This is a genomic window from Psychrobacter sp. Rd 27.2, from assembly GCF_001921755.1.
Lineage (GTDB): Bacteria > Pseudomonadota > Gammaproteobacteria > Pseudomonadales > Moraxellaceae > Psychrobacter > Psychrobacter celer.
Window position 1 is genome coordinate 57672 of the sequence record NZ_MRYB01000007.1, and the last position, 57671, is coordinate 115342.

Below are 57671 nucleotides of genomic sequence, written 5' to 3' on the forward strand. Positions count from 1 at the left end.
CGCCAGCTGCTGGGTACTATAGTGCAGCAAATAACTGACAACGAATAGCACCCCCACCCAATACAATAGCTGAGCGATAGGCGGCAATGCCATGCCACTGACAAACAAAGCCATCATCCCGACCAGCAGTTGCAGTATCCAAATCGGTAGCACCAGCTTGGTCGCACGTGGCTCGGCGGCCAGACGGCTACGAGCAGGTTTTTGGGCGTTGTGATTGTCCACACCGACGGCTGTCACTGACTGCTTGCTAGCCAAGCTTTGACCGAACCAATACAGCCCCGTACCCGCCCCCACACTGACCAGCGCCAAGGCAACCGCGCGCGCCCACTCGCCTAAGCTTACTTCTGTCATGGCAAAGTCAATATTTGGCAGTCCATTGACCGCACCCAGCAGTAGCCCCGCGACCATCAGCCCCAGACCAATCGGTAACGGCGCGACACCCACTAAGCTCAGCAATACAGCGATGACCATCAGACCTGCCGCCATTGCAAAGCTCGGTAGCGCAGGCGCGCTATCAAGCGCCGTCAAAGCCGCTAAGATACCTGTACTAGCGCCCGAGATGACCAGCGCAGCGATGACAATCGACACCAGCGCCGCAAGCCAACCAAAACTGCGCCATATCGGACTGGCATCCGCCTCGCGGGTCAGCTTTTGCATACCAGCCAGTGGCGCATCGACGCTCCGATACGCCAGCGCTATCTCTGCATACACCACAGGCAGCGATACCAATACCATCGCCAGCAGCCACAATAGCCAAAAATCTATCTCACCGACTGAAGCAGGGGCAAACCAGCGAAACAACAGTAACGGCAGCAAGGCAGCAATGAAGTAAGAAGCATAACGGATCATCATAATCTAAATCCAAATGAGCTAGGGCGTGTCATCTTTTATGTCATTGACTATATAGCTAAGGTGCAAAACACTGAGCTTGCAACAACAGATCTTAAAACAACGAAGCTTTAAACAGGCAAGCTTTCATGATAGTAAGCCCACAATCGATCGCAACAGGCTAATTGACGACACGCGCTTAAGTGAGGAACAGTAATTTATCACGATACAACATCATGACATAAAGATAAGCCTCGATGAGGGGTTGTATCTTTATAAGGTCATGATAGTGATAATATAAGGGAGCAGCAGTTATAAAAAAACCCCGAAATCGGGGTTTAATCATTAAATAATGCTTCATTATCACATAATAACGACTGGCTATCAGGCACCCATCAGCAAATCAACGGACAACCGCGCTCTGTGGCCTATGCCGTGATTGCTACAGATTAGTGAACGGCACTGATGTAGTCTGATAGGATACGAATATCACGATCTGATAGCTTCGATGCTACCGTCTGCATCATACCCATCTCGCCTTCTTTGGCAGCGTCGTTGATACGTTTTTGCTCATCGCTATCGATATCATCGGCGCGGCCTGCGGCGCGGAACAGTTTTAGCTGAGTTGAGATATACTCGGCATGCTGGCCACCTAAGCGCGGAAATGCTGCCCACTCGTTACCAGCGGCATCTGGACCATGACAGCCTGCACAGCCGATCACGCCGCGCGACTTATCACCACCCAAATAGAGTTTGGTGGCTTCTTGGTTGGTCGCAGGATTACCAAAACCAACACCCCAAGGAGCTTGGCTGGCATAATAACCTGCCACATTGGCTAGGTCTTGCTGAGATAAGTTGGCGACTTGCGACTGCATGATGCCATTCTTACGATAGCCTGTTTTAAACTCGACCAACTGCTTATAGAGGTATTTTACGTTTTGGCCACCCAAGTTAGGCTGCGCAGGGACAACGCTAACACCATCAACACCGTGACAAGCAGCGCAGACGGTCTCTGCAATTTTCTTGCCTGCATCGACGTCATGCTCAGGAACAATAATAGCAGCTTGTACGCTGAAACTTGCAACGCATAAGCTGGCAGCAGCGATTAACTTTTTCATTGATACAAATCCTACTAACTCGGTGTAAGCATTATTTAGAGTGATTGTACTGATAAGATACCTGATACCGACCGCCCTATAATCAGCGAGGCAAGTATATAATTTAAGGTCTTGGCCACAAGCAATCTGAAAGTACTTACTAACATCAGGGTTTATTTTCGATTATTATAGCAAGACTTTGTAGCATTTGCCTACTTAATCGTCACATCCACCAGTTTTTCTAATAGGCTTATTATGCTGCTTGCAAAAAAATAAAAGCGCTTTCGGGCAATAAAACCCAGCGCTTTAGATGGCATGACTTATTGATTTTCTACTGATTATTTGCTCATATACTCGATCAGCTGACGGTAATCATCATCACTGCAGCTGTCACAGAGTCCGCCCGCTGGCATCTGCGTCATGCCACCTTTTACTGAGTTTATCAAGGTCGTCATGCTCTTTTGTTTGATGAGCTGCTGCCATTTGGCGCTGTCGCCTTTTTTGATGGCATTGAGTGCGCCACTATCGTGACAGGCTGCACATGAGTTATTATAGGTCGCTGCGATATCAGCAGCAGCGCCCGTTATCATCGTGCTGCTTAAGATGAGCGCCGCCGCGCCGCTTATGAGTACACGCTGAACACGGTCAAAAAGTGTGGTGATTGAAAACATTGAACACCTCCTTTGGATATGACATTCGTTTAGTCTATTTTTTGATTAAACGTGTGTCGCCAACTATCTCTTAGCAAATATTGTAACAATGTATGTCATACAAATACAGATAAATATAGTTTGGCTTTGGTAACCTAATGATGACTGGTATCACTACCATGATAGCCTGCGATATGTGAGTGCCTGTGATATTTATATGATATTAATTGCCGTTATTTCAATAAGTAAGCGGACGAATAGTATAGAATAAGCAATTATTAAGTCGTCTGCCATGCCGACTGCTATAAACGTTATGTGACGCTTATGCCCTACTGTCGCCTCTCGCTGGTCTAAACGACGCAACGCCTTACCACTGTATCCAATTTTTTTAAGATTAATGAGTCACTTATGAGCACCCCGTTTACCGATGCCGCCACCGACCAAGCCTTATTTAACACCAAGTCTCGTCAAAAAATTCAACAAACCGCCTTTATGATGTCAGCGCCGACTTTTCGCCTTTGTCCTGCCGATATGGGCTTAGAGGTCGCCTTTGCAGGCCGTTCAAACGCGGGCAAATCCTCTGCCATCAACGCGCTGACCAACCAGCGCCAACTGGCACGCTCGTCCAAAACCCCTGGTCGTACGCAAATGATCAACTTTTTTAGCGTCGGTGATAGCGACAGACGACTGGTCGACTTACCAGGTTATGGCTACGCCGCTGTCCCTTTAGAGATGAAAAAAGAATGGCAGGTTGAGCTAGAAGAATATCTGGTATCGCGCTCAAGCCTTGCAGGGCTAGTGCTGATGACAGACATCCGTCATCCGCTTAAGTTTTTTGATGAGCAAATGCTGCATTGGGCCAAAGATGGAGATTTACCCGTACACATCTTGCTTACCAAAGCAGACAAGCTAAAATACGGCGCCGCCAAAAACGCCCTGCTCAATACCCGAAAAAGACTAAAAAAACTGGGGCTAACCTGTAGCATTCAGCTGTTTTCTGCCTTGCGCAAAGAAGGGTTAGAGGAGCTGGCTGGCGTGATGGGCAAATGGTATGAATATCAGCTCGATGGCGATAAAATCATTGAAACTGGCCTCAGTGAGTCTGCCGACACTCAAGTTGGCGAGACGACGACAGCTGTAGAAGGGAGTGATGCAAAAGACGGCGCTAAATAAGCGGCGCCACGCGGAAAAGCGGCGTGCTAGGGCGTGTCTTTATTTCAAAAATGGTGATAAAAATAAGATAAATTGCGGTCAAACAAGGAAAGTAGCACCGTGAATATCGGGATATTGGTCAGCTGTTTGACGACGGTTGGCAAAATTTGGCCACTTTTAGCCCATTTAGATAACTATAGTCGATGCACTCTAAAAAGCGCATAGCGCTACTGGGATGAATTTTGCTCAGCCTCTGGGAACGCAGCACGCAAGTAAAATTTATACCAGTAGCGCGTTTAAATTTATATAACAGTTTTATTTTCAACTGACTATAGCGAGTGACTTGAAGACACGCCCTCGCCACATAATAGCGCCATTAATGCTTGCGGCGTCTCAACCTGATAGGTAGGCTGCTGTGCGGCAAGCTCTGCCGCTGATGCTGTACCATAATTAACCGCAATACTACTCATACCCAGCTGCGTCGCCATCTCAATATCATAGACGCTATCACCGACAAAAACAGCGTCGGCGATACCCTGCTGAGTAGCCTGTAATATATCAATGAGCATCTGCGGATCAGGTTTTGAGCCTGCTTCATCAGCACAGCGGGTCATCACAAAATACTGATGACTGCTCGAGGCTGCAAGCACCCGATCTAGACCTTTTCGTTTTTTGCCTGTGGCTACAGCCAGCTGTTTGCCTTGACGCTGTAGCGTTTGTAGCATGCTTTCTATCGGGGCAAACAGCGGCGTGCGGTGGCTATTGGCGATATAGTACTCAGCATAGCTTTGCTGAATGCCCTGCTTTTGTAAATCGCTGGCCTGCGGATATAAAATATCAATGCCATTCATCAGGCTAAGACCGATGATATCTTGCACAGCCTTATCTGTCGTTTGAAACCCGTGCGCCTCCCCTGCCACATGCATGGCCTCCACGATTAAACCCACCGAATCCATCAAGGTGCCGTCCCAATCAAAGATAATCAGCGTTTTATCGGCCAGATTATGCGGGTTGGATACGTGAGAGCTGGCTTCGGCAATAGCAATACTGGCAGCAGATTGTGGACTCATAAATAAACCTTGATAACTGTTAAGACTTGACGACCTTTAAAACTTGATAAGCTGACGTGTGACTTGATGACTTTTATGAATAACGACGATACATGGCAAGTGTCAATACAAAAACGTCACGGCGACTTATCAAAAATAAGCGGGCGTGACGTTTAGCGCACGTATTCGACTTTATCGTCCGTCCTTAGCGCGTGTTGAACAGTCACAAGAAGATAGACACACTGTCATCATACGCGAGAGTGGAACAAGACTAATGGGACAATACTAATCAGGTAATGTGCTCTGCTCAGGGAGCCAGTCGGCCATGTCTTCTGGTAGCGGCGCGGTGATACTCTTATAGCCTGGGATATCCAAACGCCACGCGTGCAAGCACAGACGATGGACGCCTGATTTGTCGTGTACGTTATATTTATCATCGCCCAAGATGGCGTGACCGATATGCGCTAAGTGTACACGAATCTGATGGGTGCGCCCAGTGAGCGGCTTGGCTTCAATCAAGCTCACAGGCTGATCGGCCAGCATAAAACGCTCATGAATGATAATGTCTGTCTGGCTGTCTTTGGCTTGCGGGTCTTGGCTATCTACCTTGACACGGCGCTCACCATTAGCAAGCGTATAGCGTAACAATGGCGCATCGATACGTTGCTCACCCATCACAGGCTGGCCTTTGGCGATACACAGATAGTGCTTTTGGATGGTTTTATCCACCAGATGCTGCTGCAAGGCTTTTAGCGTTGAGCGTTTTTTAGAGATCATCAGCAAGCCTGAGGTATCCTTGTCGATACGGTGCACCAGCTCCAGATATTTTTTGCCAGTGACTTCACGCATGGCCTCGATGACACCAAAGTCCAACCCGCTACCACCATGCACCGCAATGCCCGAAGGCTTGTTTAGCACCAACATACCCTCATCTTCATACACCACTCGTGCCAGCAAGCTATTGGCAAACTCGGTGCTGATGATGGGCTTTTCGCGCGTCGCCAGCTGAATGGGCGCGATACGCACGACGTCTTCACGCTGGACTCTATCATGTGCTTTACAGCGTTTATTATTAACACGCACTTCATCCGAGCGAATCATTTTGTAGATGTGCGATTTTGGCAGACCCTTTAGGCGGTTGAGCAAAAAATTATCCAAACGCTGGTCATGCTGATGGCGCGTTACCTCTAGATAATTGACTCTGGCAAAGTTGCTGATTTCATCATCAGCGCTTTGCGGGCGTGTTTTGCTATTGAAAATAGCAGGCGCTTCGTGGATCGGCGCGTCATCGGTCGTTTTTGAGTTTGTCATTTTTCGTTAGGTATTTACACAAAGATTTGCTATAGTTTAGCATGTTGAGCGCCAATTAAGCAGAAGCTGCGCAATAATCATTATTGCAAAAGATTGCCTAACGCTATTTTGCCAATCACGGCTTTATGAGTGATTGCCCAAGCGCAGTTAGCAATGCCTCTGCCAAGATGGGCCGTCTCATCTGATTTTAGGGTGCATAAACTGAGTAAAGCTGTTTTTATAGACATCGCTTCTCAGACCGCCCCATAAATTGTAAACGCGGCATGAATGCTTCTTTTTTGATAAAAGCAAGTTTCTTTACCGCATGGCTATTTGTATGATAAAACTGATAGTGATACAAAATACCATTGCGTGAATAATGCTGGCAAAACGCCTATTTATTGACCATTTACCCCATAACACTGATTTACTACCCGCATAATCACGACTGTTTTTGATAACACATTATCAACGTCTTTTATGTGAGGCAGCCGAGCAAGTATGGGACGTTTTACCTTAGCATCGAGACAGATATCGATAGCCGCCTTAGTATCGGTGGTCAAACAGATGACAATAAAGACATAGACATAAACCGTGCCGATAAGCCGGTCATTTACTCTGTTTGCCAAGTACGCCCCGCCGATGACTGATGCGACCATAGCTAACAAAACGCCCAAGATATGATTGACGTAATCGCAAAAGAACGAAAAATAAAGCAAGACCCATTGTTTTACCTGATCTAACAGATGCTGCATCGCGCTATTTTTTTATAATAGTATTGATGACAGCGGTTATTGCTAGACTTTGAGGATGCATAGCAACAACACAGCGCCTTTTTTAGGATCAGTATTTTTAGAGCTGTCGCTAAGGCTTGCCCACTCTCACAAAGTGTGCGGTCATAATGACCCTAAAAACCACTGACCAAAAACTTACCTAAGACGCTGATGCATAATAGATGTTTAGAACAATCTGCGTTTGCATGGTTTGACATAGCTTGTTTGATATGGCTTGTCTGACACTGCTGGCCTCTTTAGATCACCGTAAAGCAGCCCTTGAGGCTGATTGCTTATGTTCTCCGGTCACCATATCTGCCGCCGATGTCGCCATTTGCAGCACTTGCCGGCACCTCCTAAAGTCCAAGCTTAGTCGTCGTTATGCGTACTCATAGGATAAAATATGAAACGCATTTTGATCAACGCCACTCAAAACGAAGAAATTCGCGTCGCCCTTTGTAAAGGCAACCATCTATACGATTTTGATCTAGAAAACCGCACCCGCGAACAAAAAAAATCCAACATTTATAAAGGTCATGTGACCCGTGTCGAGCCATCGCTTGAAGCGGTGTTTGTCGAATATGGCTCACAGCGTCAGGGCTTTTTGCCGATTCGTGAAATCTCTGCTGAGTATCTAAGCGGCAACCCACGTGATGAAAACATCAAAAAGCTCATCAAAGAAGGCGACGAGCTAATCGTTCAGGTCGAAAAAGAAGAGCGCGGCAACAAAGGCGCAGCCCTATCGACTTATGTATCACTCGCTGGCCGTTATTTGGTATTGATGCCCAACAACCCTCGTGGCGGCGGTATCTCCCGCCAAATATCAGGCAAACTGCGTGAAGACATGAAGCGCATGCTAGGCAATCTTGACTTGCCAAAAGGCATGAGTGTCATCATCCGCACCGCTGGTATCGGTAAAACCCAAGAAGACTTGCAGCACGATCTCAATCACTTGCTCAACATCTGGCAAGCCATCCAAGAACAGAATAAAAAATACCCATCACCGCGTCTGGTGCATCAAGAAGCTGGCGTGGTCACCCGTGCCGTGCGTGACTATCTGCGCGACGATATCGCTGAGATTTGGATCGATAACGAAAACGCCTATATCGAAGCGGCAGGTTTTATCGATGCAGTAATGCCAAAACAGGCTGAAAAGCTCCGCAAATACACCGATTATGAACCAATGTTTTCGCGCTTCAATATCGAAAAGCAAATCGAGACGGCCTATCAGCGCGAAGTGCGCTTGCCCTCAGGTGGCTCTATCGTCATTGACCAAACCGAAGCGCTGGTCTCTATCGATATCAACTCCGCCAAATCAACCAAAGGCTCAGACGTCGCCGAAACCGCCTACCACACCAATCTAGAGGCCGCTGACGAGATTGCCCGTCAGCTACGCCTACGTGATATGGGCGGCTTGATTGTCATTGATTTTATTGACATGAATGACAATAAGCATCAAAAAGAGGTCGAAAAACGCCTGATTGATGCGACCAAATACGACCGCGCCCGCGTGCAGTTCGGTGATATCTCTAAATTTGGCTTGATGGAGATGAGCCGTCAGCGCTTGCGTCCGTCACTTGAAGAATCAACCGGCTATATCTGCCCGCGCTGTCATGGTAACGGTATGATTCGTGATTTGCGCTCATTGTCATTGTCAATCATGCGTCAAATCGAGCAGATCGCCCTAAAAGAGCGTCAAGGTGAAGTACAGGCCGAAGTACCGACCGATATCGCGGCGTTTTTGTTAAACGAAAAACGCGACAGCTTGGTTTATCTCGAGCAAGACAGCGGTACGCGTATCACCATCTTGCCGCACGCGCATCTTGAGTCACCAAACTTTAAGCTGCATTTCAACCGCGACGGTTTTGCCCCATCCAGCTACGAGCGTATCACTGATACCCAGCAGCAAGAGTATAGCGATCTTGGCTACGACGTTGACTGGCAAACGGCGGACAACGAACGCCCTGAGCAGCAGCCAACGCGTCAGCCGCGCCAAAGCAGCGACAAAAGCGCAGCACAGAAAAACAAAATCCGCGCCCAAGCACCGTCAAACGCTCCTGCACAAGCGCAAAACAACAGCGCGCAGCAAAGCGAACGCCATCAAAAAGACCGTCATCAAAAAGATCGTCATCAAAACAACAGCACCAACACCGCGACGCGCGCGCCGCAAGCGGATAAGCCTCAACCAGCAGCCACGCCGTCAGCGAGTGTGACCGCCGCCCAGCCGCAAGCCGTTGCTTGGCTATCCAACCTGTTTGCTCAGGCACCGCAAGCATCAACCACGCCTACCGTGAGCAGCCGTGATGCTGCCGAGGCAATCGAAGCCTTGGTCAACACTGGCGCACAAAGCTTAGGCGCTTTTGGTCAAATCGATAACAGCGCGCTTAGTACCGAAAGCCGTACCGCGAGCACCGAGCAAACCTCGCAAGCCCCTGAGCAGCAGACCGATGGCGAATCAGACAGCGCCAACCGCCAGCAACCGCGTCGCAGCTCAGACAATAAAAACGAAGAGAGCAACGACGACAGAAGAAGACGCAAATCACGTAAGTCTCGCTCTGCTAAGCCGCGTCAACGCAAAGAGCAAAATGGCGAGAGCAATCAAAACGCAAGCGCTGATACCCAAAGCAGCTCAGAGGCCGCCGAAAGCACAAACGAGCAGCCAAATAAACGTCAGCAAGACAATAGACGTAGCAGTGAGCGCAGTCGCAACAATCGCCAAGACAACGGCCGCGATACTGGCGAGCGTCATAATACGGATAGCAGCACCAGTGAGCATAAGGCAGCAGACGAGCAGCCGCTCAATAAACGTAAGTCGCACAGCCAACGCGGCTCACGCGGCAAGCTAGAACGCGGTGAGACGCTTACCTCTGATAGCGTCAAGCAGTCCTCTGGCAAAAACGGCGAAGCACACACCAGCAAACAAGCCGCGAACACGCGCCGTAACCAAGACCCGAACGAGGTCATGCTGCAGGTTAACGAAGCTCCAGCAGTGCTAAAATCGCCAGAAGTGGTGCACCTATCCTTAGATGATAGCAAGCCGGCCTCTGCCAAACGCTCATCTGCTGACAAGCCCCATTCAGCAAATGACAGTACAGCAAACGACACTGCGAGTAAAAAAGACGCTGGTCAAGCAGCTACGGCTAAAAGCGATTCACAAAAATCGCCTGCCGATAAGCAGTCAGCAAATAGCCAAAGCGTCGAGAAGTCTGGTAAAAATGACACTACGGCGCAGGCAGATACCAGCGGTGATAAAGCGGCGCGCAGCAAAGCGGTAACCGCTAACGAGCAGGCAACTGCTAAACAGCCGACCGCCGACGAGCCATCAGCTGCGAATAGCCCTGCTACGCGTCCGGCTTCAGAGCCAGCTTCGGCTGATCGCGCTACTGCCACCAAGTCGCAGGACACCGCGGCAAACACAGGTGACCGTGACACCGGCAATGCAAATAGCAGCGCTGCAAAACAGACGCACGCCACTGCCAAAGGCACACAGAGCATAAGTGCCCAAAGCAGCCCTACTGCGGATAAAACCGATGCGGACGTTGGCGCAGCACCCTTGCTCACGCATGATGCCTTGTTTGCCAACCGTTACGTCACCGCTCAGAAGTTTGGACAGGCCAGTAACGACCCACGTGTCGTGCGTCGTCAGCAGGCACAGCCCACTCAGCAGCCAGCGGTAGAATCGGCAACACCTGTACCAACGGTGCGCGGTAGCGTTGGTGACTTTGTGCGTCAAGCACTCACCGATGCCGAGAGCCGTCTAAAAAATGACGGTGTGATCCGCTGCTTTATCGCAGCTATCGAAGCGCACTCACAGCAAGCAAAATCTGCTGACACCGCGCAAGCACATCTGCCAGTTGCTGACGCTCAGGCTCGAGACTTTGACTTTAGCAACTATGGCTACCAGCCATTGGCGGCAGACTATCTGGCGCGCTTTGAGGCGATGACTCAGGCCGTTAGTCAGTTTGCTACCACCCAAGGCAAAACAGCAGTCGCGCCGCGAGCGATCGGCAAACGCGCTAGCAACGACCCACGTGGTCAGCATCCTGATTATCAGGCAGACGAGGTGGACGCTCATGATGTCGATGCGACTGCCCTAGCCAATCAGGCACAGGCAGACGATGTCAGCACTGAAAGTGAGCAGCTGCTAAAAGCCGATAAAAACGTGGCGCCTGCCACTAACCCATCAGCTGATCATGTTGATAATACCGATAGTGCTGACAATACTGACACTCGCACAAAGACGGCTGAGTCTGACAGCGAAGCCGCCAAGCAAGGCGATACATCTGAATCAGAGGCTCCGTCTAAAGACGCAGACAAAGGCGCAGAAAAGGAAGACAGCCAAGCTGCTAAGTCTAAAACCACGATCGCCAGTTATAAAAACATGATTGAAAATGTGGCCGAGCAGTTATTGCCACAGACTGGCATGTTTAACTTGACCACGCCCAAGGTTCCTAAGGCGCGCAGTCGCAAGCCGAAGACTGAGCACAAAAAGCCGACACAAGCTGAAAAGCCAGACGCTGAGGATGCCGATAAGCAAGCAGACAGTTAATCACCGTCGCTTGTACTATTAAATCACTTGTATTACCGCTTGTATTATTAAAAACAGTACAAGCATAAATACTCAAAAGCCCCGATAGTTCACTATCGGGGCTTTTATTTTGCTTCATTTTGCTGAGTAATGCGTTATCTGTTTAGCGCTTTTCATTCAAGCTCAGTGCGTCGCTGATTTTGTATCGTCGTCGCGCATTTTGCCAACGATAGTAAAAATCCCAACGATAACAGCACCAATAATAAAACCGATGACCCCATTTAAGATAGCAGTGGTCACGCTCTCAAAGATACCCGTCAAATGGGCGATGTCCTCGACACCGTGATCCAAAAAGCCAATGCCATGAACCAAGATACCACCACCGACCAAAAACATCGCTAAAGTACCGGCGATAGAGAGAAACTTCATCAGTTTTGGCGCGGCAGCAAACATCACTTTTCCAAGTTTTTGTTTAAAATTGCCTTCTTGCTCCATCAAATGCAAACCAGCATCATCTATCTTGACGATACCTGCCACCAGCCCATAAATACCAATGGTGATAGCGATGGCAAGGATGGACAGTACTAGGCTGCGCTCCAACAACGTGGCGCTCGCTGTCGACCCTAGGGCAATAACGATAATCTCAGCCGATAAAATAAAATCGGTCCGTATCGCCCCTTTGATTTTGTCTTTTTCAAAAGCGACTAAGTCCACGGTTTCATCGGCATTGGCCTGCCGGCGAGCGTTTTGCTCTTCATCATGCGGCAAAGCATGCGGCCAAAATCGATGAATGACTTTCTCTGCACCTTCATAAACCAAAAACAACCCGCCACACATCAATAAAAATGTCACTAAAGGCGGGTAAATAGCACTAATAATAAGGGCTGCTGGGACTAATATTAGCTTATTGACAAAAGAGCCTTTGGCGACCGCCCAAACTACTGGTAGCTCGCGGTTGGCCTTGACCCCCGTGACTTGCTCTGCGTTTAGCGCCAAATCATCGCCCAGCACCCCCGCGGTTTTTTTGGCCGCGACTTTGGTCATGACGGAGACGTCATCCAATATCACACTGATATCATCGAGTAGGGTTAATAAACTGGCACCTGCCATGTGGGCTCCTTAACGCAATCATTGAAGTGAGTGATTGAAATAAATAATATTAAAGGGATATATACAAAGAATTTATATAAATTTTTAGCAAAAACAATGCCATTAGCAGTAGACTATCTGATCGAACATCACAATCAGACATCATAACCAGAGGTTGCGGCTCAGCACGGTAGCTAAACATTGATAGTAACTAGCCAAGCTTTGATATTACATAGTACAAATGTATCTTGTTTTTTGAATTTAGGTGTATAAACGTTATGTTTTTCAACACCGCGATGACGTCATTTTAGATATCATCAGCCCTAAATAAAACGGACATAACAACTACTATGTGCCATGTGCTGCTGGTGTTTATTTAGCGCCGTATCTGTCGGCGGCGGTACAGCACGCCAGGAAAGCGCCATTATAGAAGTATATAAGACTGCCGTACCTGACCATCGCTAGGTCTGCTCAGCGATGGCTATTATTTATCATAAATATGTTAAGATAAGCGGCATTATCAAGTGGGGACGTTTCTCGTTTGAGAGAAAAACCCCTTTATATTGAACCCTTTAACTCTCATTGATAAGCGCTATATCCACGATCACAGTCTGGCATGATGGCGGCGGTTTTCTCACGTTGCCCCATACTGCACGCGATAGCGTTTATTTGTTTTATGCCGACGCATTTATGATTAGGCGCAATGCCTACAGGAAACCTATATGTCATCCTCCATCACCCAAAAAGCCCACACTGTCATTGGATTTCGCAAAACCCGCCTATCACGCTTTATGATGGGGGCGTTATTGGTCGCCATTGCTGCTGGCTGCTCAAACAATGCCGCCGATGCTACCAGCAACACCGGCGTGGTCAATAGCACTCAGGCAAATACCAAGACGGTATCGGCAGAGAGTGATGCAGCGGTGGTCAGCGCGTTGCAAGAAAACCTAAAAACCTCGGGGATTGAGGAGACTATCCTCTCAGCCGTACCGACAGATATGGACGGTATCTATTGGGCGACTGCTGAAGGGCTGCCGTCTTTTTTTACGGATAAGTCGGGCAAGCACATCATTCAAGGTCAAATCATCGCGGTCGGTGACGGCGCGCCGGTCGATATCAGCGCTGCATTGGTGGCCAATACCGCCCAAAAAGCATTGCAAGCAGTCGATAAAGATGAGCTGATTATTTACCCAGCCAAGGGTGAGACCAAAGCGGTGGTTTACTCGTTTACCGATGCCGACTGCCCTTATTGCACCAAGCTGCATGAAGAGATGGCGGATATCAATGCGCGCGGTATCGAAGTGCGTTATTTGGCGTGGCCTCGTAGCCAAGCATCGGTACCCAAAATGGAGGCAATCTGGTGCAGCCAAGATCGCCATGCTGCTATGAATCAAGCAAAAATGGGCGCCAATGTGCAAGCACCTAGCTGCGAGAACCCAGTCGCAGCGCATATGGCATTAGGCGCAAGATTGGGCGTGCGCGGTACGCCAGCTATCTTTACGGAGTCTGGCCAGCAAATCGGTGGCTATCTGCCGGCTGAGCAGCTGGCACAAACAGCGATTGACGCCAGCTAGCACGCTGCTGTCATATCATTGACTTTGGCGACAGTCAGTTTGGGTAGACGTCACAACTGCATGTCGGTATGATACGATGAAGCGTCATAAAAAATCAGCAACACAACCGTAGTGTAAACATCAATGTGAGTCTTTTTTATTCAACGATAATGATGCCTTGATAACCCTATCACAAACGACATTTGCGCCCACCGTATGCTCGATACGACCAGCGCATTTATCTGATAGCAGTGTTATGCTGGGCGTCTTATATTTAACCTCTTGAGGATACTGTGAGTCATTCCATCAAACTAGCGATACTTGGTCTAGGCACCGTCGGAACGGGCGTAATCAACCTAATCAATGACAATTTAGATGAGCTAAAACGCCGCAGCGGCCAAGACATTACCATTACCGAAGTGGGTACGCGCCGTCATCGTGATGATATTGATCCCAATATTATGCAAAGCAGTGACTTGATGGCAATTGCGGCAAGCGACAATGTCGACATCGTGATCGAGGTGATCGGCGGCACCACACTCGCCCGCGAAGTCATTATGCATGCCATCAAAAACGGTAAGCATGTGGTCACCGCAAACAAAGCCTTACTCGCCGAACACGGCAATGAGATCTTTGCTTTTGCAGAAGAACACCATGTCCATGTGGCATACGAGGCAGCAGTCGCAGGCGGTATTCCAATCATCAAAGTGATGCGTGAAGCCTTGGCAGCCAATAAAGTAGAGTGGCTGGCCGGCATCATCAACGGCACGGGCAACTTTATCATGACAGAAATGCGTGATAAGGGTCGTCCGTTTGCTGATGTACTGAGCGAAGCCCAAGCATTAGGATATGCCGAAGCCGACCCAACGTTCGATGTCGAGGGTATCGATGCGGCGCATAAACTGGCCTTACTGGCCTCTATTGCCTTTGGCATCCCGCTACAGTTTGATAAGGTCTATTGCGAAGGCATCACAGATATCACCTTACAAGACGTCAACTATGCCGAAGAGCTGGGCTATCGTATCAAACATTTAGGCTTTGCGGTGCGCCGTGATGGCACAGGCGACGATGCTGCGACTGGTATCGAGCTGCGCGTCCATCCGACCCTCATCCCGCAAGACGCTCTTTTGGCCAATGTCAATGGCGTAAAAAATGCAGTCTTGGTCAATTCACACCCACTCGGGCAGACCTTGTACTGCGGTGATGGTGCCGGTGCAGGCGCGACCGCGTCGGCGGTGATGGCTGATGTCATGGATTTGGTACGTGTGTTAGGTAGCAAGGATGCCGATGATACAAGCAACAACGGTCACCATGTGCCGCACCTCGCGTTTATCCCTGAGCAGTTATCTGACACACCAATCCTACGCGCTGAGCAGATGACCACGGGTTACTACTTGCGCGTCCATGCTTATGATAGCCCAGGAGTGCTGGCCGATATCACGCGTATCCTCAGCGATGCAGGTATCAATATCGATGCGATTTTGCAAAAACCGGCGCACAAGGTTGGTCAGGTGCCTGTCATTATCTTGACGCTGCCTGTGGTTGAGAGCCGCATGAATCTGGCCATCGAAAAAATCGAAAAACTAGACACAATTACTGATAAAGTAGTACGCATTCGCCTAGATGAGCTAGCGTAAACAACAGCAAGATGGATAGCTGCTAGCCTGTCAGCGTTTGGCCAAAAAGTGCCACACGTTCATTTAAATACGTAAAAAGGAATAATAACGATGTCAAATGATGCAATTGTGATTTTAAACGGTGCCCGTACTCCTATGGGCGGTTTTCAAGGCTCGCTAAAAGATGTGAGCGCAACCGAGCTTGGCGGGGCGGCGATCAAAGCCGCTGTCGAGCGCTCAGGTGTCGATGTCGACAGTATTGATGAAGTCATTATGGGCTGTATTTTGACAGCAGGCTTAGGTCAGGGTCCTGCCCGCCAAGCGATGCGCAACGCCGGCTTGTCTGATGCGACGGGCGCGGTCACTATCAATAAACTGTGCGGCTCAGGCCTAAAAGCGGTCATGCAGGCTCACGATGGCATCAAAGCGGGCAGCTTTAAGGTCGCAGTCGCAGGTGGTATGGAGTCGATGACCAACGCTCCTTATATCATGCCAGGCTCGCGCGCAGGCTACCGTATGGGGCACAAAGAAGTCAAAGACCATATGTTTTTAGACGGTTTAGAAGACGCAGAAACGGGCAAGCTGATGGGCATGTTTGCCCAAGAAATGGCTGACGAAAAAGGCTATACACGCGAGCAAATGGACGAGTTTGCCATCGAATCGCTCAATCGTGCGCTGACAGCAATCAAAGACGATCACTTCAAAGACGAGATCGAACCCGTTACTTTTAAAACCCGCAAGGGCGAGCAAACGGTCGATACCGATGAGCAGCCAGGTCTTGCCAACGCCGAGCGCATCCCTACCCTGCGCCCAGCATTTGCCAAAGACGGTACCATCACCGCCGCAAACGCCAGCTCAATCTCAGACGGTGCAGCAGCAGTCGTGTTGATGAAAGAATCACAAGCCAAAGAAGAAGGTCGTGGCTATCAAGCACGTATCATCGCCACCGCGTCTAACTCTCGTCATCCAAGCGAGTTTACCATTGCACCGATTGGGGCGATTGAAAAGGTTCTAGAAAAAGCTGGTTGGACGATTGCAGACGTCGATCTTTGGGAGATCAATGAGGCCTTTGCTATGGTCACGATGGCAGCGATGGATGAGCTAAACATTGACCATGCCAAAGTCAACGTCGAAGGCGGCGCTTGTGCTCTTGGTCATCCAGTTGGATGCTCTGGCGCGCGCATCTTGGTCACTTTGATCAATTCACTTAAGCGTACAGGCGGCAAAAAAGGCGTGGCGACCTTATGTATCGGTGGCGGCGAAGCCGTGGCGGTAGCCATCGAGCTTGCTTAATCAGCAGCTGCCTGATGATAGAGGCAATATTTAGATTAGTATAAGCCTTAATAGCAGTCAGGCTGCTTACTCTGGAATGTATCAAGCTCTTAAATGTATCAAAACCGCACGGCGATATGCTCTGCGGTTTTTTTTGTGTTTGTCATTTCCTAAAGTAGCCAAATTATTGCACCGTGTAAAAACGCGTTAACTTGTACCCCTTACTCTGTTATGCCGCTTACAGCCTATTACACGTCATTACCTCAAGCGCACACTTTGCTACCTTGCTTATATATCTCATCTAAAATCAGGGTGTTACGATAATTACAAGTTGAGGCAGCAACTGCCAAGGTAACATTCAATGACTTAACCAAACGTTGTCATTTTAATAAACAATAATGAACTCATAAAAAAGGAAGACAATAATGAGCCAGCTAATCCGTTTAAAAGACATCCAAGCCACACACCGCGACCTAATCGGTGATGACTACTATGACCCAACGGGCAAGACTGCCTATGGCGTCAATGAAGAAAAAATCGGTAAAATCGAAGGCGCACTGGTAGAGGACACCACTGGCCGTATCCGTTATCTGATCGTAGATGTAGGCGGCTGGTTTAGCTCAAAAGAAGTCCTTGTCCCAGCAGGCCTAGCACGTATCGTCGGTGATGATGTATTCTTCGATAGCTTAACAGAAGCGCAAGTTGAAGCAATGGAAGTATACGACCATGATTATCAGTACAGCTATAAAGAGCAGTACGAAAAAGATCGTCAAGCCTTTGTCGCAGACAGCGTGCCAGAAGCTGAGCGTATGGAAATTGCTGACCATGCTTATGATGCACCAAATACCCTAGAGCTACTAGAAGAGCGTCTAACCGTCAATAAAGATCGCATCGTAGCAGGTCTGGTCAAAGTCGGTAAGCATGTGGTCACAGAAGAGCGCAACGTCGATGTCGAGCTAGAAGAAGAGCATGCCAACATCCAGCGTACCAATGTCGATCGTCCAACAGATCGCCGCATCGGAGATGTCGATGGTAATGAGACTATTGAAGTTGAGCTAGAAGCAGAGCGTGCACGCGTGGGCAAGGACACCTATGTGGCAGAAGAAGTCAACGTCGGTAAGACGACTGAGCGCCATACGGAGACGATCGTCGAGACCATTCAGCGCGAAGAGCTAGACATCGACCGTGATGGTAATGTGGTAGACCGTGAGGGCAACATCGTCAATCGTGACGACATCACTGCCGAAGACGTACGCCGTGCTCGCGGTATGTAATCCGTAACAGCCTTATACTGGCCTACTCCCTGATTGGTTATAATAATAACAATAAACACACCAGTCATAGTCGCCACTTACAGCTAAGTACGGCTGCACTACAAGATAGGAGGCAGCGTCACTTAGCAAAAAAAAGGCCAGAGCATGTCTCTGGCCTTTTTTTCTGACTTTCACAAGTAGCACATTGCTCTTGTGCCATGACATTGATAGCATTTCACCATATAAGGATATCAAAATGACCACTGACCCTAATGCCGTCACCGACTCCAACCGCGACCCATCAAAAGACGATGGTATCTCTACATCAGCCACTCCTCTTCACAATGACACCACGCAGATGGCCGAAGATACAGATCCAGCAGCTGACCGGCATCCCTCATCACAAGAGGTTGGTCATTTAGAGCTGCTAGAAGAGCGCCCTGTGGTCAACAAAGAGCGTCTTGATGTCGGCAAAGTCACAGTGACCAAGCACCGTCGCACCAAGACCATCGATGTGCCGATAGAGCTGGTAGAAGAGTATCTTACTATTCGTACTGAATACTACGATGCCGAAAGCCAAGACTTACTATCAGGTCAGTACGATGATAACGATATTTTGCGTCACGTCGAGCCTGCGCTAGATAGCAAAGCGGTGGTGACGGTCAATGGCCAACAGATTGAGATCGGTGAAGCACCGCTCGAGATCGTTTTGTCTCGTCAAGTTGCCACCATTACCAAGGAGACATTTGCCATTCAAGAAGTTGATATCAATAAAACCACACATACCCATACTGATAGTATTCAGGTGACCTTGAAGCATGAGGAGCTTGATATCACCGAAGAAGGGTTTTTGGCTCATGAGCATGACGCCGCTGATGATATAGCCAATTCAAAATAAAACCGATAGGCGCATCTTAACGTGCATCAACTATAGCAGCTTTATCAGAAGCCCACGATAAGTAAGCTGATGACATAAAGGCAATACAAGGCAATACGACAAAAAAGCAACGCTGTAATAGCGTTGCTTTTTGCGTAAAGTATCGGTCATCAATGCTTAGTCATGACATATAAATATAACCATATGAGTGTATTAGCCATTATCGACTATAGTCTCACTCTTACTGCTGGTTAGAGTCAGCTATCTAATGATAAAATCACGACGGCGTGGTTAGGCAGCTGCCTCATCGGCGCTAGGCTCGGCTGATTTTTTACATTCATAAGTGCTGACATTATCGGCATCGGCACCAGCGGTACGCATTATACCTGTCTCACGCTCTGTATGCGCCACACGCCACTGTACAAACCCTACACCACCATCGATGGCGGTATCGAGATTGAAAACTTCTGGGTTGCTCGCATCATTGGTTTTGGTCAAAGTCGCAGTGCCATTGGCAGTTTCGATGACCACTTGATTATCAGCGTCTTTATAAGTTGCCTTTACCTCTAATGCTGGCGAGCATGAGTAGGTCATCTGAGTGACACCACTATTGACCATCGCTACCGTATCATCTGCCACCTCATCAGCTGGCGCGTCCATTACCACATCATTTGGCTCGGCAGGCTCAGCAGACATCGGTACAGACTGCTCTTCGCTGATGCTTTCTTCTAGGCTAGGCTCAGTTTCTTGCTGTTTTTGGCAAGCGCTGACAGTCATGACACCAGCCAATAAGCCCGTTAAAACGACAGAGGTTCGAAATTTTTTTAATAATTCTACGTTCATCACACTCTCCAAACAAATATGTTAAATACTATAGCGTGTCCCTAAATGCACGCCTATGTACAATTTGTAAACAATCCATACAAAAACAGTGAGCATTTACCTGCCTCTAAAGGCTGTCTGCAAGCCAAAAAAGACACTTAACGTCTTTCTTGGTGTCTTTCTTGATGTCCTAATCTCATTCATAAAAAAGCCCCTATCTGTGCAAGATAAGGGCCTGTAAACATCTCATCTAAATTGCTTGATATGCCTAGATCTTGCCGTGGCACTGCTTGTACTTCAGGCCTGAGCCGCAAGGACAAGGCGCATTACGGCTGATATGCATACCCGCATATGGGTTTTCCCCAGCAGCGCTCGCACTGGCATTCGCACCTGCAGCACCGGCCGTCATACCAGCGGCGGCCACGCCTGCTGCTTGGTTACGGTTTTGCGCTGGTGGCTGCGCGGCACCGGCGTTGCTGTCTAAGTTATCGACATCATTGTGCTCAAACTGCATCTGCATCTGCGCGGCGTTTTCACGCTGCTGCGCCTCTAGCGCCTCTAACTCTTCTTTGGTCGGAATGTGCACGCGTGATAAGTCTTGTACGGTCTCAGACTTGATAGCACCAAGCATCATCTGAAACAGCTCAAAGGACTCGCGCTTGTACTCTTGCTCTGGGTTTTTTTGTGCATAACCGCGCAGATGGATACCTTTACGTAGCTGGTCCATCTGGGTTAAGTGCTCTTTCCAGTGCTTGTCCAAACTTTGCAGCATAAAGTGACGCTCAAGCTGGGCGGCGTCTTTTTCGCCCATTTGCTCGCGGCGAGTATGATAACGATCCAATGCCGTTTGGATGATTTTGGCTCGCAAGCCTTCTTCATCTAGGCGGCGGTCTTCATCCAGCCAGTCATTAATCGGCATCGAGATTTTAAACTCATCCTCTAGCTCGTCTTCTAGGCCGTCGATATTCCACTGGTCATCGATAGAGCCTGGCGGAATAAACTGATTAATCATGGCATTATAGACTTCATGATGCATGACATCGATGGCCTCTTTTAAGTCCATCTCTGCGAGCAAATCATCGCGCTGACTATAGATGACTTTACGCTGCTCATTGGCGACGTCATCGTATTTGAGTAGGTTTTTACGGGCATCAAAGTCGCGGCTTTCGACTTTACCTTGCGCGTTTTCGATGGATTTTGAGACCATCTTATGCTCGATGGCTTCGTCTTCTTTTAGCCCCATGGCGCGCATCATATTGACCACGCGGTCGCCTGCGAAGATACGCATCAAGTCGTCTTCTAATGATAAAAAGAAGCGCGACATACCAGGGTCACCTTGACGACCGGCACGGCCACGTAGCTGGTTGTCGATACGGCGTGACTCATGACGCTCAGAGCCGATGATATGCAGACCACCAGCGGCCACGACTTGGTCATGTTTGACTTGCCACTCTGCTTTTAGGCGCGCCATCTCTTCTGGGCTGACCGCATCGATGTCTTCGATAAACGACTGCCAGTTACCGCCCAAGATGATATCGGTACCACGGCCTGCCATGTTGGTGGCGATGGTCACCGCTTTTGGGCTACCTGCCTGCGCGATAATCTCTGCCTCACGCTCGTGCTGCTTGGCGTTTAGGACATTGTGTTTGATGCCTTCTTGATCGAGCAGATAAGACAACTCTTCGCTGGCCTCAATCGTCGCTGTACCGACCAGCACCGGCGCACCTTTGGCCTGAATCTCTTTGATCTCGCGGATGATGCCTTTGTATTTGCCAAGCTTGGTCAAGAAAATCTGATCGTCCATGTCGATACGGGCGATCGGCTCGTGCGTTGGAATCACAATGACGTCTAAGTCATACGTGGATTTAAACTCCGCCGCTTCGGTATCGGCCGTGCCCGTCATACCAGAGAGTTTGTCATAAAGACGGAAATAGTTCTGAAAAGTCGTGGTCGCAAGCGTTTGGTTTTCTGCCTGAATCTCGACGTTTTCTTTGGCTTCTACCGCTTGGTGCAGGCCCTCTGACCAGCGGCGACCGGGCATGGTACGACCCGTGTTTTCATCGACGATGATGATTTCACCGTCGTCAACGATATAGTGGACGTTTTTGACAAACACATGATGGGCGCGAATGGCGGCTTGGACGTGCGCGAGTAGCGGCAAGCGACTTGGGCTATACAAGCTCTCGTTTTCGCCCAGCTCACCGACTTCTGTTAAAAAGCGCTCGATTTTTTCATAGCCTTTTTCGCTAATCTCAATCTGACGGTTTTTTTCATCAATCCAGAAATCTTCATCTTCGTTATTCTTATTGGCTTCTTCGTCTTTTGAGCGCTTAAGCCGTGGAATGATGGTGTTAATAAGCGCATACATGCGTGAAGAGTCTTCGGCTTGCCCTGAGATAATCAGCGGCGTACGTGCCTCATCAATCAAGATTGAGTCAATCTCATCGATGATACAAAAGTTCAGCGGGCGCTGTTTTTTCTCAGCGAGGCTAAACACCATGTTGTCACGCAAATAATCAAAACCGTACTCGTTGTTGGTACCGTACGTGATATCGGCTTGATAGGCATCGATTTTTTCTTGTGGCGGCTGCTGTGAGTAAATCACGCCGACAGTCATGCCCAAAAAGTTAAAGAGCGGACGGTTGAGCTCCGCATCACGCGCCGCAAGATAGTCGTTGACCGTGACCAGATGCACGCCTTTGCCGCTGATGGCGTTTAGATACATGGCCAAGGTACCCATGAGGGTTTTACCTTCACCTGTTTTCATCTCGGCGATTTTACCTTCGTGCAAGGTGATACCACCGATCAGCTGCACATCATAGTGGCGCATGCCATTGACGCGCCATGACGCCTCACGGCAGACAGCAAACGCTTCTGGCAATAGCGCATCCAAGCTCTCGCCGTTTTGGTGCCGCGCTTTAAACTCGGCAGTTTTTTGTTGTAATTGCTCATCAGACAGGGCTTGTATCTCAGCCTCTCGTGCGTTGATCTTACTGACCACGCGGCGCATGCGTTTTAGTTCGCGGTCATTTTTGGTGCCAACCACACTGCCTATAATCTTTGATAACATAATTTTTTGACCTATGGAAATATTCGATAATTAGTGCGCATTAGCCAATGCCTAGCGTCGCACCCTACTGGGTGCTTGTCGTCACTCGGCGCAATTTATCTAATACTGCGCGCTATTTTATGATACTGCGCCTAACTAAGTATCGCCCAATTAAGTGTGCCGTCATTATATATGGTTATGACGCTGATGGATACAAGGGCTGTGAGCAGATATTTGCCGACGTAAAAACAGCGCTGAACGTGTTAAAATAGCGCCTATACCCTTAATTTAACAGCTGTTTCGCGATATCAATAAACGCAAATAGCTGCCAACCTGCATCCCTGATTTATTCTAAAAAATACGCATTCTTTCTAAGCAAACCCATTTAAGTACCATAAGAGACTCTGCATGACCGTCAACACCTCTGCCCCGCACGCTCGTATTAGCCATCCTGCGCCCACAACAGATACCGCGGCCAAACAGCCTTCATCCAAGGCAAGCGCTGCCAAATCTGCAGACGCCGATCAGCTACTTATCGGCGATACTGTCTATCATGTGGCCGATCACACGCCGATGATGGTGCAATATCTAACCATGAAAGCCAACTATCCACAAGCGCTGCTGCTGTACCGGATGGGTGATTTTTATGAGCTGTTTTTTGATGATGCCAAGCGCGCCGCGCAGATACTAGACATCACACTCACGCGCCGCGGCACCGACAAAGCAGGCAATACCATTGCCATGGCGGGTGTGCCATTTCATGCTGCCGACAGCTACATGGCGCGGCTCATCGCGGCAGGTCAGACAGTGGTCGTCTGTGAGCAAGTGGACGACGCATCAACCGATGCAGCCAGCCCCTCATCCGCCCCATCGGCGATGGGCGATAAACAAAAAAAGAGTAGCAAGTCCACTGGTATCATGCGCCGTGAGGTGGTCAAAACGCTGACCGCAGGCACCATCACGGATGATGCACTGATCGCGCCCAACCACACGCCGACCGTGGTGGCAATCGATATCGCCCAGCCGCGCGCAAACAGCAAGCAGCCACTACAGGCCGCCGTCAGTCAGCTCGACTTAGCCGCTGGCACCTTGACCACTCAGAGCCTGAACGCCAATCATGATGACTACGATGACCTACAAACGCAGATGCTGACGGTGCTCGCCCGCTTCGCCCCTAGCGAATGTATCATCAGCGAAGCACTAAGCGACGCTACTGGCAGTGCTGATACCGACTGGCCGCTATGGCTGCGACAACACCTGGACTGTCCGATCATCGAGGTAGCTGCCAATGACTTTCACCGCGACCATGCCGCAGATACCCTTTGTCAGCAGTTTGGGGTGCAGCGTCTCGATGGACTTGGTATCCATGACGCGCCGCTTAGCCAGTCTAGCTGTGCCGCCTTGATTCACTATGCGCAGCAAACCCAGCAGCGTCACGTGCCGCAGGTCAATCAGCTTATCGTCGAGTTTAGCGATGATTACTTGATCATCGATGCCGGTAGTCAGCAAAACCTTGAGCTGTTTGCTCCAGTCAGTAGCAGCGGCACATCGCTGGTCTCGGTCGTGGGTCACTGTCAAACGCCGATGGGACGCCGCCTGCTGGTGCAGCAAATGAAACGCCCCTTGCGCCAGCATGCGCGTATCAATATGCGCCTAGACGCCATAGACAAACTTTTGCAAGTAGACAACCCAGCTGACAGCAGCAAGCAAGGTAGTCCGCATAGTCCGCAGCTACAACGTCAGCTACAGCGTCCCTCATTGCTCAGCTATATACGCGATACGCTAAGTGCCATCGGTGATATCGAGCGCATCACCAGCCGTATCGGCCTGATGAGCGCCAAACCGCGAGACTTGCGCAAACTGGTGGACGGTATCAACAGCAGCGCGCAGCTGAGCACCTTATTAGAGCAAGCAGGCATCCATCACGAGCAAGCAGGACTGCTGGCCATGCTCATGCAGCAATTGCCCGCTCAACTACCTGCTGTTCAATCTGTCGCCGAGTTAATCGAGCGCGCTATTGTTATTGAACCACCTGCACATATCCGTGATGGTGGTATGTTGGCAGCGGGCTATGATGACGAGTTCGACCGCCTCACTCATCTCCATGACAATATTCAAGTGACATTAGATCAGATGGTAGAGCAAGCGCGTCAGGAGAATAAACTGCCCAGTCTAAAAGTTGGCTTTAATAAAGTCAGTGGCTTTTATTTTGAACTACCCAAAATGCAAGCCAAAAACGCACCCGCGCACTTTATCAGGCGGCAGACGCTCAAGAGCAGTGAGCGTTTTATCACCGATGAGCTAAAGGAAGTCGAAACCGAATACCTAAGCGCACAAAGCTTAGCACTGGCTCGCGAAAAACAGCTATATCATGAGCTGCTGATGATACTCAGTAGTCATTTGGCCACATTGCAGCAGCTAAGCGCCGCCATCGCCCAAATAGATGTGCTCAGCAACTGGGCGCAGCTTGCGACCCTTTATAATTGGCAACGTCCAGTTATGACTAACGATTCAAACGATGGCAACTTGTTAAAAAAAAGCAGCCAGACCCGTATCGACCAGAGCAGTATCGACATCCAGCAAGGCCGCCATGTGGTGGTCGAGGCGGCATTAACCCCCGATAATACCAGCAGCCCAGCCGTGCAAGGCGCAACACAGACTTTTAGCCAAAACCTCAGCCAACACCCCAGCAAACCTGCGCGCGCCCATGCCTTTGTCGCCAATGACTGCACGCTGGGCAGTGCCAATACTAAAGAAGGACATCCTGAGCGCCTGCTGATGATCACAGGCCCCAATATGGGCGGCAAATCAACCTATATGCGCCAGACCGCTCTTATTGTCTTGCTCGCGCACTGTGGCAGCTTTGTGCCAGCAGCCAGCGCGCGCATCGGTGATATCGACCGCATCTTTACCCGTATTGGCTCGGCCGATGATCTGGCAGGCGGCAAGTCGACCTTTATGGTCGAGATGATCGAGACGGCCAATATCTTAAACCAAGCGACCGATAAATCACTGGTGCTCATGGATGAAGTCGGCCGCGGTACCGCCACCACCGACGGGCTGGCCATCGCCCACGCTTGTGTCAATAGGCTGCTTGAGATCGGCTGCCTGACCCTGTTTGCCACCCACTACTTTGAGCTGACACAATTGGCTGCGCAAAATAAAGGTATTCGTAACGTCCACGTCGCCGCCAGTGAAATCGATGGGCAACTACTACTGCTGCACCAAATCCGTGACGGCGCGGCCAGCTCTAGCTTTGGCCTCCATGTCGCCAAGATGGCCGGCATTCCGCCATCGGTGATTGATGATGCCAAACGCTACTTGCGCGATCATCCAACGATGGTGGCGAATACTCAAAGCGTTGATGACTCTCAAGACGTTGATGACAAAATCGACTTAGTTAAGTCGCGAACGGATAATTGCCAGCTTGACGAACAAAGACCGCTGACCACCATAGAGACCAGCCCTCTAAGCCATGAGCAAGCAGCGGCAGATATTCCGCAGCAAAATCAGCTGTTTAGCTTACAAGACGAGCTGGCGGCCATCAACCCTGACAACCTAACGCCCAAACAAGCGCATGATCTGCTCTATCATCTTAAGGATATCATTAGTCACTAAAGGGAATTGTCAAATCAGCATAAAGGCGCTAAAATGTGGCTTGTTTTAGTCAATCTAGTTTTTTAGTTACTCTAGCCCTTATGGTGCATCATTAGGCAGACTGCCGCGACGATTGAGTATAGCGATCGCCGTCATATTCGCCGCGGTAGGCGCTGACGATACAGGCACCATATCAGCCAAATCAATAACAGGTAGACATCACTATGACCTTTGTCGTTACAGATAACTGCATTCTTTGCAAATACACCGACTGTGTGGAAGTCTGTCCTGTGGACTGCTTTTATGAAGGACCAAACTTTTTGGTCATCGACCCTGATGAGTGCATCGACTGCGCGCTATGTGAGCCTGAATGCCCTGCCAATGCCATCTTCTCAGAAGACGAGGTGCCGAAGGGGCAAGAGATATTCACTCAGCTAAATGAAGAGCTGGCGCAAAAATGGCCAAACATCACAGAGATGAAAGAGCAGATGCCAGAAGCCGCCAAATGGGACGGCGTCGAGGGTAAGATTCAGTATTTAGAGAAGTAGGCAGCCTGATCGCACTTTGATGCGTGGATAAAATCCATTAATAAAAACCACCGAGCGGCAACTGCTGTTCGGTGGTTTTTTTTATCTAAAATTATAATAAATCAGATGTGAGGATAGTAGTCATTTGCTCTTTTGTCCAAGGACGTAAATCAACCATATCTATGGGCTTGCCATTTTTGTCAATAAGTACGACCATATGCTGCTGTTGACCCCATAATGGCAACCAACCTACTGCATTGGGATTGGCAGTAATGTATCTATCAACATCTATCTTATCATTAGCTGCTGCTAATTTTGACAATTCACGCGCTCTACTCTTTATTTCATCGTAGGCTTGCTCTATTGGATAATATAGCGCGGGTTGATGGGCTATCTTTGCACCCAGTTTATTACCAAACTTCAAGTCTTCAATTTTTTGAAAAGTACCCATAGGTTTAGCAGCTACCCACTCAGGCCCTGTTAGAGACGCATGTGTATATTCTTCAGCAGCATTTTCTAAATAGCTGTCTTCTATATCATTGAGACGTACTATCTCAAAACGATTGTTATAAAAAGCCAACCATACTGGCCTTGCTTGTGACAGGCTATAAACACCATAAGACAACGCAGCCATTTGGATAATGACGATAACTGTCAAATCAAGAATAAGTGATTTTTTATTTTTTTTATAAATAACAAGGGTAAGCAATGGACCGATGACTAAATCTACCATCAGTACTATAGCAAATATAACCACTGCTCCTGTCGCAGTTGCAAGCGGCGTTGGATACCATACTTTAAATATTAACAATGCTAATGCACCGACTACCAATACACTCAGTAATAAATGCAGTGTAGCAGCCTTGATAGAATCTTTCCAAATACGTATGGGCTTTTGTGTCATTTCAATGATTCCAATTAACTATACAACTAACAAAGCCCTGCAGCGATACAAGTGCCTCCTGCTGTCCACGTCAAAGTGTCATTATTGACAGTGGGCAGTAACGTATAGGTAGCACTATCGACACTCGGCTCACCTGTAGCTGTGACTAATGCTGTGGTCGGGTCAATACTGATTGCGCTGACATTATTGGCATTGGTCACGCCTGAGGCGTTGATACTGACTTTAGCGATGCTATCACAATTGGTCAACGTATAATTGCCTCTACCCTGAAAGCAAGTATCGATATTGGTTCTGACTGTCGCGGCTGCCAACACCACCTCAGTAAAGCGAGCTTTTTTTGTATGGTTCTGATATGACGGAATGGCGATAGCCGCTAAGATACCAATAATAGCGATGACAATCATTAGCTCAATGAGAGTAAAGCCTCGTTGCTCAGTCATAAACACCTCCAATCAAAATTTTGGGTACAAAAATGCCCTACCAACACATCCAGTTAATAGGGCATTAATTTACTTATTTATACGAAAGCAATAATAAACTTTCTTATTAAATTAACCGATTAGCAATAACCAGCAGCGATACAATCACCAGACTGCGCCCAGTTTAATGAACCATCGACTTCACTAGGAGTTAGAATATAAGTCTTACCATCTACGCTATCTGAATCACCAGTTGCAGTTACCACGGCGGTAGTTGCAGTAATTGCAACGTTGTCTACGTTTGGACCTGCAGATGCTTCATCTGAAGTACCACCAATTTCAGCATAAGTATCGCAGTTTTCTAAATCACCTGCACCACGAGTTTGGTAACAAATATCAATAGCACCTTTCACTGATGAGGCAGCTAGTACGACTTCTGAGAAACGAGCTTTTTTAGTGTAATTTTGATAAGCAGGAATAGCGATCGCAGCTAGAATACCGATAATGGCGATAACGATCATTAGTTCGATTAAGGTAAAACCTTTTTGAGCGTTCATAAGAACTCCTTTAGAGGGGATAAAGATAACGGATATTCGCTCGCGCTATCTCTCGTTATATAATGTATTGGATATAGTGTATTGATCTTTCGTGCCCTAATAGATGCATATAGCGTGCCAATATCATTAGTCATAGTAGGTATATGTGCTAAGTGCTCGATTATTATCGCTATTTATCGATATTTTCGTGCAAATACTTACCATACTGCTATCTACTGACACTAATTGTTACGCTAAGCATACCTAAAAGTGTCAGTTTATGTCAATGGTGGCTACTTTGGCTTACGATGATTGACAATAATTGTCAGTTGCCAGACTATTTTTTTAGTCATTCCACTCGCTGCCAGTGCCGCATTTTTTTTCAGTACCGATAGTACGGCATTTAATGTTTTGATAATTAAGGCTCAAGACGCCATCACTTGCCATTTGCGTACCAGACTTCGGCGTTGCCGTGATTACCCATTTATTGGTCAAGATGTTGTCGGGAGGCGTCAGGGTGGTTGGCTCGATACTGACATCGTATAGCGCTGTCCCTTGCTGAGGATAGGCGGTCGCAAAGTCTGCTTTGATCTGCGCACTGATAGCACGGTAGCTACCCTGTGCCAGCTTGCGACTCTCAATCTCTGAGGCGATATTTTGCATCTCTGTCATCATATCGACCCGCTTGGTCTTTATGACATAGCGCTGATAGCTGGGATAAGCGATAGCCGCGAGCACACCGATGATAGCGACGACGATCATCATCTCTATCAGTGTAAAGCCTTGCTGACGCCCAATCATCTCTTTCTGATGGTACTTCACTGCTGTCATCACCACTCCTTTTGACCTGTGCCGCAGTCATCATCTGTACTAGTCACAGTCCTATCTTTGCTTTTACACCGTACGCCAGTACTACTTATCATAATGATATGCGCATCTGAGCTTTCAAATGAGGCGTTTGGTTTGGCCAGCATACGCCATGAGCTACCTGCTGTAGAGTAGCCTGTACTTGTAGGTGCTAGTGTGTTACCAGTGCTCGCATCTACCAAGGTAATCACATAGCTGTAGTTGGTGCTATCGCTGCCTCTGGGGACATAAATGGTCTTATTGTCGGTAGCATCATAGCCATAGCTTGCAGTACCATCACTGGCTTGTTTTTTTGGCACAAAACCCTTATAAGTCAGTGCACTAGCGCGCCAGCGGTTCAGCTCTATCTGTAGCTGCTGCATGCTTGCTTGCGCTTGTGCTTCAGCGTTTCGGACTACATACTGACGATAAGAAGGAACCGCAATCGCTGCCAATACCGCCACGATCATGATAACTATCATCAGCTCAATCAGCGTAAAGCCTGAGTGTTGTTTTGAGGCTTTCATGCCCATGCGACCACCTTATCAGTCTACTTCATACCATACTTTTGGCTGCAGCGTATAACGCTCGTTAAATATCAACTCAGGCGCGGTGCCGTTGCCTATGATGCTATCATTCACGCTTAAGTTCCCTTGGTTTAACCCTTTGGGGTTTGTGAGCGCATTAAATAGACCTTTACCGCTATCAGAACCAAAATCGACTCGGTCATTGGCGCGTTCAGCCAATGTTCGCGTGCCGATCAGCAGTCGCTGATTTGAGAGGGTTGAGCTGCGTGGTCCAAGCGTGAGCTCTTGAATACCCTTACCTGCCTGTACATAACCTGCAGTCCCGTTCTTGGAGGCTTCATCGGTACAGATACCATAAGGTAAGCAGTAGAGCTGTCTCTCTGAGCCGCCTGTCACTTTGGCAGAACAAGAGTCCACGGCATTATAGCTCATATCTGGGTTGTAGACCGTTGTATACAAATAACTGTCTACCACTTCAGATTTGCCAACGCCTTTGGTATATCTGACATTACCATAGCCGTCAAAGCGCGTTAATGGATAATACCAGCCGTTTTTCCTTCCTTGTCTTAAGGTATTTATCACGGCGTTTTTTTGTGCCAAGGTGTATCCAGCTCCCGTCAAGTTACCAATACTTGACGGCAGCTCGGCGAGATCCGTACTGTTGGCTTCAAGCTCTACAATGTCTTGACCATTTGTGGTGCCTGCAGTGGTAAAGTTGCTCGCATAAAATACATGGTCTGCCTTGGTAATATCACTATCGATAATGCCATATAGCCTGTCAGCCTTATCATTGTCTCGTATTTTAGAGAGCGGCGAGCTGCGGTCCCCTGAGATGACGTTTACGAGTGCAAATAGTGAGTTGGTTAAATCGTTACGATAAAAACTGACAACTGGCCGCTCGTAGAAACGGTGATTGTATTTTTTGTTGCTGCCTGAATAGGCAGGTTTGAGTACGCGTGTGACTCTGGTGTTACTAAAAGAAGTTTCTGGTGAAGCAGTGCCGGATGCCACTGGCTTCACAAAACCTGCATTGGTAAAATCAGCGCGGAATACTTGACCGCCCAGATCGGCAAAGTAGATATGATCCATAAAGCCGTCATTATCACGGTCTAGCGTGGTTACGCCAGCGACGACACTGTTTTTCATACTAGTCACAGTGGTCGATGGTGCTCCACTGCCCGATGCTGACCAAATCAAGTCTCCAGTTTTTGCATTAATAATATAGACCGCATTACCCTTAACCGATGATTTGTTTGAGCAATCACCTAACTCTGTATCTGTGATACCAACCTGAAAGCCCTCATTTTCATAGCACATGTCATAACCACCACCAAACACCAATACATCGGTACCTGTGTCGGTGATACTGGTTTTTATTTTGGCCTTAGTAGGTTTTGACCATATTTGCCCCATACGGCTAAAGCCCGAAGTTGCAGACGTGATCGTAAACATCATGCTAGGAGCATTAGTATTGGTAAGGTTTACACCATAAAAGGCCTCCCCTCCCATACGCAGACCACCGTATGCGAATACACCTTTGCCGCTTCCTGTTTCGACATTTACTTGCCCATTGCTCAGATCATACCTGTAGTCGGCCGTGACTAGCCAAGGGGCATCTACACCAAAGTTGGGCGCACCTATTTCAGGCTTTGTTGCACCTTTGATCAGCGCGTCAGACTTGCTACTATCCATGAGCATCTCTTTTGGAATGATCACGAATTTTTCTGCACCGCCATCACCCACTCCATAATTATCGGCATCTACTAAGTGCAAACCACCTTCGGATGAACCAAATAACACATAGTCATCACGTGTACCAGTCACTCTACCTGTGGTGGTATCTAAGTTGGCTGAATACGAAACTGCGGCTGGCGTGGAGTGCACCGTTGCACCCAGCACCTTGATTGCTTCAGGCGCATTGGCACTACTAAGCGTCATGTCTTTTACCGCTGTGGCAGTGCTTGGAAGAGAGGTAAACCCTAAGAAATTCAATATCTTTCTTAGGGTCACTTCGTTATAGGTAGCTGTATCTTTAAATGTATTGTTGGTCAGTACGGCACCATCTACCACGACTTTGCCCGAAGCATTTACGCCTACTTTTCTCAATACAGGTTTTTTGTTGGTAGCGTTATCCCAATCCTCTACATACAGTGTTCTAACAGAGGCAACCCCTGTCGCTGGTGTCTTTAATTGCGCAAAAAACCCACCACTTTCTACCTTATCGTTGGCACCAGGATAGTTTTTATCAGACCACATATCTTGAGTGGTTGGCTCTAAATCACCAGCGATGCTCTTAAATAGCTTGGCGTTATTTTTGCCATACAAAGTACCTTCATTGAGCAGATACTTTTTCATATTGCCTTCCCAAATGACTGAATTATCACCAACTTTGGGTTGTAATGTTGGATAGTAAGCAACCGCAAGCTGACTATCGGCACGATAAGGATCGTCGGGGACGATGATAGTCCCTGACGGTATCGAAGGTAAGGTATTGTCTAAATCCGTCACAAAAGAGACAATACTGTTGACGATATCATCTGTGGACTGCGCTGAATAAAACCCACCTTCACCGAACCCTCCCACTCCTGGTAAAGACGGATGAGATTTTTCGCCCCAATTACAGGCATTTCTTGCATCAATATCTGAAATTTTTGCACAATTATAGAAATCTCGATTTTTAGTCACACCTGTTTTAGGGTTGGTATAAGGTAAGTTGACGATATCTGATTTATCTACATCAAACACCGAGCCGAAGCCAACGACAGCGGTATAAATCTCACGATCTGTACCTAGCGGATTGAGCGTCGGGTCACGTAAGGCTTTAGCAAACGCACCTACTTGTGGCATGCTGTTATTGGGTTCACTACCGCTGGGAAGTGTCTTGGAGGGTATGTTAAATGAACTGGCACCTAGAGCCAATTGCATGACATAGTTAGGGTTAGGTGAGCTGTTTGGGTTACCATCGGTTAAAAAGTAGATGCCACGTCCATCACAAGATGAGGGTGATGACAAAGGACTGATATAACCACGACTGTTTTTAGATGACTTAACAGAGTCATCATAACCGCTATACGAAGAACGTGAGGGGTTAGTACCTAGCATATAGGCACCTACTTCTGCGTAGGCATTGGCCGTTGGCGTACCATTATAACCAATTAATTTGGCAATTTCTGTCTTGATTAAGTGACGCTGCGTATCATCGACCAAAGCTGCTGGTACCAGTATCTTACCTGTTCTTCCATCAGCACCTTCATAGTCGTTGTCGTCATCGCTTTGGGTAGAGTACTGCCCTATTCCTATAGAGACTCTTTTAGGATCTAGTAGACTATTATCCAGTAGCGTAAAAATAGCATCTTTTAGACGAGTTAATCGATCATAGTATTTGCCGCCATCAACATAATAGTATGTATTCTTACCTTTCTTCTCTTGAATCAAACCATCAGTCGATGGAACGTAAGATATTCTCTTTTTACAATCATCTTTATCAGCCTCATCTGTTCCGGAATCGCATGTATACCACTTTTCGTTACCTTTCTTATTAGTATATTTGCGAAACTGATAACTACGCTCTGTTTCACAATACCGTCTGATATAACTAGGTGTGGTCGAAGAGGTTTCAGTACTTACTCCATCATAAGACACGCCGCGAGGCAAGTCACAGGCTTCTTTCGTGACATTCGCAGCCATACTACCTGAAGTATCGAGCATCATGGTGATCGTGGTTTTACCTGCTTCAGCGGCTTTGTAGATTTCTAAGTCACCAATTTTTTTACCTGCGACATCTGCTTGTGCAGGAAGCGTCATCATCGATGCCACAGCAACAACTAAATACTTTAGGGGCACTGAAAATGCTGTTTTTCGGGCTGGTGTATTGCCGAGTCGGTTCATGACATCTATCCTTATATTATATCAGCACGATGAATGAGCAAGTTAAGGCGTCGCTGAAGACGAGAGTATACACTGCGGGTTTTGAGAGCCGCGGCCAAATGGATAACACTTCGTAGAGGAAGAAACGTTTTCTACATCTGCTTGCTCATACAACATCTTGCTAGGGGTTGACGCCGCTAATAAGCATTCATTTAATGACTTTTCGCCAGTTGCTACATTAGCTTTGATACTGGTTTGCGCATAACAATTATTACCCCCTAGCTTCGGCTCACTATAAGCTGGAAGCGAAGCAGTTGGTCGAATATCGAACTTATATTTTTTGCTGGTTCGATCTTCACTTTCTTTACCCAAAACCACATGACCAAACCGCTCTGCGTTAGGCTCAGGTGGGGTGATGGTAATACTCATTTGAGTCATCACGGCCTGTCGGGCACTAGTATAATCTTCCGCTTTTTCATAATCACATATTCCATTATTTAATCCATCTACATATCCACCAGTAGACGCTCTAACGGTTGCACTATTTGTCAGGTAACTTTGCGTGCGAGGATTAAAACAATAAATAAACTCATTTGTCTTATTATTTTCAAATAGTAAAAAATGACCAAGGGCGCCTGTTGCACTGGTCACATCTTTATATCCTGTAGAGTCTGCACTACCATTTACCATCATTTCTAGCTTTTGATTAGCACTATCTGCCGACTGCAGTAAGACTGTATTAATTTGATCACTAGTTGCGATTTTAAGGTCTGTCGTACTTTGCCTAACGGCTATTGCACCAGCCAAAATAATAAGTACTAAGAATAGTAGTACCACTATCAGTGTTGCACCTTGCTCGGTACTCCGATAGGTCATATGAATATCTTTTTGTGTCGATCTTGACAGATCACGGTATCGTATCACCTCTAGTCTCCTTACCAATATGCTATAGGTCAGTACTTACATTGACGACACGAGCATTTCGCAACAATGTTGTAGCTTCATAGGTAGTGCGAACTTTTTTTGTACTACTAGTATCTGTTTTTAATTTATTTTCTGTTGGCGGCTGTCCCAACAGAGCAAATTGTGTTTGTTCTGCGCTACCGATAATAGGTGTACTACCATGTACGATTAGACCAATTTTCACTGCCGTGATAACAGGGTTACCAGATGTTATATTAAGATAGGCGTTACTTGGTAAATACACCATCTGTCCTGCATTAGCGCCAGTGGTGTACTGCACTCCCAATAGCACCTTAAATTGATCGACATTAATAATAGACTCTTGCCCCGCTTGACCAAATTGACGTGAGTCAGTTGCTGGCATTGTATCGTCTATTCCACCAGCTGGATTAACCCGACCTGCATCACATGCCAACACTAAGTTTTTGATAGCTCCAGCGCTGTTATCTCCTACTGCTTGGCGTAAAAAATAACGTTCAATAACGATGTCATTGATAGCAGCAGTCGCACCTTCGCAGTCTGACATTGGTGCACCCGTTATATTGGTATATTGAATTGTCAGCTGGTCGCTGTCGGTATTGGTATTTGAGATACCAGACCAACCATTTGAGCCCACTGCAATATCTCCTGCACGCCTAGTCAAGTAACCTGTATTAGGATAAGGGTCCGGTAAATCCGGCACTCCAATATTAAGACCCGTTAAGACAATACCACCATTGGGTGTGGCTCCATCAATCCTAGTCGTTGAATTACCTAAGTTGGCTAAGCGGATACTTTTCTCCAGTTGCTGTAAGCCAAAAATACTTGCATCTTGCAGTTCACTACCGCTGGCTTGAATACTGCTGGTCTTTGCATTAATTAGATATACTTGAATAACAGCTGCTGACACAATTAAACCAAGTACCAATGAGATCATAAGCTCTATTAAAGTAAAGCCTGCCTGCTTCTCAGTACCATAGCTAACTTCACGATTGTATGACATCAGTACGCCTCCACGATAAAGCACTCTGCACCATTCTTATAACTACCATCAGCGTTAGCACAGGCGTTCGAGGCAGAGTCACTGAGTTCAACCGTCGTATCACCCCAGCTGGCTACAAAACATTGCAGCTCTTGATTACCTAATGTCCCAGGACAGCCACTTGGAACCATACCAATACTAATATCATTAGCACTAGCATATGATTTCATTAATAATCCATCACGAGTTGCTAGTTGATTAATAGTACAAATGTCTGCTGCTGCAGGTACTGTATTGGTATTATTAACACAGCTGTTTTTGGTTATTGTTTTGCCCTCAATACTTATTGAATCTGAAGATCCGTTTATTGCCGCCTTAAAAGCAGTGATACCAGTAGGATTTGCTCTTATCGTCTCAGCACCACCCCGAATGATAGTTAACGCTCGCGTACGCATGAGGCTTTCGTCTGTCGCTTTTATAGCTGACATCTGCATTGCACTAAAACCTAAGACCGCTACTGCCAATAGCAATAACGACACCATGACTTCAATCAACCCTACCCCTGCTTGTATATACTTAATATTCATTAGCAGCTCCCAGCATTCGTCGTATTAATATTAGCAATGCTCGTAAGGCTTACTTGTTTAGGCGCCACACTTTTAGACCCTTCATCACAAATGGTATATACCACCGTCACATTTTTCGCTATCTTTTTATTTGGTTGAAAAATGACTTTTGATTCAGTAGCTGGAGTGATTACTCTGGTCACTTTGCTTTTGTCGTTAATTTTATAACTTGATATTTCGGTACTGCCGACTTTTAATTTTATTGTCTTAGATGTAGGAGGATCATAAGCAAGCTCTATGTTTTGTCGACGCAAGATACTCTCAACCTTCGCCTCTTTTAACGCATTAGCCAACGTATTCGCCGTTGCCTTTACTCTTTGGTTTGCCAACTGTGTACTAATGCTAGGCGCTGCGATACCGACAATAATAGCGAGCACAGCGATCGTGACCATCAGTTCAATCAAGGTAAACCCTGAGCTTCCCATTTGTATTGTAGGCGACAGGCTATTCTTAGAGGCTCTCACATCACATTCCTATTTATAACGTCTACCGTCTGTCTCATAACGATCCATTTGCCAGTAGTCAATCTAAAATACCTCGCAACTCTTACCTGCTAAGACACTTAACTACCAATCAGTAGGGAGAGGTCACATTCTTTTATTATTCACTATAAGACATGCAATTTTTGTTCCATAAAACCACATACCAGCTACAGAAAAACATATTTTAAATCAGACACTTATCAGACACTTAAAAGTCAATTCTAGATTTCGATTAATATCAGCTAACAAATTTATATATATTGATTTAATAATATAGCGGTTAGGCAACATCTTAGCAACATATTAGTCATTATAGAAGTACCGTCAATACTTTATAAATGACTAACGATACTGACTCCCATGAGCGAGTGCATAGGCAGATAGGTGGTAGCGGTTGGTCGGCAATGAGGACGTAGATGCGGCACTGGTAGCTGGCTTATACAAAGCGCGACCCAGCGCTTGTAGGCTCGCGCCTGTGGTTGCGACATCATCGAACAGCAGTAAACGTTTAACTGGCGGGGTTTCGGTCAGCACAAAAGCATTATTGAGATTACTGAGGCGTTCAGCGCGTGTCAGGCCTTGCTGGCTGACGGTGTGATCGATACGCCGGACACCTTGCCATAGCGGTATCTGCCAATGCTTAGACAGCTGCGCGGCTAAGATACTGACCGGATCAAAGCCACGTTTTACCAGACGTTGAGGGGTGGTGGGCATCGCGACGATGACAGCATTATCGTGATGGCAGCCATGTGGCCGTGGTAGTTGACGAATCGCATGGAGCAGCAGTGGCAGTTTACTCATGTCTTCGTCATGCTTGAAAGCGCGAATGGCTTGCCGAATAGGATAGTCATAAAAAGTAGACGCCTGAATGCTCAAGGCGCTGCCAGCTGCGATATCGACTCTAAATGGTTTGGGTAGCCACGTAATACCATGATGACAATGAGCACAGAGCAGACCGCGACTCAAGTGACGATGGATATACCGAGCAACCTTACCACGGTAAATATCGGTAAGCATTGAATCAGCAATCGGAGGAGTGGCTGGGGATAGATGAGAAGATAGCAGCTGGGATGATGCGGTGCTGCGATATACGCGGCATAGCTGGCAGCGTATATCTACATACTCTGCCAGCCATAGTCCAGTTTGATAAGGAGCCAGTCGGCGCATTGCTTGTACTCCTTAGCAGTCAAAGACCGTCGACGCCGATAAGGCCTTAAAACCCCTTCCAATCATTTAAGACGATACCAAAACCGATGGAGGTGTTTTCGTGGTTATAGTCGATGATAGACTCGCCATAGCCTTGGAACAGCTGTACATAGCCATTGACGTTTTCGGTCAGTGGATAAATGTAGTCGATCTGCGCCGCGCCTTTGTTGGTGCTGGGGTTATAGCGCAACGTGCCGCTTAGGCTTTGCTGATCTGGCAGATCGTATAGGAATTTGATATCACCATAGCCCATGTAGTCTTCGATATCAGGGTTGTCTTCGCTGCTGCTGCTTTCGTTATTGACGCGCGCCCAGAGCCGCGGCACGACCGACAACTTGCCCCATTCAGCCCCTGCCATCAGATACGCGCGGTTCCACGAACGCGATAACGGATCATCTTGGCCGTTAGAGTGGTGAATGGCACCCGCACCTAGCATACGTAGACGGCCGCCAAAGGGTAAGTCAGCGGTCACAGGCTGGGTCAAAAATATCTCAGGCTGATAGTCGGTGGCGCGAAACGGCCGAGAGTTATCTTCGTTATACACTTGCCAATGCGACTCTTGGGTATAGCCAAACCATAAATCAGCACTACTATCAAACAAGTCCTCTGCCACTTTGGTCTTTAACGACAGCTGAAACTTCAGCTCCGTCTCACGGACGTCATTGGACGTAAAAGGCTCAGTGTCTTGTGAAGGGGTGCTTGGCCCCAAGTTAGGGTCAAAGGTATAAAACAGCGGCAATACGTAGGTTGGACGATAAGGTCTGACGGTCCAAGTACCGCGCTCACTGTTTTTATCCAAATCATAAGATAGGCTCAGCGGGGTGTACTTTTCGATGTCTGTTTGCTTGACACCAACACTTTCGAGCACTTTGGCTTCTCGCTGGGTCAACCCCACCGTGTCTAGACTCTGCGTTTCAGGCGAGGACGCCGCTTGTTGGGGCAGCTCGGCAGCGACGGCGCTGCTGCTATCGGTTGTGATGGTAGAGCTTTCTTCTACAAACACCACTTGCGGGTTGCCTGACAGTGTGCTTTGAAAGGTTTTGGCTAAGTCCACAGGCTGTTTGGTGGTGGTATAGCTCGGCGTTTTGCCTTGCTCTGCCACTTTATCAAAACAAGCCAAACGCGCGGTCGCCAGCTGTACCTCGGTACATTCAGCAAACAGTTCTGCTTGTTTGGCAATAAACTCTTTACTGACCACTTTACGGTTTTGCTTACCTGCCTCTGCGCTCGCTGGTTGCTCAGTATCAGCCTCGCTGTGCGCCACCTCATAATCCTCATACTCAAACGCCGCGTCTGGAACTGGCAGCTCCCGATAAGTTTGCTCGTCCATCGCAGCGTGAGCTTGTAAGGCCGTCAAGCTCAAAGCCGCCGCGATTGCAACACATAGATGGCGATGGCTATTTTGACGACAGTTGAGTGATAAGCCATCAGATGGCTGGCTTGAGGCACAGGCTTGCGGTAATTGACGTTGAGTAATGATATGGGCAAACATAGGTGTCCTTTATCTGACCAATAATAAGGTCAGTAGAGTATTTTAGATAATGAATATACCATTAGCATCAGCGCTAATATAAAAACCATTCATTAATGGACATCGAGGGCTGTGCTGACAATTCGCCTAGCCCCTTCAGCATTGTTGCTTTATTGTAATGAAAATATAGACACTATACTAGCGTTATCCTTGCTGCAAATACAGATAATAACAAACAAGATAAACAGACAAGGACCTTTAATACCTATAAAAGCAAATAGTTAGTCGGTCACCCTGCCAATCCCAAGACACCTTACCAAAAAAGCCAAGCTCCTAACATAGTAGGCGCTTGGCTTTTGATTGGCAAAATATACAGCATTAGCTGTTACATCAGGCGGGTGTTTGGAGGTGAGATATTCACCCTTTTAGCGACTGCTCATCCATGTAGATGATTAGCGATTGAGCGCCTCTAAAGTCTGCTCAAATGCCGAACGTCCGATTTCCCCTACTTGCTGATTGACCAACTGCCCGTCTTGATAATAGAGCAATGCTGGCGGTCCAAATAGTTGATAACGCGCTAAGATGGCTTTTGAGTTCTCTGTCGTCTCTGTGATATCGAGTCTGACCAGCAGCCAGTCTTGCATCTGAGCAGGACGATTGTGAAATAAGTTTTTGTCCATAATACGGCACTCAACACACCACTCTGCTGTCAGATCGACAATGACTTTCGGATTGTCAGCCAAAATAGCATCTAGCTCAGCAAGGGTGGTGATGTGCGCGTCATTGGCGCTATTGCTCGCACCTGATACGCCGTTTGCAGATGTCATCATCATAGGCGCGGCGCTTAGAGAGGCCAGCGGATGCAGACTGTCATCGTTACCCAAAGCGGCACCCACCATCAGACAAGCCGCCCAAATCCCAGCGATGAAGCCCAGTGCTTGGGTTAAGATACGACCTTTACCAAGCCAGCTCCACGCCCATGTCGCCAGCACCATAAACCAAAGCGCCCATACGACCAGCATGACAGGCGAGATAAAGACGCGCTCAATCAGCAGCAGCGCCACAGCAAAAAGCAGCAACGCAAAGCCTTGCTTGACCCAGTTCATCCACGCGCCAGCTTTTGGCATGATTTTGCCTTGAGTGGCACCGATTAGGATCAGCGGCGCGGACAGACCAAAACCCAGCATAAATAAAGCGACAAACCCAAGCAGCGGACTGCCAATGGTAGACACCGCCAGCAGCGCGCCAAATAACGGCGCTGAGACACAGGGTGACACCACCAGCGCAGATAAAAAACCAGCGATTAGGCTGCCGCCCGCACTACCAAGCTTGCTATCTCCTGCTTGACTCAAGCGCTGCATCTTGCTGCTGATGGCACTGGGCAAACGAATACTAAAAACACCCAGCATATATAACGCCAAAAGTACAAACACAATGGCAAAGCTGATTAAGATAATCGGGTTTTGTAGCCAGCCGATGATACCTAAGGACTCACCAAACACCGCAATAACCGCACCTAAAATCCCATAAGCGGTGGCTACCCCGATGGCGTAGCTACCTGTCAAAAGCACACCGCGTTTGACCGTGGGATTGTCTTCACGGGCGACGATATTGGCCACAATGGGTAGCATGGGCAGGACGCAAGGCGTCAATGCCAAGCCCAAACCTGCTAAAAACAGCAAAGCCAATGCCAGCCATGGATGAGACGCTAGGCCAAAAGGGTCGCTATCCATCGCGCCGATAGTGGCAGTCTCACTACTACTTGAGGCTCGATCAGAAGACTGCTGAGTGTCTGCTATGGGCGCAGCTGCACCGGCAATCTCACCTTCCAATGACACATCGTCTATCAAATCATAGTCGACGACTTCATCATCCATCTGCTCACTAGCAAGGCCGCTGGCACTCTCTGGCGACGCAGCAGTCGATGAGGTGGTTAGCGGCTCACTGATGGCCGCCTTATCTTGAGCGTCAGTATTGGCCACAGTGCTTTTAGCTGTCGCGTCTTGGCCAGTCGCTGATGCATTATTGGCGCGGCTCTGGGAGGGTACAGCGGCGATACTGACTGTGGTTTTTATCTTCTCTGGTGGATAGCACAGCCCTGCTTTGGCGCAGCCCTGCCAGCCAATCGTAATCGCAGCATCGTCTAGAGGCTTGCCATCTGTCGTACTCAGCATGGTGCTCGCCACTACATTGGCCTGATCAAACACTGGCACGCGGCCAAAGGTCGGATCGTCGATAGAAACGGGCTGCTGATTAAAGGTAAACGGCGCGGCCTTTACTCCATCAGGCAGTGTCAGTTTGAGCTGATTTTGATACACATAGTGCTCAGGGGTGATATCAAAATTGATCGACAAGCGCGTGCCAGCTTTGGCAGGGCTGCTGCTACTGCTGACATCAAAGGCTTCATCAACGGATAAAAACTTTTTTTGTGCACGACTGTCACTACTACCACCAAACAAATCGCCCAATCCTGCTGCGTGCGCGGGCATCGGCGCGCTTAGCCCTACCAGCAGAGCGCTGGCACTTAGCACAAGTGCCGATAGATAGGGGCGGTTTTTTACACTGTGATAGGGCGCATGCTTGGCTTGTTTAGGAGCGATGGTCTCACGGGTAGTCGTGGTCGGCGGCGGTGTTGCTATATGTGCGGGCATGAAAGGCTACCTATTTATTACTCAGAATCGAACAAAATGTCAGCAACGGCTTAGCGTGGCACTGCGATATCAACTTTGGTCGCCATCTTTTCTGGTGGATAGCATAGTCCTGCCTCAGCACAGCCCTGCCAATGAATAACCACAGGGACGTTTTTTGCGCCCTTGCCATTGGCAGTGGTTAAGGTAGTGGTAGCGGTGACACTTTTTTGAGTAAATACAGGTACCTTGCCAAAGGTCGGATCATTAATGGTCACAGGCTTTTGGTTAAAGGTAAATGGCGTGGCATTGATACCTTTAGGGAAGCGCAGTTTCAGCTGGTTTTTATAAACATAATGCTCAGGGGTGATATCAAACGTAATCGACAGCTGCGTGCCTTTTTTGGTGGCCTTGCTGCTGCTATCCACGCTAAACGCTTGCTCAACTGATAAAAACTTTGACGACCCGTTATTGCTACTGTTAAACAAACCGCTAAGGCTGGCTGCCTGAGCGCTTATGGTTCCCCCTGCTATCAGTGAGCTACTAGCAAGAATGATGGCCGCCGTACGCATGCACGCTGACTCGTATTTTGTCGTAGATGTCGATATACCCATAAATGATACCTCTTAATAACTGATGTCAAACTTGATAATGCAGATTAAATCATGCTCAAAGCAGCAAGCCGCTTATACCGCGCAACATACATTAAAAATAATTATAATATTAATACATATACCGAGACAGTCTATAGCAAAACGCATTCAACAAAGAGTGGTTAACAAAAATCATAATTTTTGTCACTAATAAAAAATATCAACCAATAAACCTTTATTGATTGATATCTGATCATTATAAAAAACTGCAAAGCTTGAGCCTGCTTCTTTCTAAAACTGCTACAGTGCTACTGGAATGAGTTTTTCGTAGCCTCTAGGAGCACAGCCCACAAGTAAATTTATAGCAGTAGCACGGGTAGCATCGGTATGTCGATGTCATTTTGGACTGCCTTTATTCTACGCCGCAATACATTGCTTACCTTGCTATTATCAACTATAGCTGCGCGTAAATATCCGCATCTTGCCCTTCACCGCCCTGCTGGCCGTCGGCTCCTAATGAAAACAAGTCATAAGGACGGCCTTCGCTGCCTGGAGAGACATACTGCATCTCATTTTCCCAGCCATCTGTCGGATAGCCGCCTTTGATATAGCCGCCTTCGGGATAGTTTTTGGCATCGCTTGGCGGCGTGATCAGTGCCTCTAATCCTTGCGCGGTGGTGGGGTAACGCGAGTTGTCTACTTTATACATATCAAGCGCATTTGAGACAGTGGCCAGCGCGGTTTCAGTGGTTTTGATACGGGCTCTGTCGCTTTGGCCCACCACTTTGGGTACCACAAGGCCTGCTAGGATAGCCAAAATGACAATCACCACCATAATCTCGATTAAGGTAAAGCCGGACTGGCCACTCAGCTTCGCATGAGTGGTATTTATCGGGCTGCTACCTGTATTGTCCATCGTCATCTGTGCTCGGGGGGCGGCTTGGGTTTTGTCAGTCATTATCATCACTTTTATCATCGCAGTTGTGTCAGTTATCAGGGTGCTTAAATGGCGTTTAATGCTTGGCGCTACTTGGCGCATAGTTACCTGATGTGATTTATTCGCCGTTATCTATCGATATTAGCACCATGGTCACTATAGACCATGATTTTATTTTTATCCAGCGCCGCCAAACGACTTGTCTTATGAATTTATCTTTTTTGGCTTTATATATTTTTAGCTATAGTAACCAGCGGGCAGGCTTTAGAGACACTGACGCTGGTTACTATAGCTTACTATGGGGGTTGGCAGAAGTTTATCCGGCTCGCAGTCAACAATGTACAACAGTAAGTAAAACTTAAGTAAGCTGATGCAAGTTTAAGCAAGATAGACCCACGGCTCACTGTTATCTAATCACCCATACAGTCCGCTTAAAACAAGTCTATATCGTCGATTCATCCTAAAAATCACATAGCATTTAACCGGCCAAATCATTCATATTGACAATCGGCAGCATCACTGCCATGACGATAATCATCACCACTACGCCCATCAACACCAGCATCAAAGGCTCAAGTAATGACAGTAACGTACTGATAAAGTTGGTGGCTTCGGCCTCTTGCATATCGGCCGCTCGACTGAGCATGTTTTCTAGCTCGCCTGAGTTTTCGCCGCTTTTGATCATCTGCACCATCATCGGCGGGAAATAGGAGGATTTTTCTAACTGCGTAGAGAGGCTAGCGCCTTCTGTGACTCGATCGGCTGCACTCACAATGGTTTGTTTGATATGTAAGTTGGTCGTCACCGCCGCACCGATATGTAGGGCTTCAATCAGCGGCACCCCTGAGCGCACCAATATCGCCAAAGTACTGGCAAAGCGCGCGGCATTGAGTCCCTTAGACAAGCGCGCCAATATCGGTAGCTTGAGTACCAGACTGTCAATGGCCAGCTTGCCCGCTTGCGTTTGGGCAAAGCGATAACACAAAAATGCCAGCGCAGCCAATACCAACAGCATCAGCCACCACCACTGAGTGATAAAATTGGACAGTGTGAGTACGATTTGGGTAATCAGCGGTAGCGCTTGCTCTGATTGCTCAAAGACCTTGACGATTTTTGGCACCACAAAACTCATCAAGCCCATGATTACTCCGACCGCCATCACCATCAGCACAATCGGATAGACCATTGCGCCTTGGATTTTCTTTTGTAAAGCAAAACGGTTTTCGGTGTAATCTGCCAATTGGTTGAGGATCAAATCCAAATGACCAGATTTCTCGCCTGCGGCAATGGTCGCGATATATAGCGGCGGAAAGCTGGCGGCTTGCTGCAGTGCGCGCGCAAGACTCAAGCCTTCTAACACATGAGAGCGCACAGCGAGCATTAAAGATTTGATATGCGTCTTTGGTGATTGTTTGGCGACGGCGGCAAGCGTTTCCTCTAACGGAATACCCGCTGCCAGCAAGACAGACATCTGACGGGTTAAGAGCGCCAGCTCATAAGCGGAGGGCTTTTTATAGCGGTTTTTATGCTTAGCTTGTCTGTCATTGACGGCACTGACTTCTACGGGCGTCCACTGCTTATCACGCAGCTGCTGGCGTATCTGCCGCGCCGAATCGCCCTCGAGCAGGCCTTTTTGCATACTGCCGCGCTCATCAAGCGCTTTAAAATGATAGGCTGGCATAGCAGCAGATATCCTAAGAAGATCAAATAGAGTGAATGATAAAACAGCGCTCAAAACCTTAGGGTATGGCTTTGTCGCCTAAAACAGTGGTGTGGAGTCATTGCTATCCGGCATCAGCCCTTGGAGGAGCAAGACATCTAAATGCTGCTGTTGGAGCTTTTTATCAAAGTCATTGACCTCAGCGATCAGCATTCTCTCGATGCGTTTGTCACTGGCAAACACGCTCAGCCGTGCACAGATGACGGCCAATTGATAAATGCGTTTTTTGCAATAGCCGTCTAGCCCTTGTAGCAGCCGCACCATATGCGGTGTCTCTAAACTGGCGTAGTCATAATCCGCCACCACCTCGGGCGCAAGCGCCGTGACGCTATAACTAATGGACAGATGCGCGCAAAAATAACAACTAAATAAATAGCCGACTACATGGCCGATATAATAGCCTCTATCGTAAGTAAAACTACTCACCCCAAAGTGCCCAAGCACATAGCTATTGAGGCTGCCTTGATCAAAGATAGGCTTGGTGTTTTTGAGCCTACCGATCGTGGCAAAGCACAACGGATTACGGCCATCTTGAGTGGTCAGCTGCCACCCTGCTGGCTGCTGCGCGGGCATGTGGCGGACGATATCAGCGATGATGTCGTCGACCACATGTAGCTGCTGCCAAAGGCGCTCAAGCCCATCGGTATCCATCAGCCCGCGTTTATCAAGCTGCTGCGCCAGAAAATATTGCTGGTATTCTACAAACTGTGATTTGAGCGTTTGTACCAAATAAGTCGGACGGATATTGGCAGGAGCCATATACAAGAGCCGCGTACGCTCATGCTGAGCACGGTACAAGGCCAGACGCTGGGCGGCAACGCTGTCCTTATCGGCAGAAGCATCAGCTTGCGCCTGCGACGTGACTGTATGCGCCGTGTCCGCAGCGCTATCAACCGTAAACAAGGCCAACAGTGCCGCTTTATCAAAAGTCACAGCGCTGTCATCCGTTTGAGCGTCTGTCATGGGATATTGCGCATCACAGACGGTGCCTTGAGGCGCATTACTTGGTTTGTTGCCATTGGCTTCGATAGCGGATTGGCTACCGGCTTGGGCGTTTGGCTTTGCGGTTGGTTCAGTCATAACATACCATCTGCAGCAAAATGAAACATCATCTAGATCTGACTATATGCCTGCTTTATAAGGAAATATAGCGCGCTTGTCACAAGCGCTGGCGTCCAGATGACTCAATATTCCATAGTACCTGAACATCGACGTATTGTCAGCCGTCCATCAGCAAAATACCCACCGCCGCACGCGGCTTAAAACACTTAGACTAGACAAAATACCTAGCCAGATAAACGCGGCATCACGTCATGCGCTAGCCGTGATACTGCTGGCGATAGGCTTTGGGCGAGACGCCGTAAACGCGCTTGAATGCTTGGCTAAAGGTCGAATCCGACGCATAGCCGACCAGCTCACTGATACGGCTGATGCTGTTTTGTTGCAACCGCAAGTAGCGCGCCGCCAAACGCAATCGATAATCAATCAGATACGTTAGCGGCGGCATACCGACTGTGTCTTTAAAGCGCTGCGCAAAGCTTGAACGCGACATCCCCGCGACCTCTGCCAGCTTATGTATCGTCCAGCTTTTGCTTGGGGCTTCATGCATGGCGGCCAAGGCTTTGGTCAAAAACGGATCTTTCATGGCTTTTAGCCAATTCTCAGTGGCTTCAGGCAGGCTTTCGATATAGACGCGCAAACACTCAATCATCATGATACTCGCCCAGTGATTGATGACCGCAGTCTTACCCATACGCTCGCGCTCAGCCTCCAAGGTCAGCAGCTTAATCTCCACATCGATGACCTCAAACCTGCCATCGGACTCTTCATTTATTTCGGGCAAAATCGATGGCAGGACAGACAATAAAGGCCGTATCATCTCTTTGTCATACTTACACTCAATCAAAATCAGAGACGAATTAGACTCGCCTTCACCTTTGACATCTAGCGTCTGCGCTTTGCGGCTATTGAGCATCTCATCTAGCGGCTGGGCGGCATCACCATCATACGCTAGCGCATAGCTTGTGTGCTGATGCGTATTGGGAATCATGATAATATCGCCTGCATGTACCTCTCGTCGATCATTGCCAACATCAATACAAAAACTGCCAGACATCACCAAGTAAAATAAAATAGTGTCTTTTCTCGTCAATGAATAAGACCAATTACCGACGCAATTTAGCCGATAGTATTTGGTTTCAAACAAATGCACATTTTGTAGCAATACGCTTAGAGCGTCCATCTGTCGTTCCTCAGTGATTATGAGAGTGTCCAAACCTAGCAAAATAAACTATCTCATAGAGATGACACAAGTCAAATATCCGCTCGTGGACTCTGGTTAAAAATATACATACGTTAGACACATAGACCAAACTCGAGGCGCGCCAATACTGTCCGCACTTATGTGCTCGGCAAATGGCACTTAAATCAAACGGTAGAATGACAAATATGAGCGCCAAGCATCAGATCGCGGTATAAACACGCAGGCACAAAAAAACGCCGGCCAAAACCAGTGTCATTATTTATGAGCATCGAAGGATAAATATAAAGAGTAACGACAGGGAAGTCTAATAAAGAAACAAAAGAGGTTCAGCAATAGAGCCAAAGAGGCTGCTGACAGATAAAGAGAGAAAAAGAAAAATTGGGGCGACTGATGGGACTCGAACCCACGACAACCGAGATCACAACCCGGGGCTCTACCAACTGAGCTACAACCGCCATAATATGGCCAAGGAAGGCAAGATATGCAGGCTAAATGGCGCGCCTGGCAGGATTCGAACCTGCGACCACCTACTTAGAAGGCAGGTGCTCTATCCAACTGAGCTACAGGCGCTCTTAAGGGCTTTTTATATATCTAATTAAGGTTACAATACTATTGTAGTATAAACTCAATCATCATACATAAAAAAAAGCCTGTAAGGCTCTTAAATAAATAGATGGTCGGAGTGATAGGATTCGAACCTACGACCCTCTGGTCCCAAACCAGATGCGCTACCAAACTGCGCCACACTCCGATATTTCTATTTTTACGATAGTTTTGTTAAGTAACTTGTCGTTGGCAAGGCCGCTAACTTGTTCATGTTCATCGCTATCGAGGTGCACATATTAAGGGGTAAAGCCGATTGTGTCAACACCTATTTTTGATAAATTTAAAAGAATTATTAAATTACCGCAAAAACGCATGTTTTTATAAAAAAGGCCACAATCAACGCCTTAATATCGATGTTACCTACTCATCGACAGGGGCATTATACTACATTTTCTCAAGGAAGCAAGTCACTGCCCTTATTTATCGTGCCTGTGTTGACGTTAAAGGGTATTAGCCATAGCGTGGCATAATCTGGCACCTTGCTGGCGAGCGCTTCTGTGACAGGCAGCTGGCGTAGCCTCATTGGTTGCTGCGTGTCATCTTGTACAGGATACACCAGCCAAGCCTGCGGCGCTTGATAAGCCTGCGCATAGCTGGCCAATTGATAAGCATCGCCGGAGCTGATAGCAGCAGCATTTGCTAGCGTTTTCCATTTGATATCGATCACATGACTATAGCAACCTGCCCTGTCAGTGGCCGTCTTTGTATGATGCGTATGAGTTGAGTTGTCATTGTCATTGTCATTATCAGGCGGCGTTTGATAAATCAACAAATCAGGACGGATAGACAAACAAGCTCGCCCCTCCTCGTCATTTAACCAAACCCGCTGCGTCTGAAACAGTGGCTGATAATCCGTACTGACGCGCCGAAACAGTGTGGCAATACGTAAGCTGGCCCACTGCTCAAAAGCTTGGTTCATATCTAGCAGTAGGCACAAACGTAGTGATGGTGGCCGCTGTTTTATTGCAGGTGGCGCGATACCATTTGCCCCAGCGACACTTGACTGGCGCAGTAGCCAATACGCCATCTCTAATAGCTGCTGCGCACCTTGCATGGCGTTCGCATGCAGTGGTTGCATAGCAAACTGGCGTTTGGCTTGCTGATAGACCGCCGCCAACTGCGTCAGCTCATGAGTATGTAGCGCAGAGACCCGCTGCCATGTCGTCGACAACTGAGCACCAATGCGACGAAAACGCACAGAGGTCTGTAGTAATGGGCTGAGTTGCTCTAAAGCACTTTTGATCAGCCGATTGGCTAGCATCTCTTGGCTGAGCACACTGCGCTCACACACGAACTTATGCGGCTGCAGCAGGTTGCGCTGCAGTTGCGCTTTTATCACGAGGCGACCTTGCAATGAGGTTTGGTTATCGATCTGCGTTTGATAGTGCTGGGTGGGTGGGTGCTGCGTCAGTCCTTGCAAAAACTGCTGAATGAGCCAATCTGACAATGGCAAAGCGTTGATCGGTAAGGGTGCGGCGTGGCGACCAAATTGACCAAGGTGTTTGCTATTTGGCAGTGTTTGCGGTGATGAGTCGTCGCTAGCGATCAAATCTGCCAGCATCCTCTGCACCCAAAGCCGAGTGCGGCTGATAGCGCGCTGCTGCTCTGATGGCGACTGACGCTGAGGCGGTGTATTTGTCGCTGCCATCCGTTTGGGTAATATCTCGAGCACCATGCCACTTGGCAGATGCACAATACCGATATAGTGACCCACCTGAAGCTGCCACTGGCCCCGCTTGCGCTTGATGCCAAATACCGCAAACTCTTGCGCCAGTAGCCACTCAAAATCAGTCACGTACGCAAAGTCGCGCGCGGTCAGCCGCTGATGCTCAAACACTGTCATAATGCCTGTCTGAGAAACAGCTGGCCGCCGCAGCTCAGGATTACCAGCGGTATGAAGGTCGCTATCGTTATGGAGCACAGTCATCAGTATAACCGCTGATAGATAGCCGCCTGCGCAAATGCGCCTGTGCCTGCTATAAGATCTGCATTTATCCTATAGCCCCCTGCCCCTAGAGCCGAGTGCGGCTGACCAAAAAATGAATCATGACCCAAATAGCCAGCGGCGCTGTCGTTTTGCGTCGCCGTCTGTGTAGGCCGGCTACCTGCCAGCAGCGCTTGGCTATCTTGTATAAACTGCATCGCTAGCGGCTGCTCATCATCTTGAAAGATATATTGTAGCACCGCCACTTGCCCACCTGCAGCTTGCGCTAATTGTGGAATGATTTGCTCGGCCAGTGCGCGTTGTAAGTGCTCCAGACTCTCTATCGCCCATAAAAACGCATGGCCCAACTGCGACTCGCTGCCAAGCGTTTGCGTGATGCGCTGATTGAGGCCGCGGAGTAGTTTATCGAGCGCTATCGTGGCAGCAGACTCAGCACTGTCTGCGCTGTGGCCTGTCTTTATACTTGGTAGCAGCTCAGGCTGTGGCGGACAATCGACAAATCGGAAGCGCCGGCGCAGCGCCATATCTAGCGGGGCTAAAGAATGGTCTTGCGTGTTCATGGTGGCATAAATATCGACATTGGCCGGAATACTAAAAGTACGGCCAGAATACGCCAGCTTTACCATCATCGCATTGGCCATGCCAGTGCGTTTATCTGGCTCAATTAAGCTTAGCAGCTCACCAAAGACCCGTGATACGTTGGCACGGTTGATCTCATCGATCAGCATAGCATAGCGCTGTTTGGGGTCGCGAGCGGCGCGCTGACACAACAACAAAAACGCGCCATCCTGAATGCCATACTGCATCTGTAGGCCTGAGGCATTGGTGGCGGTATTGGCAGGTGTCATAACAGGGCGAATCCCTTCGACAAACTCTTCATAGCCGTAGGCTTGGTGAAAGCTCACCATACTAAAGCGCTGCTGGCTAAAGGCTTGCTGGCGCGCGCTATTGTCGTGCTGCGCTTGCTCAAATTCGGCTAGCTGCTGTGATAAACCCTCTAGCAAGTCGATGCTATCAGGCAGCAAATACCACGCACCGCTCTCATCCTTATCAAAATACGCTTGACTGGCACGATTGTCACAGCTGACCGTCCGCGAGTCAGCAGGACTGTGGCGACGCAGCGCCAACCAAGCGGTGCTGCTTAAGTTTTTATCGCGGGCATTTTTGGCCGCCTTTGCCACAAAAAAAGGATGGGCGACAATCTCTGGTACTTTTAGTAAGTCCTGCTGCGACTTGCGCATCTGCAAAAATATCAAGCACAGCACCTCGCGCCAGCTCAAGTCCTGTAACAGCTGGGCCAATAGCGCCTCATCATCAGCGGTGGGCAGATCGTCGGTGTATTGCTGGGCGATTTGTAGCAATCGATAAGTCTTACCGGTACCAGCGACGCCCGTGTAGATGATATTGATCGGTTGGTGAGAGCGGTTTGGTTGAGTGAGCAAGACATCAGACATAACATTATCCAGCAGAGCAAAAGTGTATAAACATGAAACAAGCAATAGGCGGGCTGATTATAACAAGGAAAATGGCGACGTTAGGGCGGTCTGCTCGTTACCTTACTATCATTTTGTAAGCGCAGCAGTTCATGCTAATAATAGTAGGCAGAACGCGGTTAATGTACCATAGTAGCGGTGACGACTTGGCAGCCGATAGGCGCTTCGTCGTTATTGATGAGGTTTCATCATACGCAATGTCACCTTTAACCTATCTATATAAAGGAATTTTGTATGTCAGGATTATTAAAAAAACTCCCTACCAAGCTGACCAATAAATTGCCAGCCAAAGTAGCTGACAGCACAAGATCGCCAGTCGAACCACCAAACAGCACGCTCAAGCCCGTCAGTAACCAATTTACCAAGCTATTGTCAGTGACCAAATACTTACCGGCCAGCGCCCGCTCTAGTATTTTATCCAAGGCTTTTGGTAAAGTGGTGCCCTATGTTGGCACCACGGGCGTCTACTATGAGACGGTTGAGCCAAACCAAGTGGCGGTCAGCTTAAACAACACCAAAGCCGTACAAAACCATATCGGCTCTATCCACGCCGTTGCCATCACCCTGCTGGCCGAAACAGCCACGGGGTTTATTTTGGGTCTAAACCTGCCCTCGGACCGTGTCCTGCTGATTAAATCTTACTCGGTAGATTTTTATCGCCCCATCAAAAAAGGCCAGATCGCTGCTATCGCCACCTTGTCTGATGAGCAGCGCTTGACCATCCTCAATACCCCAAAAGGTGAGATGGTCATCCCTTGCGTCATCCATGATCGCGAGTCTGATAGCGAGCGCGACCCTATCGTGGTCGAGATGACATGGGCTTGGATACCCAAATCAGAGCTAGAAGCCAGACGTCAAGGCAAAGCGAATGCGCAAACAGCAGCAAGCGCTGACGCAGCATTGGCAGATGCGGGTGACGACCAGACCGATGACGCTCAACCCGCTTCACAACTAAGCGATACACCCTCTGCGCAAGACTTGTCTGCCGCCACTACAGATATGGCCAAAAGTACATAGATTGCGTGATCAAATAAAAAACCCATAACAAGGAGACAATGATGTCCAAACTTATCCATACATTGACAGCCCCTTTATCCAAGGTACTGCTGGTCAGCGCCTGCGCGTTGGGGCTTAGCATAACAGCCACGGCCGCTCCAGCAAATGCCAGCCAACATGCCACACTTAGCAAATCCAGCCCTGTCTTTTTGGGAGAAAGTGGCAACTATCCTTTTTCTGAAGCGGTACGGGTCGGCGATACACTATATATGTCAGGCCAGATCGGCTTTAAAGACGGCAAGCTGGTCAAAGGCGGCGTCAAAGCCGAAACCAAGCAAGCGCTAGACAACATTCACGCCACGCTCCTAAAGTATGGCTACCAAAAGTCAGATGTGGTCAAATGCATGGCGATGCTGACCGACATGGATGACTTTGCTGACTTTAATGACGTCTACAAAGCCACGATGGCGAAGCCTTATCCAGTGCGCTCAGCCTTTGGCGTCTCAGAGCTGGCAGCGGGCGCAAGCGTCGAGGTTGAATGTATCGCTGTCAAATAATCGCGGTATTCACTATTGCGGTATTCACTATCAATGTGCTACTGCATACCAGTCATTACCAATAGAGCACGACCAAATAACTGGCTTTGATAGTCAGTTATTTTTTTGCCGTTTATATGCTAGTCACCCTTATAACCCCCCTATCAATTTAAAAGCGGTTCATCATTTAGCGCGCTTTCTTTGGTGACGCGCAGCACTTCCTCTAACGTCGTCCGACCTGCTATCACTTTGTGCAGCCCATCAGCGCGAATCGACGATGTTTTTTGGCGGGCGTAGGCTTCTAGCTCATACTCAGCGGTGTTGCTATGAATCATACGGCGCAGCGTATCATCGATGGGCACCACCTCATATATGGCGGTACGACCTTTAAAGCCTGTCTGATTGCATTTGTCGCAGCCGACGGGTTTGGGGAGTTTGATAAAGGTGTCTATCGCTTGTGCGCCTGATGGCCCCGATGTCAGATCAATCTCGGTAAAGAGCTTGGCCTGCTCACTATCTGCAGCTTGCCAGCCATGACAGTGCGGGCACAAGGTACGCACCAAACGCTGGGCGACGACCCCTATCAGTGATGATGACAATAAGAAAGGCTCAACCCCCATGTCTTGTAAACGGGTGACGGCCCCTATAGCGGTGTTGGTATGTAGCGTCGATAATACCAAATGTCCGGTAAGTGACGCCTGTACAGCAATTTCTGCGGTTTCTAAATCGCGAATCTCACCGACCATCACCACGTCTGGATCTTGTCGTAACATCGCGCGCAGACTCTTGGCAAAGGTCATATCGACTTTATTATTCACCTGCGTCTGGCCGATGCCATCGAGCTGAAACTCTATCGGGTCCTCAGCGGTCAAGATATTGCGAGTCTGATCATTTAGGTCAGTCAATGCCGAGTATAAAGTAGTGGTCTTACCAGACCCCGTCGGCCCAGTCACCAAGATGATACCGTGCGGGCGATGGATAAGGCGCTTAAGCTCACTATAGTCGCTGTCAGACAAACCCAGATAGGTCATGTTTAAGCGGCCTGCTTGCTTATCGAGCAGTCGCATCACCACCCGCTCGCCAAAACTAGAGGGCAGCGTCGACACCCGCACATCGACTTCACGCCCTGCTAGCCGCAAGCTGATACGGCCATCCTGTGGTACGCGTTTTTCGGCGATATCGAGTTTGGCCATCACCTTGATACGCGAGACCAAGAGCGGCGCTAATTGACGTTTTGGGCTAATGATTTCTTTTAGCTCGCCATCGACACGAAAACGCACGACCAAGCGTTTTTCAAAGGTTTCGATATGAATATCAGACGCATTGAGACGGATGGCCTCGGACAGTAGCGCATTGATCAGGCGGATGATGGGGGCGTCGTCTTGCTGATCCATCAAGTCTTCTGTCTCAGGCACGCTATCTGCCAAGCTATCGAGATCCGGATGGTCTTCAAGTCCTGCAGCAATGTGCTGTGACTCGCCCGTATTGCCTGCATAAGCAGCGTTTAGGCGTTTTTCAAACTCATCGGCGCTGACACTGTCATAGGTTGGCACGCCGCGCACGCCCTGCTGCTGTAAAAACCGCACCGCTTCATTAATCGCCGATAGCGGTGTGGCCTTGGTCAGTACCAGCGTCGCGGGCAGCTCAGGGTCTATCGCAAGGATGACCAAAACCTGATGGCGTTTGGCAAAACTATAAGGCAATTGCATCATAAAAACGACCTGATAACTAAGAATAACTGCGGTATGAGCAGCATATGATGACAGCAGAGGTATGGGTAAAATCGACTCTTTCTAAAATGGCATAGCGCTCTTGACTATAGAGCGCGGCTTAGCATAGCGCGGATCAACGGCGCACCGCCTTAGTCCAAAAAAGACTGCCTGTAAACCTGCATGAGTTTGGTATAATAGCATTTTGTGTCAGATGCGTATTAGTTTATCTGCAAGACGCGCGCCCCTATCGCTTGGTGCCAATTGCGCCATCTAACGCGCCAAGTCCACAGAGGATTTTTATTTTGTCGATAGTGCGCTATTATCAGTTCAAGACTTATCTGATAAGCGGTGCACGTTTGCACTAAGACACACCCTTTTATATTTGACTGTCTATTTATTAGGTCATCTTGCCGCCCGTTATTAGGATTTGAGTTATGTCAGAAAACGCCCACCCCACTCCCACGCCGCTGCTATCAGACACCTTTAACGTCGGTAGTCGTACCTTTTCTTCTCGGTTATTGGTCGGGACGGGGAAATATAAAGACATGGCGCAGACGGGTGAGGCCATCGGCGCGTCGGAGGCAGAAATTGTAACCGTCGCCATTCGCCGTACCAATATTGGGCAAAATAACGATGAGCCCAATTTGCTCGACGTCATCTCTCCAGACAAATACACTATTTTGCCAAATACTGCTGGCTGTTTTGATGCCGAAACGGCGGTTCGTACCTGTAAGCTTGCTCGCGAGCTGCTCGGCGGGCACAATCTGGTCAAGCTTGAGGTGTTGGGTGATGAAAAAACCCTCTACCCTAACGTCATGGAAACGTTAAAAGCGGCCAAAGTCTTGATAGAGGATGGGTTTGAGGTGATGGTATATACGTCTGATGACCCTATCGTCGCCCAAGAGCTTGAAAGCATGGGCTGCGTGGCGATTATGCCGCTCGGTAGCTTGATTGGCTCTGGACTTGGCCTGCTCAATCGCCATACCCTCAGCCTAATCATTGAAAACGCCAACGTACCCGTATTGGTCGATGCAGGCGTCGGCACCGCCTCGGATGCAGCGATTGCCATGGAGCTTGGCTGCGATGGGGTCTTGATGAACTCTGCCATTGCCAATGCGCAAAACCCAGTCTTGATGGCACAAGCCATGAAGCACGCTATTTGGGCTGGGCGTGAGGCGTTTTTGGCGGGCCGTATGCCGATGCGCAAAATGGCAGCCGCCAGCTCGCCGCAGACAGGCTACTTTTTTCAGTAAGCGCTTTTGCTAGTAGCTCAGCGGACACCTGATTGTGTGGCGTCAGATATGACGCCACCATCACAGGTCTTTTCTCCAACATCATAAAAGGATTTATTATGCGACTTCTCACAGCAGTCGATCAATTATTTTTACTTCTTGAGTCGCGTAAACAGCCCATGCACGTTGGCGGCTTGTTTTTATTTGAATTACCAAAAGCGGCGGATAGCGATTTTGTTTATCAGCTGGTAAAACAAATGCAAGAGTCCGACGTGCCGCCAAGCTTTCCTTTTAACCAAGTGCTAGAGCATTTGATCTTTTGGAAAAAAGACAAAAACTTTGATGTGGAGCATCATCTGCATCATGTCGCGCTGCCCAACCCTGCGCGGATTCGCGAGCTGCTGATGTATGTGTCAAGGGAGCACGGACGGCTGCTAGATCGCGCCATGCCGCTGTGGGAATGCCATGTGATAGAAGGCATCCAGCCTGAGACTGAGGGCGGTGCTGAACGTTTTGCGCTGTATTTTAAAATCCATCACTCATTGGTCGATGGTATTGCAGCCATGCGTTTGGTACAAAAATCCCTATCGCAGTCCGCCACCGAGCCTGTCACCCTGCCTGTATGGTCACTGATGGCGCGCCACCGCAACCAAGTCAACGCCATATTGCCCAAAGAGCGCTCCGTGCGGCGCATTATCAAAGAGCAAATCTCTACCATCAAACCGGTGTTTACTGAGCTGCTGGACAATCTCAAAAACCATGGCGACGAAGGCTATGTCGGCACCTTTGATGCGCCGATGAGCATCTTAAACAAACGTATCTCCGCCTCTCGTCGTATCGCTGCGCAGTCTTATGATATCGAACGCTTTAACGATATCGCCGCCCGCCTAAAAATCAGCAAAAATGATGTGGTGCTTGCCGTCTGTGCAGGGGCCATTCGTCGTTATTTGCTCGCCATGGATGCCCTACCCAGCAAGCCGTTGATCGCTTTTGTCCCGATGTCGCTACGTACTGATAATAGCGTCTCAGGTAACCAGCTGTCATTTGTCCTAGCAAACCTCGGCACGCACCTTGATGATCCACTACGCCGCATCGAGCTTATCCACCGCAGCATGAATAACGGCAAACGCCGTTTTCGCCGTATGAATCAGGCCCAAGTGATCAATTACAGCGTGATTGCG

43 protein-coding genes and 3 tRNA genes (2 of these 46 cut by a window edge) are annotated in these 57671 nt (G+C 48.4%); 13 read left to right on the forward strand and 33 right to left on the reverse strand.

Annotated elements, in window-relative coordinates:
- From BTV99_RS07595 to BTV99_RS07605, 3 genes are all read right to left on the reverse strand, one after another.
- Positions 1–852 carry the 5' portion of a hypothetical protein gene (locus tag BTV99_RS07595; RefSeq protein WP_075101775.1) on the reverse strand. Its footprint begins 291 nt before the window's first position, so the window shows 852 of its 1143 coding nt (coding positions 1–852); its start codon is at positions 850–852; the stop codon falls past the left edge of the window.
- Between the two features lie 425 nt (positions 853–1277).
- Positions 1278–1946, reverse strand: coding sequence for a cytochrome c (locus tag BTV99_RS07600; RefSeq protein ID WP_075101776.1), 669 nt, complete (start codon positions 1944–1946; stop codon positions 1278–1280).
- 317 nt (positions 1947–2263) lie between these two features.
- The gene (locus BTV99_RS07605; RefSeq protein WP_075101777.1) at positions 2264–2596 is read right to left on the reverse strand and encodes a cytochrome c5 family protein; all 333 of its coding nucleotides are present in this window, start codon (positions 2594–2596) and stop codon (positions 2264–2266) included.
- A 387-nt stretch (positions 2597–2983) separates the two neighbouring features.
- Here BTV99_RS07605 and yihA point away from each other — a divergent pair, with 387 nt between their 5' ends.
- Positions 2984–3748 (forward strand): ribosome biogenesis GTP-binding protein YihA/YsxC, encoded by a 765-nt coding sequence (gene yihA / locus BTV99_RS07610; protein ID WP_256713752.1) that lies wholly within the window; start codon positions 2984–2986, stop codon positions 3746–3748.
- Positions 3749–4056: 308 nt separating this feature from the next.
- On the opposite strand, the gene BTV99_RS07615 is transcribed toward yihA, so the two are convergent.
- The 3 genes from BTV99_RS07615 to BTV99_RS13440 form a co-directional block, all read right to left on the reverse strand.
- On the reverse strand, positions 4057–4797 hold the full coding sequence (locus tag BTV99_RS07615) for an HAD family hydrolase (RefSeq protein ID WP_075101778.1): 741 nt from the start codon (positions 4795–4797) through the stop codon (positions 4057–4059).
- A 264-nt stretch (positions 4798–5061) separates the two neighbouring features.
- Positions 5062–6087: an RluA family pseudouridine synthase gene (locus BTV99_RS07620; RefSeq protein ID WP_075101779.1), complete on the reverse strand. Its 1026-nt coding sequence runs from the start codon at positions 6085–6087 to the stop codon at positions 5062–5064.
- 377 nt (positions 6088–6464) lie between these two features.
- Positions 6465–6725, reverse strand: coding sequence for a hypothetical protein (locus BTV99_RS13440; RefSeq protein ID WP_178377941.1), 261 nt, complete (start codon positions 6723–6725; stop codon positions 6465–6467).
- A 517-nt stretch (positions 6726–7242) separates the two neighbouring features.
- On the opposite strand from BTV99_RS13440, the gene BTV99_RS07630 reads away from it, so the two are divergent.
- Positions 7243–11388: an Rne/Rng family ribonuclease gene (locus tag BTV99_RS07630; RefSeq protein WP_075101781.1), complete on the forward strand. Its 4146-nt coding sequence runs from the start codon at positions 7243–7245 to the stop codon at positions 11386–11388.
- A 162-nt stretch (positions 11389–11550) separates the two neighbouring features.
- Here the strand turns inward: BTV99_RS07630 and BTV99_RS07635 are convergent, their stop codons facing one another.
- Positions 11551–12477 carry a DUF808 domain-containing protein gene (locus BTV99_RS07635; RefSeq protein WP_075101782.1) on the reverse strand — a complete coding sequence of 309 codons (927 nt, stop codon included), beginning with the start codon at positions 12475–12477 and terminating at the stop codon, positions 11551–11553.
- A gap of 701 nt (positions 12478–13178) precedes the next feature.
- Here BTV99_RS07635 and BTV99_RS07640 point away from each other — a divergent pair.
- The 5 genes from BTV99_RS07640 to BTV99_RS07660 all read left to right on the forward strand — a co-directional run bounded on the left by BTV99_RS07640 (position 13179) and on the right by BTV99_RS07660 (position 19048).
- Complete coding sequence (locus tag BTV99_RS07640) at positions 13179–14030, forward strand: DsbC family protein (RefSeq protein ID WP_075101783.1); 852 nt, start codon at positions 13179–13181, stop codon at positions 14028–14030.
- A gap of 272 nt (positions 14031–14302) precedes the next feature.
- Positions 14303–15646 carry a homoserine dehydrogenase gene (locus BTV99_RS07645; protein ID WP_075101784.1) on the forward strand — a complete coding sequence of 448 codons (1344 nt, stop codon included), beginning with the start codon at positions 14303–14305 and terminating at the stop codon, positions 15644–15646.
- A 90-nt stretch (positions 15647–15736) separates the two neighbouring features.
- Complete coding sequence (locus tag BTV99_RS07650; RefSeq protein ID WP_075101785.1) at positions 15737–16918, forward strand: thiolase family protein; 1182 nt, start codon at positions 15737–15739, stop codon at positions 16916–16918.
- Between the two features lie 404 nt (positions 16919–17322).
- Positions 17323–18171 carry a DUF2382 domain-containing protein gene (locus tag BTV99_RS07655; protein WP_075101786.1) on the forward strand — a complete coding sequence of 283 codons (849 nt, stop codon included), beginning with the start codon at positions 17323–17325 and terminating at the stop codon, positions 18169–18171.
- Between the two features lie 235 nt (positions 18172–18406).
- Positions 18407–19048: a YsnF/AvaK domain-containing protein gene (locus tag BTV99_RS07660; RefSeq protein WP_083608575.1), complete on the forward strand. Its 642-nt coding sequence runs from the start codon at positions 18407–18409 to the stop codon at positions 19046–19048.
- 270 nt (positions 19049–19318) lie between these two features.
- On the opposite strand, the gene BTV99_RS07665 is transcribed toward BTV99_RS07660, so the two are convergent.
- Both BTV99_RS07665 and secA read right to left on the reverse strand, forming a co-directional pair.
- A complete protein-coding gene (locus BTV99_RS07665) occupies positions 19319–19870 on the reverse strand; it encodes a hypothetical protein (protein WP_075101787.1) in 552 nt (183 codons plus the stop codon).
- A gap of 247 nt (positions 19871–20117) precedes the next feature.
- Positions 20118–22919: a preprotein translocase subunit SecA gene (gene secA, locus BTV99_RS07670; RefSeq protein ID WP_075101788.1), complete on the reverse strand. Its 2802-nt coding sequence runs from the start codon at positions 22917–22919 to the stop codon at positions 20118–20120.
- Positions 22920–23471: 552 nt separating this feature from the next.
- Here secA and mutS point away from each other — a divergent pair.
- Complete coding sequence (gene mutS, locus BTV99_RS07680; protein ID WP_178377943.1) at positions 23472–26516, forward strand: DNA mismatch repair protein MutS; 3045 nt, start codon at positions 23472–23474, stop codon at positions 26514–26516.
- Between the two features lie 203 nt (positions 26517–26719).
- The gene (fdxA, locus tag BTV99_RS07685; RefSeq protein ID WP_075101791.1) at positions 26720–27043 is read left to right on the forward strand and encodes a ferredoxin FdxA; all 324 of its coding nucleotides are present in this window, start codon (positions 26720–26722) and stop codon (positions 27041–27043) included.
- Between the two features lie 91 nt (positions 27044–27134).
- On the opposite strand, the gene tfpZ is transcribed toward fdxA, so the two are convergent.
- The 23 genes from tfpZ to BTV99_RS07800 all read right to left on the reverse strand — a co-directional run bounded on the left by tfpZ (position 27135) and on the right by BTV99_RS07800 (position 51975).
- Positions 27135–27926, reverse strand: coding sequence for a TfpX/TfpZ family type IV pilin accessory protein (tfpZ, locus tag BTV99_RS07690; protein ID WP_075101792.1), 792 nt, complete (start codon positions 27924–27926; stop codon positions 27135–27137).
- Between the two features lie 26 nt (positions 27927–27952).
- Complete coding sequence (locus tag BTV99_RS13840) at positions 27953–28366, reverse strand: prepilin-type N-terminal cleavage/methylation domain-containing protein (RefSeq protein ID WP_075101793.1); 414 nt, start codon at positions 28364–28366, stop codon at positions 27953–27955.
- 119 nt (positions 28367–28485) lie between these two features.
- Positions 28486–28902, reverse strand: coding sequence for a prepilin-type N-terminal cleavage/methylation domain-containing protein (locus BTV99_RS07700; RefSeq protein ID WP_075101794.1), 417 nt, complete (start codon positions 28900–28902; stop codon positions 28486–28488).
- Positions 28903–29226: 324 nt separating this feature from the next.
- Positions 29227–29712, reverse strand: a complete 486-nt coding sequence (locus BTV99_RS07705) for a type IV pilin protein (protein ID WP_083608576.1) — start codon at positions 29710–29712, stop codon at positions 29227–29229.
- Positions 29712–30260, reverse strand: coding sequence for a type IV pilin protein (locus BTV99_RS07710; protein WP_075101795.1), 549 nt, complete (start codon positions 30258–30260; stop codon positions 29712–29714). The genes BTV99_RS07705 and BTV99_RS07710 overlap by 1 nt, the downstream gene beginning before the upstream one ends.
- A 12-nt stretch (positions 30261–30272) precedes the next feature.
- Positions 30273–34142, reverse strand: coding sequence for a pilus assembly protein PilY (locus BTV99_RS07715; protein WP_075101796.1), 3870 nt, complete (start codon positions 34140–34142; stop codon positions 30273–30275).
- Positions 34143–34184: 42 nt separating this feature from the next.
- On the reverse strand, positions 34185–34997 hold the full coding sequence (locus BTV99_RS07720) for a PilX N-terminal domain-containing pilus assembly protein (protein WP_256713754.1): 813 nt from the start codon (positions 34995–34997) through the stop codon (positions 34185–34187).
- A gap of 70 nt (positions 34998–35067) precedes the next feature.
- Positions 35068–36066, reverse strand: a complete 999-nt coding sequence (locus tag BTV99_RS07725) for a prepilin-type N-terminal cleavage/methylation domain-containing protein (RefSeq protein ID WP_075101798.1) — start codon at positions 36064–36066, stop codon at positions 35068–35070.
- A complete protein-coding gene (gene pilV, locus BTV99_RS07730) occupies positions 36066–36632 on the reverse strand; it encodes a type IV pilus modification protein PilV (protein WP_075101799.1) in 567 nt (188 codons plus the stop codon). Before pilV ends, BTV99_RS07725 begins: the two co-directional genes overlap by 1 nt.
- A complete protein-coding gene (locus BTV99_RS07735) occupies positions 36632–37135 on the reverse strand; it encodes a Tfp pilus assembly protein FimT/FimU (protein ID WP_256713755.1) in 504 nt (167 codons plus the stop codon). Before BTV99_RS07735 ends, pilV begins: the two co-directional genes overlap by 1 nt.
- A gap of 360 nt (positions 37136–37495) precedes the next feature.
- Complete coding sequence (locus tag BTV99_RS07740; RefSeq protein ID WP_075101800.1) at positions 37496–38320, reverse strand: ComF family protein; 825 nt, start codon at positions 38318–38320, stop codon at positions 37496–37498.
- Between the two features lie 46 nt (positions 38321–38366).
- Positions 38367–39851, reverse strand: coding sequence for a phospholipase A (locus BTV99_RS07745; RefSeq protein ID WP_075101801.1), 1485 nt, complete (start codon positions 39849–39851; stop codon positions 38367–38369).
- Positions 39852–40282: 431 nt separating this feature from the next.
- Positions 40283–42481: a protein-disulfide reductase DsbD domain-containing protein gene (locus BTV99_RS07750; RefSeq protein WP_083608577.1), complete on the reverse strand. Its 2199-nt coding sequence runs from the start codon at positions 42479–42481 to the stop codon at positions 40283–40285.
- A 50-nt stretch (positions 42482–42531) separates the two neighbouring features.
- On the reverse strand, positions 42532–43071 hold the full coding sequence (locus tag BTV99_RS07755) for a protein-disulfide reductase DsbD domain-containing protein (RefSeq protein WP_083608578.1): 540 nt from the start codon (positions 43069–43071) through the stop codon (positions 42532–42534).
- 433 nt (positions 43072–43504) lie between these two features.
- On the reverse strand, positions 43505–43966 hold the full coding sequence (gene gspG / locus BTV99_RS07760; protein WP_075101855.1) for a type II secretion system major pseudopilin GspG: 462 nt from the start codon (positions 43964–43966) through the stop codon (positions 43505–43507).
- 499 nt (positions 43967–44465) lie between these two features.
- Positions 44466–45668 (reverse strand): type II secretion system inner membrane protein GspF, encoded by a 1203-nt coding sequence (gene gspF, locus BTV99_RS07765; RefSeq protein ID WP_075101803.1) that lies wholly within the window; start codon positions 45666–45668, stop codon positions 44466–44468.
- Positions 45669–45746: 78 nt separating this feature from the next.
- A complete protein-coding gene (locus tag BTV99_RS07770; protein WP_075101804.1) occupies positions 45747–46787 on the reverse strand; it encodes a hypothetical protein in 1041 nt (346 codons plus the stop codon).
- A gap of 238 nt (positions 46788–47025) precedes the next feature.
- Positions 47026–47949 (reverse strand): AraC family transcriptional regulator, encoded by a 924-nt coding sequence (locus BTV99_RS07775; RefSeq protein WP_075101805.1) that lies wholly within the window; start codon positions 47947–47949, stop codon positions 47026–47028.
- A gap of 400 nt (positions 47950–48349) precedes the next feature.
- Positions 48350–48425: transfer RNA gene (locus tag BTV99_RS07780), tRNA-His, on the reverse strand.
- A gap of 38 nt (positions 48426–48463) precedes the next feature.
- Positions 48464–48540, reverse strand: a tRNA-Arg gene (locus tag BTV99_RS07785).
- A gap of 104 nt (positions 48541–48644) precedes the next feature.
- Positions 48645–48721 (reverse strand) — tRNA-Pro (locus tag BTV99_RS07790).
- A 249-nt stretch (positions 48722–48970) separates the two neighbouring features.
- Positions 48971–50503, reverse strand: a complete 1533-nt coding sequence (locus tag BTV99_RS07795; protein ID WP_083608579.1) for an McrC family protein — start codon at positions 50501–50503, stop codon at positions 48971–48973.
- A complete protein-coding gene (locus BTV99_RS07800; protein ID WP_075101806.1) occupies positions 50503–51975 on the reverse strand; it encodes an McrB family protein in 1473 nt (490 codons plus the stop codon). Before BTV99_RS07800 ends, BTV99_RS07795 begins: the two co-directional genes overlap by 1 nt.
- 273 nt (positions 51976–52248) lie before the next feature.
- On the opposite strand from BTV99_RS07800, the gene BTV99_RS07805 reads away from it, so the two are divergent.
- Positions 52249–53031 carry a DUF4442 domain-containing protein gene (locus tag BTV99_RS07805; RefSeq protein WP_083608580.1) on the forward strand — a complete coding sequence of 261 codons (783 nt, stop codon included), beginning with the start codon at positions 52249–52251 and terminating at the stop codon, positions 53029–53031.
- Positions 53032–53069: 38 nt separating this feature from the next.
- The gene (locus BTV99_RS07810; protein WP_075101807.1) at positions 53070–53567 is read left to right on the forward strand and encodes a RidA family protein; all 498 of its coding nucleotides are present in this window, start codon (positions 53070–53072) and stop codon (positions 53565–53567) included.
- 143 nt (positions 53568–53710) lie between these two features.
- On the opposite strand, the gene gspE is transcribed toward BTV99_RS07810, so the two are convergent.
- Positions 53711–55258 carry a type II secretion system ATPase GspE gene (gene gspE, locus BTV99_RS07815; protein ID WP_075101808.1) on the reverse strand — a complete coding sequence of 516 codons (1548 nt, stop codon included), beginning with the start codon at positions 55256–55258 and terminating at the stop codon, positions 53711–53713.
- Positions 55259–55692: 434 nt separating this feature from the next.
- Here gspE and BTV99_RS07820 point away from each other — a divergent pair, with 434 nt between their 5' ends.
- Both BTV99_RS07820 and BTV99_RS07825 read left to right on the forward strand, forming a co-directional pair.
- The gene (locus BTV99_RS07820; protein WP_075101809.1) at positions 55693–56511 is read left to right on the forward strand and encodes a thiazole synthase; all 819 of its coding nucleotides are present in this window, start codon (positions 55693–55695) and stop codon (positions 56509–56511) included.
- 98 nt (positions 56512–56609) lie between these two features.
- Positions 56610–57671, forward strand: the 5' portion of a protein-coding gene (locus tag BTV99_RS07825) for a wax ester/triacylglycerol synthase family O-acyltransferase (RefSeq protein WP_075101810.1). The gene runs 378 nt beyond the window's last position; only the first 1062 of its 1440 coding nucleotides appear in the window; the start codon lies at positions 56610–56612; the stop codon falls past the right edge of the window.

What these genes read in the sequence shown, in the direction of transcription:
- BTV99_RS07600 (WP_075101776.1), bottom strand. Translation starts at nt 1,946, where the DNA reads ATGAAAAAGTTAATCGCTGCTGCCAGCTTATGCGTTGCAAGTTTCAGC.
- BTV99_RS07605 (WP_075101777.1), bottom strand. Translation starts at nt 2,596, where the DNA reads ATGTTTTCAATCACCACACTTTTTGACCGTGTTCAGCGTGTACTCATA.
- yihA (WP_256713752.1), top strand. Translation starts at nt 2,984, where the DNA reads ATGAGCACCCCGTTTACCGATGCCGCCACCGACCAAGCCTTATTTAAC.
- BTV99_RS07615 (WP_075101778.1), bottom strand. Translation starts at nt 4,797, where the DNA reads ATGAGTCCACAATCTGCTGCCAGTATTGCTATTGCCGAAGCCAGCTCT.
- BTV99_RS07620 (WP_075101779.1), bottom strand. Translation starts at nt 6,087, where the DNA reads ATGACAAACTCAAAAACGACCGATGACGCGCCGATCCACGAAGCGCCT.
- BTV99_RS13440 (WP_178377941.1), bottom strand. Translation starts at nt 6,725, where the DNA reads ATGGTCGCATCAGTCATCGGCGGGGCGTACTTGGCAAACAGAGTAAAT.
- BTV99_RS07630 (WP_075101781.1), top strand. Translation starts at nt 7,243, where the DNA reads ATGAAACGCATTTTGATCAACGCCACTCAAAACGAAGAAATTCGCGTC.
- BTV99_RS07635 (WP_075101782.1), bottom strand. Translation starts at nt 12,477, where the DNA reads ATGGCAGGTGCCAGTTTATTAACCCTACTCGATGATATCAGTGTGATA.
- BTV99_RS07640 (WP_075101783.1), top strand. Translation starts at nt 13,179, where the DNA reads ATGTCATCCTCCATCACCCAAAAAGCCCACACTGTCATTGGATTTCGC.
- BTV99_RS07650 (WP_075101785.1), top strand. Translation starts at nt 15,737, where the DNA reads ATGTCAAATGATGCAATTGTGATTTTAAACGGTGCCCGTACTCCTATG.
- BTV99_RS07655 (WP_075101786.1), top strand. Translation starts at nt 17,323, where the DNA reads ATGAGCCAGCTAATCCGTTTAAAAGACATCCAAGCCACACACCGCGAC.
- BTV99_RS07660 (WP_083608575.1), top strand. Translation starts at nt 18,407, where the DNA reads ATGACCACTGACCCTAATGCCGTCACCGACTCCAACCGCGACCCATCA.
- BTV99_RS07665 (WP_075101787.1), bottom strand. Translation starts at nt 19,870, where the DNA reads ATGAACGTAGAATTATTAAAAAAATTTCGAACCTCTGTCGTTTTAACG.
- secA (WP_075101788.1), bottom strand. Translation starts at nt 22,919, where the DNA reads ATGTTATCAAAGATTATAGGCAGTGTGGTTGGCACCAAAAATGACCGC.
- mutS (WP_178377943.1), top strand. Translation starts at nt 23,472, where the DNA reads ATGATGGTGCAATATCTAACCATGAAAGCCAACTATCCACAAGCGCTG.
- fdxA (WP_075101791.1), top strand. Translation starts at nt 26,720, where the DNA reads ATGACCTTTGTCGTTACAGATAACTGCATTCTTTGCAAATACACCGAC.
- tfpZ (WP_075101792.1), bottom strand. Translation starts at nt 27,926, where the DNA reads ATGACACAAAAGCCCATACGTATTTGGAAAGATTCTATCAAGGCTGCT.
- BTV99_RS13840 (WP_075101793.1), bottom strand. Translation starts at nt 28,366, where the DNA reads ATGACTGAGCAACGAGGCTTTACTCTCATTGAGCTAATGATTGTCATC.
- BTV99_RS07700 (WP_075101794.1), bottom strand. Translation starts at nt 28,902, where the DNA reads ATGAACGCTCAAAAAGGTTTTACCTTAATCGAACTAATGATCGTTATC.
- BTV99_RS07705 (WP_083608576.1), bottom strand. Translation starts at nt 29,712, where the DNA reads ATGACAGCAGTGAAGTACCATCAGAAAGAGATGATTGGGCGTCAGCAA.
- BTV99_RS07710 (WP_075101795.1), bottom strand. Translation starts at nt 30,260, where the DNA reads ATGGGCATGAAAGCCTCAAAACAACACTCAGGCTTTACGCTGATTGAG.
- BTV99_RS07715 (WP_075101796.1), bottom strand. Translation starts at nt 34,142, where the DNA reads ATGAACCGACTCGGCAATACACCAGCCCGAAAAACAGCATTTTCAGTG.
- BTV99_RS07720 (WP_256713754.1), bottom strand. Translation starts at nt 34,997, where the DNA reads ATGACCTATCGGAGTACCGAGCAAGGTGCAACACTGATAGTGGTACTA.
- BTV99_RS07725 (WP_075101798.1), bottom strand. Translation starts at nt 36,066, where the DNA reads ATGTCATACAATCGTGAAGTTAGCTATGGTACTGAGAAGCAGGCAGGC.
- pilV (WP_075101799.1), bottom strand. Translation starts at nt 36,632, where the DNA reads ATGAATATTAAGTATATACAAGCAGGGGTAGGGTTGATTGAAGTCATG.
- BTV99_RS07740 (WP_075101800.1), bottom strand. Translation starts at nt 38,320, where the DNA reads ATGCGCCGACTGGCTCCTTATCAAACTGGACTATGGCTGGCAGAGTAT.
- BTV99_RS07745 (WP_075101801.1), bottom strand. Translation starts at nt 39,851, where the DNA reads ATGTTTGCCCATATCATTACTCAACGTCAATTACCGCAAGCCTGTGCC.
- BTV99_RS07750 (WP_083608577.1), bottom strand. Translation starts at nt 42,481, where the DNA reads ATGCCCGCACATATAGCAACACCGCCGCCGACCACGACTACCCGTGAG.
- BTV99_RS07755 (WP_083608578.1), bottom strand. Translation starts at nt 43,071, where the DNA reads ATGGGTATATCGACATCTACGACAAAATACGAGTCAGCGTGCATGCGT.
- gspG (WP_075101855.1), bottom strand. Translation starts at nt 43,966, where the DNA reads ATGGACAATACAGGTAGCAGCCCGATAAATACCACTCATGCGAAGCTG.
- gspF (WP_075101803.1), bottom strand. Translation starts at nt 45,668, where the DNA reads ATGCCAGCCTATCATTTTAAAGCGCTTGATGAGCGCGGCAGTATGCAA.
- BTV99_RS07770 (WP_075101804.1), bottom strand. Translation starts at nt 46,787, where the DNA reads ATGACTGAACCAACCGCAAAGCCAAACGCCCAAGCCGGTAGCCAATCC.
- BTV99_RS07775 (WP_075101805.1), bottom strand. Translation starts at nt 47,949, where the DNA reads ATGGACGCTCTAAGCGTATTGCTACAAAATGTGCATTTGTTTGAAACC.
- BTV99_RS07795 (WP_083608579.1), bottom strand. Translation starts at nt 50,503, where the DNA reads ATGACTGTGCTCCATAACGATAGCGACCTTCATACCGCTGGTAATCCT.
- BTV99_RS07800 (WP_075101806.1), bottom strand. Translation starts at nt 51,975, where the DNA reads ATGTCTGATGTCTTGCTCACTCAACCAAACCGCTCTCACCAACCGATC.
- BTV99_RS07805 (WP_083608580.1), top strand. Translation starts at nt 52,249, where the DNA reads ATGTCAGGATTATTAAAAAAACTCCCTACCAAGCTGACCAATAAATTG.
- BTV99_RS07810 (WP_075101807.1), top strand. Translation starts at nt 53,070, where the DNA reads ATGATGTCCAAACTTATCCATACATTGACAGCCCCTTTATCCAAGGTA.
- gspE (WP_075101808.1), bottom strand. Translation starts at nt 55,258, where the DNA reads ATGATGCAATTGCCTTATAGTTTTGCCAAACGCCATCAGGTTTTGGTC.
- BTV99_RS07820 (WP_075101809.1), top strand. Translation starts at nt 55,693, where the DNA reads ATGTCAGAAAACGCCCACCCCACTCCCACGCCGCTGCTATCAGACACC.